The sequence below is a fragment of the Kitasatospora sp. NPDC001660 genome (genome assembly GCF_053596725.1).
This window is the reverse complement of the sequence record NZ_JBSFGU010000005.1, coordinates 1-56,180: the sequence shown is the minus strand read 5'-3', so window position 1 is coordinate 56,180 and position 56,180 is coordinate 1. Positions and strand designations below refer to the sequence as shown.

The 56,180-nt window shown below is 72.0% G+C and carries 52 protein-coding genes, 1 tRNA gene and 2 pseudogenes; 22 read left to right on the top strand and 33 right to left on the bottom strand.

Translation table 11 applies throughout. The features are described 5' to 3' along the window. Positions 1–312: 312 nt before the first annotated feature. Together ACWCXH_RS07290 and ACWCXH_RS07285 are read left to right on the top strand one after the other, a co-directional pair. The gene (locus ACWCXH_RS07290; protein WP_449800360.1) at positions 313–1,479 is read left to right on the top strand and encodes a ScbA/BarX family gamma-butyrolactone biosynthesis protein; all 1,167 of its coding nucleotides are present in this window, start codon (positions 313–315) and stop codon (positions 1,477–1,479) included. Positions 1,480–1,628: 149 nt separating this feature from the next. Continuing rightward, a complete protein-coding gene (locus ACWCXH_RS07285; protein WP_449800359.1) occupies positions 1,629–2,129 on the top strand; it encodes a DUF5959 family protein in 501 nt (166 codons plus the stop codon). Positions 2,130–2,187: 58 nt separating this feature from the next. Here ACWCXH_RS07285 and ACWCXH_RS07280 read toward each other — a convergent pair whose 3' ends face one another. From ACWCXH_RS07280 to ACWCXH_RS07270, 3 genes are all read right to left on the bottom strand, one after another. Beyond that, positions 2,188–3,552, bottom strand: a complete 1,365-nt coding sequence (locus ACWCXH_RS07280) for an MFS transporter (RefSeq protein ID WP_449800358.1) — start codon at positions 3,550–3,552, stop codon at positions 2,188–2,190. Positions 3,553–3,656: 104 nt separating this feature from the next. Further along, complete coding sequence (locus ACWCXH_RS07275; RefSeq protein ID WP_449800357.1) at positions 3,657–4,106, bottom strand: MarR family winged helix-turn-helix transcriptional regulator; 450 nt, start codon at positions 4,104–4,106, stop codon at positions 3,657–3,659. Between the two features lie 117 nt (positions 4,107–4,223). Further along, complete coding sequence (locus ACWCXH_RS07270) at positions 4,224–5,285, bottom strand: YncE family protein (protein ID WP_449800356.1); 1,062 nt, start codon at positions 5,283–5,285, stop codon at positions 4,224–4,226. Between the two features lie 158 nt (positions 5,286–5,443). Between ACWCXH_RS07270 and ACWCXH_RS07265 the strand changes: the two genes are divergently transcribed. Both ACWCXH_RS07265 and ACWCXH_RS07260 read left to right on the top strand, forming a co-directional pair. Continuing rightward, the gene (locus ACWCXH_RS07265; protein WP_449800355.1) at positions 5,444–6,361 is read left to right on the top strand and encodes a LysR family transcriptional regulator; all 918 of its coding nucleotides are present in this window, start codon (positions 5,444–5,446) and stop codon (positions 6,359–6,361) included. Between the two features lie 92 nt (positions 6,362–6,453). Beyond that, on the top strand, positions 6,454–6,855 hold the full coding sequence (locus ACWCXH_RS07260; RefSeq protein ID WP_449800354.1) for a hypothetical protein: 402 nt from the start codon (positions 6,454–6,456) through the stop codon (positions 6,853–6,855). 182 nt (positions 6,856–7,037) lie between these two features. On the opposite strand, the gene ACWCXH_RS07255 is transcribed toward ACWCXH_RS07260, so the two are convergent. The 4 genes from ACWCXH_RS07255 to ACWCXH_RS07240 all read right to left on the bottom strand — a co-directional run bounded on the left by ACWCXH_RS07255 (position 7,038) and on the right by ACWCXH_RS07240 (position 9,687). Next, entirely contained in the window at positions 7,038–7,301 is a 264-nt protein-coding gene (locus ACWCXH_RS07255) for a hypothetical protein (protein WP_449800353.1), read from the bottom strand. Between the two features lie 124 nt (positions 7,302–7,425). Continuing rightward, positions 7,426–7,746 (bottom strand): hypothetical protein, encoded by a 321-nt coding sequence (locus ACWCXH_RS07250; protein WP_449800352.1) that lies wholly within the window; start codon positions 7,744–7,746, stop codon positions 7,426–7,428. Positions 7,747–7,774: 28 nt separating this feature from the next. After that, a complete protein-coding gene (locus tag ACWCXH_RS07245) occupies positions 7,775–8,926 on the bottom strand; it encodes an FAD-dependent oxidoreductase (RefSeq protein ID WP_449800351.1) in 1,152 nt (383 codons plus the stop codon). Positions 8,927–8,994: 68 nt separating this feature from the next. Continuing rightward, positions 8,995–9,687, bottom strand: a complete 693-nt coding sequence (locus tag ACWCXH_RS07240) for a TetR/AcrR family transcriptional regulator (protein WP_449800350.1) — start codon at positions 9,685–9,687, stop codon at positions 8,995–8,997. A gap of 1,106 nt (positions 9,688–10,793) precedes the next feature. On the opposite strand from ACWCXH_RS07240, the gene ACWCXH_RS07235 reads away from it, so the two are divergent. Both ACWCXH_RS07235 and ACWCXH_RS07230 read left to right on the top strand, forming a co-directional pair. Continuing rightward, complete coding sequence (locus ACWCXH_RS07235; protein WP_449800605.1) at positions 10,794–12,392, top strand: oleate hydratase; 1,599 nt, start codon at positions 10,794–10,796, stop codon at positions 12,390–12,392. A gap of 180 nt (positions 12,393–12,572) precedes the next feature. Then, positions 12,573–13,199, top strand: coding sequence for a hypothetical protein (locus ACWCXH_RS07230; protein WP_449800349.1), 627 nt, complete (start codon positions 12,573–12,575; stop codon positions 13,197–13,199). Between the two features lie 430 nt (positions 13,200–13,629). Here ACWCXH_RS07230 and ACWCXH_RS07225 read toward each other — a convergent pair whose 3' ends face one another. Beyond that, positions 13,630–14,448 carry a universal stress protein gene (locus ACWCXH_RS07225; protein ID WP_449800348.1) on the bottom strand — a complete coding sequence of 273 codons (819 nt, stop codon included), beginning with the start codon at positions 14,446–14,448 and terminating at the stop codon, positions 13,630–13,632. Positions 14,449–14,488: 40 nt separating this feature from the next. Continuing rightward, positions 14,489–14,662, bottom strand: a pseudogene (locus ACWCXH_RS07220) (phosphoketolase family protein); the annotation flags it as partial. Between the two features lie 240 nt (positions 14,663–14,902). On the opposite strand from ACWCXH_RS07220, the gene ACWCXH_RS07215 reads away from it, so the two are divergent. Both ACWCXH_RS07215 and ACWCXH_RS07210 read left to right on the top strand, forming a co-directional pair. Then, the gene (locus tag ACWCXH_RS07215; RefSeq protein WP_449800347.1) at positions 14,903–16,492 is read left to right on the top strand and encodes an oleate hydratase; all 1,590 of its coding nucleotides are present in this window, start codon (positions 14,903–14,905) and stop codon (positions 16,490–16,492) included. Between the two features lie 18 nt (positions 16,493–16,510). Next, positions 16,511–17,110, top strand: coding sequence for a universal stress protein (locus tag ACWCXH_RS07210; RefSeq protein ID WP_449800346.1), 600 nt, complete (start codon positions 16,511–16,513; stop codon positions 17,108–17,110). On the opposite strand, the gene ACWCXH_RS07205 is transcribed toward ACWCXH_RS07210, so the two are convergent. The 6 genes from ACWCXH_RS07205 to ACWCXH_RS07180 all read right to left on the bottom strand — a co-directional run bounded on the left by ACWCXH_RS07205 (position 17,064) and on the right by ACWCXH_RS07180 (position 20,589). Next, positions 17,064–17,822, bottom strand: a complete 759-nt coding sequence (locus tag ACWCXH_RS07205; protein ID WP_449800345.1) for a COG4705 family protein — start codon at positions 17,820–17,822, stop codon at positions 17,064–17,066. The two genes, ACWCXH_RS07210 and ACWCXH_RS07205, sit on opposite strands and share 47 nt — an antisense overlap. Before the next feature lie 500 nt (positions 17,823–18,322). Further along, a tRNA-Met gene (locus ACWCXH_RS07200) sits at positions 18,323–18,399 on the bottom strand. Positions 18,400–18,752: 353 nt separating this feature from the next. Beyond that, on the bottom strand, positions 18,753–19,052 hold the full coding sequence (locus tag ACWCXH_RS07195) for a DUF4193 domain-containing protein (protein ID WP_449800344.1): 300 nt from the start codon (positions 19,050–19,052) through the stop codon (positions 18,753–18,755). Positions 19,053–19,279: 227 nt separating this feature from the next. Next, positions 19,280–19,528: a hypothetical protein gene (locus ACWCXH_RS07190; protein WP_449800343.1), complete on the bottom strand. Its 249-nt coding sequence runs from the start codon at positions 19,526–19,528 to the stop codon at positions 19,280–19,282. Then, complete coding sequence (locus tag ACWCXH_RS07185) at positions 19,525–19,887, bottom strand: cupin domain-containing protein (protein ID WP_449800342.1); 363 nt, start codon at positions 19,885–19,887, stop codon at positions 19,525–19,527. The genes ACWCXH_RS07190 and ACWCXH_RS07185 overlap by 4 nt, the downstream gene beginning before the upstream one ends. A gap of 177 nt (positions 19,888–20,064) precedes the next feature. Next, positions 20,065–20,589: a hypothetical protein gene (locus ACWCXH_RS07180; RefSeq protein ID WP_449800341.1), complete on the bottom strand. Its 525-nt coding sequence runs from the start codon at positions 20,587–20,589 to the stop codon at positions 20,065–20,067. A 485-nt stretch (positions 20,590–21,074) separates the two neighbouring features. Here ACWCXH_RS07180 and ACWCXH_RS07175 point away from each other — a divergent pair, with 485 nt between their 5' ends. Next, positions 21,075–22,685: a SpoIIE family protein phosphatase gene (locus ACWCXH_RS07175; protein ID WP_449800340.1), complete on the top strand. Its 1,611-nt coding sequence runs from the start codon at positions 21,075–21,077 to the stop codon at positions 22,683–22,685. A gap of 54 nt (positions 22,686–22,739) precedes the next feature. Here the strand turns inward: ACWCXH_RS07175 and ACWCXH_RS07170 are convergent, their stop codons facing one another. From ACWCXH_RS07170 to ACWCXH_RS07140, 7 genes are all read right to left on the bottom strand, one after another. Then, positions 22,740–23,945 carry a trans-sulfuration enzyme family protein gene (locus tag ACWCXH_RS07170; RefSeq protein WP_449800339.1) on the bottom strand — a complete coding sequence of 402 codons (1,206 nt, stop codon included), beginning with the start codon at positions 23,943–23,945 and terminating at the stop codon, positions 22,740–22,742. 91 nt (positions 23,946–24,036) lie between these two features. After that, positions 24,037–24,426 (bottom strand): hypothetical protein, encoded by a 390-nt coding sequence (locus ACWCXH_RS07165; protein WP_449800338.1) that lies wholly within the window; start codon positions 24,424–24,426, stop codon positions 24,037–24,039. A gap of 153 nt (positions 24,427–24,579) precedes the next feature. Continuing rightward, complete coding sequence (locus ACWCXH_RS07160; protein WP_449800337.1) at positions 24,580–25,239, bottom strand: double zinc ribbon domain-containing protein; 660 nt, start codon at positions 25,237–25,239, stop codon at positions 24,580–24,582. Positions 25,240–25,410: 171 nt separating this feature from the next. Then, a complete protein-coding gene (locus tag ACWCXH_RS07155) occupies positions 25,411–25,659 on the bottom strand; it encodes a hypothetical protein (RefSeq protein ID WP_449800336.1) in 249 nt (82 codons plus the stop codon). Between the two features lie 142 nt (positions 25,660–25,801). Next, positions 25,802–26,674 carry a signal peptidase I gene (gene lepB / locus ACWCXH_RS07150; RefSeq protein ID WP_449800335.1) on the bottom strand — a complete coding sequence of 291 codons (873 nt, stop codon included), beginning with the start codon at positions 26,672–26,674 and terminating at the stop codon, positions 25,802–25,804. A gap of 67 nt (positions 26,675–26,741) precedes the next feature. Then, positions 26,742–27,341 (bottom strand): helix-turn-helix domain-containing protein, encoded by a 600-nt coding sequence (locus ACWCXH_RS07145; RefSeq protein WP_449800334.1) that lies wholly within the window; start codon positions 27,339–27,341, stop codon positions 26,742–26,744. Positions 27,342–27,481: 140 nt separating this feature from the next. After that, complete coding sequence (locus ACWCXH_RS07140; protein ID WP_449800333.1) at positions 27,482–29,053, bottom strand: hypothetical protein; 1,572 nt, start codon at positions 29,051–29,053, stop codon at positions 27,482–27,484. A gap of 389 nt (positions 29,054–29,442) precedes the next feature. Between ACWCXH_RS07140 and ACWCXH_RS07135 the strand changes: the two genes are divergently transcribed. After that, entirely contained in the window at positions 29,443–30,783 is a 1,341-nt protein-coding gene (locus ACWCXH_RS07135) for an NAD(P)/FAD-dependent oxidoreductase (protein ID WP_449800332.1), read from the top strand. Between the two features lie 115 nt (positions 30,784–30,898). Here ACWCXH_RS07135 and ACWCXH_RS07130 read toward each other — a convergent pair whose 3' ends face one another. Then, entirely contained in the window at positions 30,899–31,840 is a 942-nt protein-coding gene (locus ACWCXH_RS07130; RefSeq protein WP_449800331.1) for an ATP-grasp domain-containing protein, read from the bottom strand. A 265-nt stretch (positions 31,841–32,105) separates the two neighbouring features. Between ACWCXH_RS07130 and ACWCXH_RS07125 the strand changes: the two genes are divergently transcribed. Together ACWCXH_RS07125 and ACWCXH_RS07120 are read left to right on the top strand one after the other, a co-directional pair. Further along, the gene (locus ACWCXH_RS07125; protein ID WP_449800330.1) at positions 32,106–33,707 is read left to right on the top strand and encodes an ABC-F family ATP-binding cassette domain-containing protein; all 1,602 of its coding nucleotides are present in this window, start codon (positions 32,106–32,108) and stop codon (positions 33,705–33,707) included. A 77-nt stretch (positions 33,708–33,784) separates the two neighbouring features. Further along, positions 33,785–34,371, top strand: a pseudogene (locus ACWCXH_RS07120) (histidine phosphatase family protein). Between the two features lie 344 nt (positions 34,372–34,715). Here ACWCXH_RS07120 and ACWCXH_RS07115 read toward each other — a convergent pair. Further along, the gene (locus ACWCXH_RS07115; protein WP_449800329.1) at positions 34,716–35,195 is read right to left on the bottom strand and encodes a hypothetical protein; all 480 of its coding nucleotides are present in this window, start codon (positions 35,193–35,195) and stop codon (positions 34,716–34,718) included. A gap of 260 nt (positions 35,196–35,455) precedes the next feature. Further along, positions 35,456–36,184 (bottom strand): helix-turn-helix domain-containing protein, encoded by a 729-nt coding sequence (locus ACWCXH_RS07110; RefSeq protein ID WP_449800328.1) that lies wholly within the window; start codon positions 36,182–36,184, stop codon positions 35,456–35,458. 277 nt (positions 36,185–36,461) lie between these two features. On the opposite strand from ACWCXH_RS07110, the gene ACWCXH_RS07105 reads away from it, so the two are divergent. The 5 genes from ACWCXH_RS07105 to ACWCXH_RS07085 all read left to right on the top strand — a co-directional run bounded on the left by ACWCXH_RS07105 (position 36,462) and on the right by ACWCXH_RS07085 (position 40,534). Beyond that, complete coding sequence (locus tag ACWCXH_RS07105) at positions 36,462–36,869, top strand: hypothetical protein (RefSeq protein ID WP_449800327.1); 408 nt, start codon at positions 36,462–36,464, stop codon at positions 36,867–36,869. Positions 36,870–37,151: 282 nt separating this feature from the next. Next, positions 37,152–37,640 (top strand): alpha/beta fold hydrolase, encoded by a 489-nt coding sequence (locus ACWCXH_RS07100; RefSeq protein ID WP_449800326.1) that lies wholly within the window; start codon positions 37,152–37,154, stop codon positions 37,638–37,640. A gap of 304 nt (positions 37,641–37,944) precedes the next feature. Further along, complete coding sequence (locus tag ACWCXH_RS07095) at positions 37,945–38,334, top strand: DUF1048 domain-containing protein (protein ID WP_449800325.1); 390 nt, start codon at positions 37,945–37,947, stop codon at positions 38,332–38,334. Between the two features lie 153 nt (positions 38,335–38,487). Continuing rightward, entirely contained in the window at positions 38,488–39,723 is a 1,236-nt protein-coding gene (locus ACWCXH_RS07090; protein WP_449800604.1) for a serine hydrolase domain-containing protein, read from the top strand. A 124-nt stretch (positions 39,724–39,847) separates the two neighbouring features. Next, a complete protein-coding gene (locus tag ACWCXH_RS07085) occupies positions 39,848–40,534 on the top strand; it encodes an HD domain-containing protein (RefSeq protein ID WP_449800603.1) in 687 nt (228 codons plus the stop codon). Here the strand turns inward: ACWCXH_RS07085 and ACWCXH_RS07080 are convergent, their stop codons facing one another. Both ACWCXH_RS07080 and ACWCXH_RS07075 read right to left on the bottom strand, forming a co-directional pair. Further along, positions 40,535–41,005: an NUDIX domain-containing protein gene (locus ACWCXH_RS07080; RefSeq protein ID WP_449800324.1), complete on the bottom strand. Its 471-nt coding sequence runs from the start codon at positions 41,003–41,005 to the stop codon at positions 40,535–40,537. Continuing rightward, on the bottom strand, positions 41,002–41,751 hold the full coding sequence (locus ACWCXH_RS07075) for an XRE family transcriptional regulator (RefSeq protein ID WP_449800323.1): 750 nt from the start codon (positions 41,749–41,751) through the stop codon (positions 41,002–41,004). Before ACWCXH_RS07075 ends, ACWCXH_RS07080 begins: the two co-directional genes overlap by 4 nt. Before the next feature lie 597 nt (positions 41,752–42,348). Between ACWCXH_RS07075 and queC the strand changes: the two genes are divergently transcribed. From queC to ACWCXH_RS07060, 3 genes are read left to right on the top strand one after another with little or no spacing between them, the layout of a single operon-like run. Continuing rightward, positions 42,349–43,059 (top strand): 7-cyano-7-deazaguanine synthase QueC, encoded by a 711-nt coding sequence (queC, locus tag ACWCXH_RS07070; RefSeq protein WP_449800322.1) that lies wholly within the window; start codon positions 42,349–42,351, stop codon positions 43,057–43,059. Then, positions 43,056–43,403, top strand: coding sequence for a 6-pyruvoyl trahydropterin synthase family protein (locus ACWCXH_RS07065; RefSeq protein ID WP_449800321.1), 348 nt, complete (start codon positions 43,056–43,058; stop codon positions 43,401–43,403). Before queC ends, ACWCXH_RS07065 begins: the two co-directional genes overlap by 4 nt. Then, complete coding sequence (locus ACWCXH_RS07060) at positions 43,340–44,521, top strand: KUP/HAK/KT family potassium transporter (protein ID WP_449800320.1); 1,182 nt, start codon at positions 43,340–43,342, stop codon at positions 44,519–44,521. The genes ACWCXH_RS07065 and ACWCXH_RS07060 overlap by 64 nt, the downstream gene beginning before the upstream one ends. A 45-nt stretch (positions 44,522–44,566) precedes the next feature. Here ACWCXH_RS07060 and ACWCXH_RS07055 read toward each other — a convergent pair whose 3' ends face one another. Then, a complete protein-coding gene (locus ACWCXH_RS07055) occupies positions 44,567–45,571 on the bottom strand; it encodes a magnesium and cobalt transport protein CorA (protein WP_449800602.1) in 1,005 nt (334 codons plus the stop codon). A gap of 546 nt (positions 45,572–46,117) precedes the next feature. Here ACWCXH_RS07055 and ACWCXH_RS07050 point away from each other — a divergent pair. After that, positions 46,118–46,321, top strand: coding sequence for a hypothetical protein (locus tag ACWCXH_RS07050; RefSeq protein WP_449800319.1), 204 nt, complete (start codon positions 46,118–46,120; stop codon positions 46,319–46,321). Positions 46,322–46,351: 30 nt separating this feature from the next. Here ACWCXH_RS07050 and ACWCXH_RS07045 read toward each other — a convergent pair whose 3' ends face one another. From ACWCXH_RS07045 to ACWCXH_RS07035, 3 genes are all read right to left on the bottom strand, one after another. Continuing rightward, positions 46,352–47,803, bottom strand: a complete 1,452-nt coding sequence (locus tag ACWCXH_RS07045) for a hypothetical protein (RefSeq protein ID WP_449800318.1) — start codon at positions 47,801–47,803, stop codon at positions 46,352–46,354. A gap of 509 nt (positions 47,804–48,312) precedes the next feature. Next, on the bottom strand, positions 48,313–49,131 hold the full coding sequence (locus tag ACWCXH_RS07040; protein WP_449800317.1) for an SDR family NAD(P)-dependent oxidoreductase: 819 nt from the start codon (positions 49,129–49,131) through the stop codon (positions 48,313–48,315). A 401-nt stretch (positions 49,132–49,532) separates the two neighbouring features. Next, entirely contained in the window at positions 49,533–50,003 is a 471-nt protein-coding gene (locus tag ACWCXH_RS07035; protein ID WP_449800316.1) for a hypothetical protein, read from the bottom strand. Positions 50,004–50,211: 208 nt separating this feature from the next. On the opposite strand from ACWCXH_RS07035, the gene ACWCXH_RS07030 reads away from it, so the two are divergent. Beyond that, the gene (locus ACWCXH_RS07030; RefSeq protein ID WP_449800315.1) at positions 50,212–51,006 is read left to right on the top strand and encodes a GNAT family N-acetyltransferase; all 795 of its coding nucleotides are present in this window, start codon (positions 50,212–50,214) and stop codon (positions 51,004–51,006) included. A gap of 40 nt (positions 51,007–51,046) precedes the next feature. Here the strand turns inward: ACWCXH_RS07030 and ACWCXH_RS07025 are convergent, their stop codons facing one another. Both ACWCXH_RS07025 and ACWCXH_RS07020 read right to left on the bottom strand, forming a co-directional pair. Continuing rightward, positions 51,047–53,569: an ATP-binding protein gene (locus ACWCXH_RS07025; RefSeq protein ID WP_449800314.1), complete on the bottom strand. Its 2,523-nt coding sequence runs from the start codon at positions 53,567–53,569 to the stop codon at positions 51,047–51,049. Between the two features lie 1,791 nt (positions 53,570–55,360). Next, a complete protein-coding gene (locus tag ACWCXH_RS07020) occupies positions 55,361–56,035 on the bottom strand; it encodes a response regulator (RefSeq protein WP_449800313.1) in 675 nt (224 codons plus the stop codon). Positions 56,036–56,180 lie beyond the last annotated feature (145 nt).

Here is a 56,180-nt window from a genome sequence, read left to right as displayed (position 1 = left end):
AACGGGCGGCTCACGCGCGATCAGCCGGTACGGAATGCCGCCTCCCACTTCCCGGCGCCACGCTCCGGCCCGGACATGGTCAACCAACGCCCAAAAGCTCTTCAAGTACTGATTTCGCCGCAGGTCAGACGACCGCAGACAGGCTCCGGCGCCACTCCCGGACCTTTCGGCACGGACCCGGAGCGACGACGACGCAACGCTCGGTCGCCGACGAATCGTGCTCCGGACTCCTTGAAAACCAAACCGGAAGGTACGTATCTTACGAGCCCTGAGCAGCCCTTCCCGCCCGTCACGGCCTTTCGGAGCGCTCCCATGACCCAGCTTGCCTACCGCGCCCCCGCCCCCTCCCGCGCCGCCGCCGGTTTCCCCCGCGGCCTCGGCACCGGCCTCTCCACCGGGCTCTCCTCCGGGTTCTCCGACGACCTTCCGGACGACCTCTCCACCGGCATCCCCGGTTTCGGCCCCGCGCATGCCGCGCCCGCCGCCGGGCTCGCGGACCGCCCGATCGGCGCGAAACCCCGACTGACCACCACCGTCCCCAAGGAATACGTGCACCGCGCCTGCCACGCCGAGGTCTTCCTGACCGGCAGCGAGCAGTTGACCGACACCGCCTTCACCGTCACGGCACAATGGCCGCGCGCCCACACCTTCTTCAGCACGCCGGACGGCACCCGGCACGACCCGATGCAGGCCGCCGAGACGGTCCGCCAGGCCGCGCTCTACCTCGCCCACACCCGCTTCGGCGTGCCCCTCGACCACAAGTTCATGATGTGGAACCTCGACGTCGCCACCCGCCCGCGGCAGCTCGTGATCGGTGCGACGCCGACCGACCTCACCCTGGAGGCGAGACTCGTGGCACAGCCCAGAAGTCGCACGACGATCGACTTCACCATGTCCGTCACCGTCCGCCGCGGCCCCCACGTCGCCGCCACCGGCCAGGGCTGCTTCACCACCGTGTCCGACGCGACCTACCGGCGCCTGCGCGGCGCCCGCCGCAGCCCCGGCACGGACGGCACCGCCGGCACCGCCGGCACCGCCGGCATCCCCGGGTCCGACGCGTCCGAGCAGCTCGCGCCCGCGCCCGCCCCGGTGGACCGGCCGCTCCCGCCCGCCCGGGTCGGCCGGCTGCGCCCCGCCGACGTGGTGCTCACCGCCTCCGAGGAGCCCGGCACCTGGCACCTCACGCCCGATCCGTGGCACCCGATCCTCTTCGACCACGCCATCGACCACATCCCCGGCATGGTCCTGCTGGAGGCGGCCCGTCAGGCGGCCAACGCCCTCACCTCCCCGGTCACGATCGCGCCCACCGCCATGACGACCACCTACCACCGCTACGCCGAGCACGACGCGCCCACCACCGTCACCGCGCGCCTCACCCACGCCGACGACCCGGACGCGCTCACCGCCGTCGTGACCGGGCGCCAGCACGGCGCCCCGATCTTCACCACGGTCATCACCGGCCGCCCGGAGCACGGTTGAGGCACGCCCGAGCGACGGCCCGCCCGGTCGGCCCGGCGGACGGGCCGCCCCCACGGCGTCAACGACCAGGTCCACCAATGGGATTGGCATCGGGCGAACACCTGCGCGAGGATGAGCACCCCTTGGATGGCCGTCACCGGGAGTGCACGATGAGTGAAGTCGCGTCGCAGCAGAACGAGTTGATCAGACTCGACGACCGCCCGGGCGGCGCCGGGAAGAGCCTGCGGGTCCGTGTCCTCGGACGGCACGCTCCGGGCTCACTGCTCGGACACGACTGGCTGGACTGCGAGATCGTCGCCACCGCCGAGGAGCTGACCGCCCGGTTCGTGACGATCCTGACGGATCGTCATCTCATCGAATGGGAGGCGGCCCTGGAGCGGCTGTCCCGCCGGGAGGCGGTCCGCTGGCTGGACGAGGAGCACGGACCGGAGCTGCGGGTCGAACCCGGCCGGCCGGGCGGGGTCTGGGTCACCGTGTCCGACGCCGAGGACTCCGGCGTCACCGTCCGCTTCATCCTCGCGCTCGCACCCGGGTGGCTGGAGGAGCAGCACGCCCTGCTGAAGGTCGTCCGGGACGGCTACCCGGCCGAGGTGGTCGAGATATCCCCCGGCGTGCACGAGTGGCGCGCGAACGTCGGCGGCGCCGAGTGACGCCCGATGGACGGCTGTGGAACGCCTGAGAGCCGAGTGAACTACGGCTTTTCACCGATCAGTTGTGCGCGCCAGGCGCAGGCCGTCGCAGCGAGCGGTCGGGCAGGACGAGCGCGAGCAGGAGGGCGGCACCGCCGAGCATGAACAGCGCGAGGTGGTGCAGCCCGGCGGTGGTGGCGCCGTGCGGGAAGAACGCGGCGTTGGCCGCGGAGGCCGCCATCGCACCGAGGTACGTGAAGGTGCGCAGCAGGCCGGCCGCGGAACCGATCCGGGCCGGGTCGGCCTGGTGGTAGAGGGCGGCCTGGTTGGCCAGCCCGATGAGCCCCTGCGGGATCCCGGCGAGCACCCCGACGACGATCAGCAGCCAGGTCGCGCTCCCTGAACCGACCAGCACCATCGCCGAACAGGCTGCGAGTTGGACGACGGCGCCGACGACCAGCTTGCCCCGGAGGGCTGTGCTGCGGCCGGTGGCGGCGGAGACGGCCAGGGCGGCGCCCGAGAGCGGGAGCAGGACGAGGCCGGCGGTCGAGGGCGCCAGTCCGCGGCCTTCCTCCAGCCACTGGGTGTAGCCGTAGAGGAAGGCGTAGGAGGCGGTGTAGCCGAGGAGTTGGCGCAGGTAGGTGGCGACCAGCGGGCGGTTCCCGGCGAGCGTTCGCACGTCGACGAAGGGGTCGCGGGCGCGCAACTCCCGTACGGCGAAGGCGCAGGCCGCGGCGCCGGCGGCCACCGGCAGGTACCAGCGGGCGGCCTGCGGCTTCATGAGGAAGAGCATCAGCGCGACGAGCATGGCAGCGAAGAGCGCGATCCCGGTGCCGTCGAGGCGGGCGTCCGTGCGCCGTTCAAGGGCGTCCGCGCCCCGTTCGCGGGCGTCCGCGCCCTGTTCGCGGGCAGGAAGCCCCGGCAGGCGGGCCGCACCGAGCACCAGGCAGGCCAGCGAGAGCGGCACGTTGACGGCGAAGACCGCCCGCCAGCCACCGGCGCCGATCAGCAGGCCACCGAGGGTGGGGCCGATGACGGCGACCGTCTGGTTGGCGACGGCGAGCGCGGTGAGCACGCCGGCCGGGCTGTCCCGGCCGGTCCGCACGGCCTCGCTGCGGGTGAGGTGCATCGCGGCCGGGTAGGCGGCCGAGGTGCCGAGGCCGAGCAGCCCCCGGGCCGCGATCAGCAGCCCGAGCGAGGGCGCGAGCGCGCCCAGCAGGCCCGCCACGCCGACCAGCGCCGTCCCGGCGAGGTAGAGGCGCCGCGGTCCGTACGCGTCGACCAGCCGCCCGATCACGGGCTGGCCGACGGCGGTCGCGAGGTAGAGGGCGGAGACGAGCCAGGCCGTCTCGGCTGGCGGGGCGCCGAACGCGGTGCCGATGGGCACCAGGGCGACGGCGATCATCGAGGAGTTGACCGGGTTGAGCACCGAGCCCAGGACCATCGGCGCGATCAGCCGCCGGTCGAACTCCCCCTCTCGGCCCGGCCGTTGTCCGCTCCGGGACGAGGCTATGGACCGGATCCGCGCGCGCAGGGCGCCGGGGCCGTTCATCGGACGGTCAGCCGGTCGAGCAGGGCCAGCGCCTCCAGCACGGTGGCGCGTTCGGGCTCGGTGTAGCGGTCCTGGAGGGCCCGGGCCAGCCACTCCTCGCGCGCCTGGCGGCTGTCCGCGATCATCGCGCGCCCGGCCTCGGTGAGAGCGACCAGGAGCCGCCGCCCGTCCTCGGGGTCCGGGCGGCGCCGGACGTACCCGCGCTCGGCGAGCGCGGCCAGCGTGGCGGCCATCGACTGCGGGCGGACGCGCTCGGCGGCGGCCAGCGCGGCGGCGGAGGCGGGCCCGTCGGCGACGAGCCGGCTGAGCACGGAGGTCTGGGAGGGGGTGAGGTCGCTCGTGCCGTCGGCCTCCTTGAGGGCACGGCGCAGACGACTGAAGAGGGTGCGCAGCTCGCGGGCCGCGCGGGCTGCGGACTCACCGACGTCAGCAGGTTTCTCGCTCATACCGCCCACGGTAATTCCATCAGTCCAGACTGTCCAGCCTTGCTGTACAGTCTGGGACGGATGGAATTGGTACGGGACCCGGCCGGTCGGACGCCGACCGTTCGCGGTGGCCGCCGGTCAGGCCGGGCGCGGGATGTAGGCGAGGCCGTGGGCCCCGGCCTCGCCGGCCCGGGCGACGTCCAGCCGGGACATCCGCTCCAGCGTCTCCAGGTCGACGACGTCGACGGTCGACGACACGACATTGGCGACGTACGCGAGCCGGCCGTCCGGCGAGGACGTGATCGTCAGCGGGAAGAGCCCGACCTCGACCGAGCCCACCTGCTTGCGCGTCCCGGCGTCGAAGACCGTGAGGCGGCCCGGCAGGTGCCGTCCCAGCTGCGACTCCGATCCGGCCTCCGTCCGGAGCTCACCCGCGAGCAGCCTGCCCGACGACGTCAGGTGGACCGGCAGGACGAGGCCGTCGGTCGGCAGCACGTCGACGACGGACGCCGAACGGGCGTCGACGACCCGGATCCCGGTCGTCGGCCGCTCCGCCCCTCCCCCCGAGAACGACGCGTACGGCCCGGCGACGAAGGCGTGCGCGCCGTCGGCGGAGACGGCGAGCCCCTCGCTGCCCGGCACACCGACCTTCGCCGTGAGGACGCCCCGGTCGAGGTCGACGACCGACACGAAGGGGGCCTCCTTGTTGGTCGCGAAGCCCGTCCGTCCGGCCGGGTCGATCGCGAACCAGTGCGGGCCGGGCGCGTCCGTGTCGATCCGGCCCACCGGGCGGCGCGTCACCGTGTCGATCACCACGACACCGCCGGGGCGGTCCGCCGAACCCTCCACGCTGACGTAGAGGCGGCGGCGCACCGGGTCCAGCGCGAGCCCGTGCGGCCCGTGCTCCGGCGCGAGGTCGACGACCTCGACGATCCGCCGCGTGTCCGGGTCGATGACGGTCAGTTCGGTGCGACGGCCACTGTTCGCGTGGTAGTAGCCGGAGTGGTACGCCGTCGTGCACCACAGCAGGCGCTGGGTCGGATCGAAGCACAACTCGTGTGGCTCGGCGAGGACTTGCACCGCCCCGAGGTGCCGGTCGGAGGCGGCGTCGAAGAACGAGACGGTCGGACCGCTCTGGCTGACGACGGCCAGGACGTCTCCTTCGCGACCTTCACGCCCGGCAAGGGGGGACTGCTGCACGGAAAGCTCCTTGAACGGAGTGACGGAATTGGAGAGACGCCCTTCCATGGCGTCTCCGTGGACAGCTCCACTCTCACCGCTCCCCACGTGCCACGGCAATGCAATGATGGGTACGCAATCATTGCCTCAGATGCAAAAATGCAGCTCAGGAGCCATCCATGGACCTCAACCTGCTGCGCGCACTGGACGCCCTGCTCCAGGAGAACAGCGTGACGCGCGCCGCCGAACGCCTCGGCACCTCGCCCGCCGCGGCCAGCCGCACGCTCGCCCGGCTCCGCCGCGCGGTCGGCGACCCGCTGCTCGTCCGCGCGGGCCAGGAGCTCGTCCCGACCCCGCGCGCGCTCGAACTCCGCGAGGAGGTCGGCGCGTTGCTGCGCGCCTGCGACAACGTCCTGCGGCCCGGGGCCGGTTTCGACCCCGTCCACCTCAACCGCACGTTCACCGTGCAGGCCACCGAACTCCTCCTCGTCGGCCTGGCCGGGACGTTGACCGACCGGATCCGCGCGGAGGCCCCGCACGTCGACGTCGTCTTCCTCCCCGAGGCCCTGGAGGACGGCCCCGCGCTCCGCCAGGGCCGGGTGGACGTCGAGCTCGGCGTCCTCGGACACCTCGACCCGGAGATCCGCACCCGCCCGCTCACGCGGGTGCCGCTGGTCGGCGTCGCCCGCGCGGGCCACCTGCTCTTCGAAGGCCGCGACGGCCGGGTCGACGCCCACCGCTTCGCCGCGGCCGACCACATCGGCGTCTCCCGGCGGGGAAAGCGCCTCGGCCCGATCGACGGCGCGCTCGCCGAACGGGGCCTGCGGCGCCGCGTCGCGGTCGTCGTCCCCAGCCACACGAGCGCGATGCTGCTCGCCCGGGACACCGACCTCGTCGCGCTCAGCCTGGCCGACTGGCTCCCCGACACCACCGCCGCCCTCGGCCTGCGCACCTTCCCCATCCCCCTCGACCTCGCCCCGCTCGACCTCGGCATGGCCTGGCACCCCCGCAACTCCGCGGACCCTGCCCATCGTTGGTTCCGCGACCACCTGGCGGCGGCGGTCCTGGCCCGCTGCGGCACGGCGGAGGACGGCTGAGCACACCCGAGCGCCTGACCACACCGAACCGCCGGGGCCGCCGGAACCGCCCGAGCCCGTTCCGGCGTTGGTGAGGGCGGGAGGGAAACGACATGACAAGGAAGCCGTACCGGATCACGGCCGCCGCGGTCGCACTGCTCGCGGCCGCCCCGCTCTTCACCGCCTGCAAGAACGCCGACCAGGCGCTCGACTGCGGGAAACGGGCCATCAGCGTCACCGGCGACGTCCAGGACCTGATGGACTCGGCGATCAACGTCGGGCAGATCACCGACGACAGCAAGCGCCGGCACACGCTCGACGCCCTCAAGAAGATCAAGGACGACGCCCAGAAGGTCCGTGAGAGCGGCAGCAACGGCAAACTCGACAAGGCCACCGACAAGCTGTCCAAGGCCATCGACGCCGCCCGGGACAACGTCGACAACGGCAGGCAGCCCGACGTCGGAGCCATCGCGAGCGCCGCCGGGGACGTGACCACCGCCTGCGGCTCGTCCTGACGGCGCACGCCGACGACCCGCACCGACACGGCGGCCGGGTGCGGCGGCAGCCCGCCGCCCACCCGGCCTGTCGCCGCACCCGGCCCCCGGCCGGGCGGTAGGAAGGGACACCGGGTCCACGCCCCCGGCACCCCACCCCGCAGCCCTTCTCCACCCGAACGACAGCCGCTCCGCCTCGTCCGTCAAACCTCCGCGGCGGTCATGCGGCCGACGGCCCTGATGACCTGCCGCCGGGGAGCCAGGCGGACGAGGAAGGCCATGACACGGTTCATGCGCCCGGCGATCACGCTCGGCGGCGGATTCCTGCGGTCCAGGGCGGCCAGCGCGGCGCGGACGACGTCGTCCGGCGCGGCGAGCCTGGTTCCTCCGGCGGCCCGGTCGGTGCCGATGACCTCGAAGAAGTCGGTGCGGGTCGCGCCTGGGCCCGCCTGGACACCACCCCCCATCAGGGGCCCGACCCGCGCGCCAAGGCGATCGTCGCGACGGTCTTCGCCTGCGTCGACACCGCGACCGAGCTCTGGGCCGAACACGAGGGCCGGCTCGACCTGGCGGACCTCTACGACCAGTGCCTCACCGCGGTCCGGGCCGGCGGCTGAGACGCCCTCGGTCAGCGGGCTCATCCCAGGCGTTGAGGGTGATCCAGCGGTCTCCGCAAGCCAGGTGCACACCTGTCACCCCGATCTGCAGTGTCACCCCGATCTGCAGCAGGACGAACACGGCAGCCGCGGCCACGGCCGGCCGGGGTCCGATGCCGGTCAACGGCGACAGGAGCAACCGGCCGGGTCCGCCGTGCAGGAGCAGGACGGGGGTGCCGTGCCCGCTCTCGCGTACGGCCAGGGTGACGCCGGGGCGCAGGAGCACCTGCCTGCTGGTCGGGGTCGGGGTGGTCATGTGGTGGGCTGCTGACTGGTCGGGCGGGTCACGCGGCCTGTTCCTGGCGGGAGCCGAACTGGTCGACGAGGCCCTGGGGCGCGTCGGCGGCGAAACACAGGGCGAGGTTGGCGGCGGAGTCGGCGGCGGCGGCCTCGGCGCGGGGGAACATCGCCTGTTCGTAGCGGACGAGCGCGGTCTCAAAGTCGCCCGGGTGGTCGATGATCGCCCGGGCGAGCTCGGCCGCGTCCTGCATGGCGTTGTTGGCGCCCTCCCCGGCGAACGGGGACATGACGTGCGCGGCGTCGCCCAGCAGCGTGACGCCGGGCACGCGCTCCCATCGGTGGCCGACGGGCAGGGCGACGATCGGGCGCGGTACGAGCGGGCCATCGGCGTCGGCGACCAGGGCCCGCAGGTCCGGGTGCCAGTCGGCGAACTGTTCCAGCACCGCGGCCTTCGCCGCGTCGGAGTCGCCGAAGTCGATGCCCTCCAGCCAATCGGGCGACGTCCTGACGGCGGTGTAGATGTGGAGGCTTCCGTCCCACTCGCGGTGGGCGAGGAAGCCCTTGCCGTCGCCGAGCGCGAAGAGCATGCCGCCACCGACGATCGCGGCCGCCCGCGGATGGTGGGCGTCGGCGTCGAGCAGGTCGGCCTCGACGACGGACACCCCGGTGTAGGCGGGCACCGCGTCGGACACCAGCGGGCGGACCTTCGACCAGGCGCCGTCCGCGCCCACCAGCAGGCCGGTGGTGAACGCGGCGCCGTCGGCCAGGGACACCTTGTGGCAGCCGTCCGCGAGAGTGCGGGTCGCGGTGACCTTCGCGCCCCAGCGGACGATGCCGTCGGGCAGGGAGTCGAGGAGCAGGTCGCGCAGCCGGCCCCGATCGACCTCGGGGCGGGTGTGCGAGGAGTCGTCGTCGTTCTCCTCGAAGCGGACGGTGGCGTGCCGGTCCAGGACCCGCATGGCCTCCCCGCCGGGCATCACGAGCCGGAGGAAGTCCTCGTGCAGTCCTGCGGCGCGCAGGGCGACCTGGCCGGACTCCTCGTGGATGTCGAGCATGCCGCCCTGGGTGCGGGCGTGCCGGTCGGCGTCCAGCTCGAAGACGGCGGCCTCGACTCCGGCGGCGTACAGGACGCGGGCGAGGGTGAGGCCGCCCAGGCCCGCACCGACGACGGCTATCGGGTGGTGGGTGGTGGTCATGGTGGTACCTCGATTCGACGGGATTCGACGACCGGGAACGGGATGACCCGGTGCGGTGCCGGCTGCGATCAGTCCGACTGCCGGGGGGTGGCCTGCGCGCCGTTGACGACCGCGCGGAAGATCCAGGCCAGGCGTTGCTCGGGCGTGCCGGAGACCAGGTCGGCACCGAGGGCCGCAATCCGGGGATGGGTCTGAGCGGTGGCCTGTCGCAGTGCCTCCACCAGCGCGTTGTGCTCGTCCGCAGCGGCGATGTCGCGGTCCCGGACGGACTGTTCGGCCGCGGTGGCGGTGGCGACCTGGAGCAGGACGTCCACGCCCCAGGCGGCCTGCCCGTCGGGAACCCCACCCTCGTGCAGGAGGGCGAGGATCGCCTCGACCAGTCCCAGGTAGTTCGCCCCCGAGGGCCGGGCCACCAGCGCCGAGTGTGCGAGGCCGGGGTGCTCGAACAGCACCCGCGTGTAGGAGCCGAGGACGGCCACGAGCCGGTCGCGCCATTCGCCGGCCGCACTGACCGGACCGAGGTCGACCGCGCCGAGCAGTTCTTCCAGGATCGCCGCGTGGAGCTCCGCGGTGTTGGCCAGGTACACGTACAGCGAGGCCGGGCCGGTGTCGAGCTCCTGCGCCAGGCGCCGCATCGTGACCCGCTGGAGTCCTTCCGTTCGCATCAGGCCGACAGCGGTGGCGACGATGCCCTCGTAGCTGAGGGCGGGCTTGGCGGGCCGCTCACGGCGGCTGCGGGGTGCGGGGTGCCGGGGGTTCATGCCGCCAGCCTAGCGAACATGTTCGTCACGAACAAGATTGCTACGAACATGTTCGTCAAATCCCCTCGCCCGTGATGCCTCCAGACCCTCCGGGTCCGCTCGGCTGCGCCCCGGCAGAACCGTGGCCGTCGAGGGCGCGCCGACCACGCCCGCCCGGGTCCACCATCAGCAGGAGACCGCTCGGCGCCGTGCTCCGCCGGGTTCCGGCAGAGCGAAGGCTCGCTCCGCCGCTTCCGGGCCAGGTCCGTGATGGCGTACCGTCACACGCGTCATCTTCTGGTCAGGGGGAGTCGACATGGGAGTCCAGCGAGAATGGGCGGCGGGGCTCGATCCCGTCGACGAGAGGCTGATCGACGAGTCCCTCGCCTCCGCCCGCAGTGCCGACGCCGACGGCGTGTTGGCCGGCCTGGCCGCAGGCCTGACCCAGCAGCAGCGGGACCGGCCACCCACCCGCGCTCACCGGCGGGCCGGACGTCTACCGGCGCGTCGCCGAACTCGCCGAACACGGCCCTTGGGGTAAATGCACAGCGAAGCTCCCGGGGCCGTGAGCGGAGACGAGTGCCCCAACACATCCGCGCCCGGGCCGCCACGGCGAAGGGCCCGAGGGGTCACCGTGCCGGGACCTTCAGCCCGCTCTCCCCCGCTCGGACCGTATCCGGGCCGACCGCCCCACTGGCCGGGGCCGTGGGTCCCTGGTCCCGAAACGGACGGTGCGGTGCACTGGGTCCCGCCCACCGGCCGACGCCCTCGCCCACGGCACCCTCCCCTGGGGCCCGCTCACCGTACTCCTGGCCGTCGGCGTCGCCGGCCTGGGAACCGCCGCCCGCTGCTGCTCCGCCGGGACCTGGCGCCATGACGGCGTGAGCCCGCGCCCGAAGCCTCCTGCCGGCCAGCCCCACCAGCAGGCAGGAGGCCTTTCCCGGGGCCGAGCGCGGTGCGGCCCGTCGGGGCCGCAGGACCCCGGACGGCCGGGACCGTCGATCCCTGAGGGGTGACCAACGGCCCACAGACCCGGGCGCCCAGCCGACCCGAAGCTTCTACCACCGGCCCCACCGGGGGCCGGGCGCGCCGGGTTGGCGACCACCGCTGGCCGATCGGCAACCCGGCTGCGCAGAGCGAGAGTTCAGGAGACCGTGATGGCCAAGGCGTATCTCGTCGGAAGCGGCATCGCCGCCCTGTCCGCGGCGGCGTTCCTCATCCGCGACGGCGGCTTCGCGGGCGGTGACATCCACCTGTTCGAGGAGCAGGAGGAGGTCGGCGGGAGCCTGGACGCCGGCGGCACCCCCGAGGCGGGCTACACGATGCGCGGCGGCCGGATGTTCGAGGCCCAATTCCGGTGCACCTTCGACCTGCTGGCCGGCATCCCGTCCCTGGACGACCCCGGCACGTCGGCCACCCAGGACATCCTCGACTCGCACGAGGAGTCCCCGTGGGACGACGCGGCCCGCCTGGTGCGCCGGGGCGGGGCCATCGTCGACGGGCACACCATGGGCTTCTCCGAGCGCCACCGGCTCGAACTGGTCAAATGCCTGGCCACGCCCGAGCGGATGCTGGACGGCAAGCGGATCACCGACTGCTTCGCCGAGGACTTCTTCACCACCGACTTCTGGTACATGTGGTGCACCACCTTCGCCTTCGAACCGTGGCACAGCGCGATCGAGTTCCGTCGCTACCTGAGGCGCTTCGTCCACCTGTTCCCGGAGTTCGACACCATGTCCGGGATCTACCGCACCCGCTACAACCAGTACGACTCGATCGTGCGCCCCCTGACGGCGTGGTTGCTGGAGCAGGGCGTCACCATCCACACCGGCCGCCGTGTCGCGGACCTCGCCTTCCGGCCCGGCGACGCCACCACCGTCGAGCGGATCAACTTCGCGGGGAACCACGACGACATCCCGGTCGAACCGGAGGATCTGGTCTTCGTCACCAACGGTTCGATGACCGCCGACTCCGCCCTCGGCTCGCACACCCAGGCCCCACCCGCCCAACGCACCGGACGAAGCCCCGGCTCCTGGCTGCTGTGGCACCGGATCGCCCGGGGCCGCCAGGACTTCGGCAAGCCCTCGGTCTTCGACGGCAGCGTCCACGACTCCACCTGGGAGTCCTTCACGGTCACCGCCAAGGACCCGGCGTTCCTCGACTGGATGGAGAGGTTCACCGGCCGCACCACCGGCCGTGGCGGCCTGCTCACCCTCACCGACTCACCCTGGCTGCTCACCGTCGTGATCAACCGCCAGCCGGTCTACCAGCGGCAGCCCGAGGGCGTCTCCGTGTGGTGGGGCTACGGCCTCCTCCCCGACGAGCCCGGCGAGTTCGTCAAGAAGCCGATGTCCGAGTGCACCGGCGAGGAGATCCTCCAGGAGGTCCTGCACCACCTCGCCGTCGACGCGCAGACCGCCAAGCGTGTCGAGGACACCTCCACCGTCATCCCGTGCCTGATGCCCTACATCACCAGCCAGTTCCTCGTGCGCAGCCACGGCGACCGCCCGCAGGTCGTGCCGAAGGGCTCCACCAACCTCGCCTTCATCGGCCAGTTCGCCGAGGTCCCCGACGACGTCGTCTTCACCGTCGAGTACTCGGTGCGCACCGCCTGGACCGCCGTCGCCCGGCTCCTGAAGCTCGACAAGCAACCACCGACCGTCCACAAGGGCCACCACGACCCGCACGTCCTGGTCCAGGCCCTGCAGACCATGCACCGCAAGTAGCCGACCCGCGCGGCCGGGTGCGCTCCGCACCCGGCCCCTCTACCGCCCTGCGCTGGACACCACCCGCCATCCCGGCGGCCAGGACCATCGACGCCCGACCCGGGCCGCGCGAACACGCCACCACGTGAACTCCCCCTGCACGAACCCGACGACCCGACCACCCGCCCGAGGAGACTCGTCATGGCCACCCACCACGCGCACACCACCGGCTTCACCCACCGGCTCGGCATCACGTTCCGACGCACCTCCGTACACACCCCCCATGACGCCCCAGGCAGCGCCGTCATGACCGCCACCGCGGCCCGGACTCTCGCCGCCGCCCGGATCGGCCTCGGCTTCGTCTTCCTCTGGGCCTTCCTCGACAAGACGTTCGGGCTGGGCTACGCCACCAGGAGCGCGAAATCCTGGCTCGACGGCGGCTCCCCCACCAAGGGCTTCCTCGGCCACGTCTCCGCCGGCCCCCTCCAGTCCGCCTACCACCACATGGCAGGCCAGGTCTGGGCCGACTGGCTGTTCATGCTCGGCCTCCTCGGTATCGGCCTCGCCCTGATCAGCGGCACCGGACTTCGGATCGCCGCCGCGGGCGGCACCCTCCTGCTGGCTCTGATGTGGGCGGCCGAATGGCCACCCGCCCGCCACCTGGCCACCGGAGCCGCCAGCGGCTCCACCAACCCGGTCGCCGACTACCACCTCGTCTACGACCTGCTGCTCATCGCGCTCGCCGCCACGGGAGCCGGCGACACCTGGGGCCTCGGACACCGCTGGGCCGCACTCCCGGTCGTCCGCGACCACGCCTGGCTCCGCTGAACGCCCCGACAGCGCACCCGGCCGACCGCGCTCCACGGCGGTCGGCCGATCCGCATGCCCTCGCGGCGAACCCGCCCGCCCGCCGGCCGTAGGCGACCCAACGAGCCAGCGCGTCCTGGAGGTGCACCAGCTCCGCCTCCGTCAGGGAGTCCCTGATCTCCCGCTGGTCGAACAGCGCCCTCGTCACGTACGGGCCGGCTGGCAACGAACGACTCTCCAGCACGCGCGGGGCGGCGCCGCGGCCGCCACCGTTCTCGGCTCCGAGCCCTCGATCCCCACCACCACGGAGTGCGACATGTCGTGTCCTCTCTCGGTCCTACGGGACGCGGCCATCCGCGTCCCGCTGGTACAGCATCACGGCGCACCCCAGGGCCGTGGCGGCCGCGCAGCCCTGCCCCCGAGCCGAAGGTCCCGGCGGCGTGCGGGTGGTTCACGCGTCGGGTACCACCGCCACCGGGCAAACCGCATGATGCAGGACCGCATGGGCGACAGGGCCGAGCAAGCCGATCCGGACGGTGGGACGACGGCCGACCACCAGCAGGGCCGCCTTGGCCGACGCCTCCACCAGCGGCAGTCCGGGAGCCGCGCGCTCCGTCACCTCGACGACCTCGACGCCCGGATGCGCGGCTCTCCAGGGGGCGAGGGCTCGGGCGAGCAGCCCGGCCTCGCCGTCCCTTCCCCCAGCGGCCCGGTCAGCCACCGGAACGGCGGTGGCGTGCACGGCCCGCAACAGCAGGCCGTACCGTGCTGCAGCGGCGAACGCGAACTCCAACGCCGCCTCGGCGGGGCGGCGGGCGTCCACGCCCACCACCACCTGATCGCGCTGTTCCGGGCCCGCCGACTCGGCCGGGAGCAGCACAGTAGGGCAGCCGGCCCGGGCCGCGAGGTACAGGGCAGTGGACCCGACCCGCAGCCCGGCGAAGCCGCCGTCGCCGCGAGTCCCGACCACCAGCAGTTCGGCGTCCTCGGCGGCGGCGCAGAGCGCCGACGTGGCGACGTCCTGGATCTCCTCGGTGTGGAGGAGCGCTCCGGGGTGGCGCACGGCGAGGATGTGCTGCACCTCGTGCAGCAGGCCGCCCCCGTCGGACGGCAGTCCTGCCGCCCGGCCGGGCAGCGGGTGGGCCATCGGGGGCAGGGCGTGCAGGACGCGCAGCGGCCGGCCGCGCAGCAGCGCCTCGCGCGCGGCCCAGTCTGCGGCCGCCAGGCTCGCCTCGGAGGTGTCGATGCCGACGGTGACGGGCAGGTCCACGGTGGTTGTCTCCTCGATGACGGCCCCCCCTGATCCTCGGTCAGGAACCCTGGGTCCAGTCTGCGACCTCGGGGAGGTCGGTGCCGTGTTCGCGGATCCAGTCGTGGTGTCGGGCACGCTGGTCGGCCATCCGCCGCCGGACGGCGGCCGCCCGTACGGCGAGGCCGGGGGTGCGGTCGATGACGTCCATGACCAGGCGGTAGCGGTCGAGGTCACCGCCAGCGGGTCCTGCCCGGACACGTACAGGGGGTCTCGGCACCATCGTCACCGCCGGGACGCGATGGCGCACGGGGCCGGTCGGGGCACGTCGGGACCGGACGGACAGGACCTGTGGCCCTGCGTTCCCGGGCTGCCCGGCCCTGGGCCGGCGCCCCCCGAGGACGGAGGCTGGCGGAGCCTGCCGATCGGTGCAGGCGCGCCGCACGACGCCGCTCTCCGACACCCTGGACGGAACATGATCGACAGCACTCGCGAGACCAGGGCCTACCTGGTGGGAGGCGGGATCGCCTCGCTCGCCGCAGCCGCCTTCCTGATCCGGGACGGCGAGTTCCCCGGCACGAACATCCACGTCCTGGAGGAGCTCCCGCTCGCGGGCGGCTCGCTGGACGGGCGCGGCGCGGCCGAGCGGGGCTACGTCACCCGGGGCGGGCGGATGCTGGAGGAGGAGGCCTACACCTGCCTGTGGAACCTGCTGGAGACCATCCCCAGCCTGGACGACCCGGACACCAGCGTGCGCCAGGAGATCCTCGACTTCAACCAGGAGTGGCCGACGGATGCGAAGGCCCGTCTGATCGACCGGGAGCACCGCGTCCTCGACGCCTCCCAGCTCGGCCTGGACACCCGCGACCGGATCGAACTGGCCCGGCTGCTGGCGCTGCCGGAGTCGGTGATCGGTGCCCGCCGGATCGACGACTTCTTCTCCGAGCACTTCTTCGCCACGAACTTCTGGGCGATGTGGCGCACCACGTTCGCGTTCCAGAACTGGCACAGTGCGATCGAGCTCAAGCGCTACTTCCTGCGCTTCGTCCAGGAGTTCCCGCGCATCCACACCCTCTCCGGGGTCCGCCGCACGCGGCTCAACCAGTACGACTCGATCGTGCGCCCGCTCACCCGGTGGCTGGTCGAGCACGGTGTGCGGTTCGAGCACGGCGTTCGGGTCACCGATGTGGACTTCACCGAGAACGACGGGATCCGTCGCGCCCGGCGCCTTCACCTGGTCCGCGACGGCCGTCCGGAGAGCGTCGAACTCGCGGAGTCGGACCTGGCGCTGATCACGCTCGGCTCGATGACCGCGGACGCCGCCTACGGCGGTGACGACACCGTGCCCGAGCTGGTCCGGGACAAGCGCGACGGCGGATGGGCCCTGTGGGAGACGCTCTCCCGCAAGGCCCCCGACCTCGGCCGGCCCGCCGTCTTCAACGGCAACATCGCCGAAGCCGCCTGGGAGTCCTTCACCCTGACGATGCGCAGCCCCGCCCTGCTCAAGCGGATCGAGGAGTTCAGCGGCAACGCGCCCGGCACCGGCGCTCTCATGACCTTCAAGGACTCGCCGTGGCTGATGTCGATCGTCGTGCCTCGCCCGCCGCACTTCGACGGCCAGCCCGAGGACGTGTTCACCCTGTGGGGCTACGGGCTGTTCATCGACACCCCGGGCGAGCACACCGGCAAGGCCATGGCGGAGTCGACCGGCCGGGAGGTCCTGGACGAGTTGCTCGGCCTGCTCGGCTTCGACGACATCGCCGACGAGGTCCGCGAGACCACCGCCGTGACCACGGTGATGATGCCCTACATCACCAGCCAGTTCGCACGGCGCGGCGTCAGCGACCGTCCGCTGGTGATCCCGCACGGCGCCCGCAACTTCGCCTTCCTCGGGCAGTACGTGGAGATCCCCGAGGACGTGGTGTTCACCGTCGAGTACTCGGTACGCGGCGCCATGCACGCCGTCTACCGGCTGCTCGGCCTCGACAGGCCCGTCCCGCCGGTGCACCACGCCCTGCTCGATCCGAAGACGGCGTTCCAGGCCCTGAAGACCGCCTTCGGCTGAGCCCCGTCCCATTCCCAGGTGGCGGGGGAGTGCCGTGCCACCCGGCACTCCCCCGCCATCGCCCGAGAAACCGGAGCATTCCCCGCGAGCACATACGTACTGGCCGGCGTCGACGGCTCGCCCGAGAGCACCGCCGCGGCCCGCTGGGCTGCCGCCGAGGCGGCCTTCGACGCGGAACTGCTGGTCCTCGGTTCGCGGGGACTCGGGGGCTTCGCGGGCCTGCTGGTCGGATCGGTCGGCCTCGCCGTCGCCGGCTGGTGCGAGGTGTCGGCGATCTTCGTCCGCGCCGGGGAGTCCGAGCGGCCCGGCGGCCCCGATCGGCCCGAGGTGGTCGTCGGCGTCGACACCCGTGGCCCCTCCCCGGGCGTGGGGCCCCCGCCGCCTCCCCGGGGTGAGCGGTCCGTACGGCCGGCACCGGGTCCTTGCACCGGGTTCCGGAACGGCACGAGCCGGGGACGGTCTCACCCGTCCCGGGCCCCACGTCCTCCGCGCGGGTGTGATGAGGCCCCGGTTGAAGCGGTTCGCCCTCGGTTCGCCCGCCATGCCCCGAACTCGATCGCTCCCAAGGCCGTCAGAGAGCAGTGTCCTCTACCGTGCGGGTTTGCTCGTCGTTGCTGAGCAGTTGGTAGCCGACCAGGACCATCAGAACGGCGAGCAGGGCACTGGAGGTAACGGTGGTTCCCACCCCGAGTCCGCCCTGCACGACGGGCTTCTCCACCGCGTTCTCCGCGACCGCCCCGAGTGGGCGGGTCAGCACGTAGGCCGCCCAGAACAGCACGGTGCCCGAGACCGCGGTCAGATAGTGTGCGGCGAGGATCAGCAGCATCGCCCCGGAAAGCAGCAGAGCGCTGTCGCGGAAGCCGAGACCCAGACCGTTCGACAGGAAGTCACCGCTGGAGGTGCCCAGCGTGTTGGACACCAGGGTCGCGGTCCAGTACAGGATCTCGCCTTGGGTGGTGTCGATCCGTTCCACGTCCATGGTCTGCCCGGTCAACCGCCACCCGACGAGCACGGCGACCAGCAGGCTGGTCAGCACGGTCGCACCGCCGGCGTAGCCCAGGCCGAGCGTGCGGTTCATGAAGTCGGACATCGCGGTGCCCGCGATGCTGGTGGTCAGGATCACCGACCAGAACACCACCGGCTGGAACCGGTCGAACTTCAGCTGCACCGTCAGGGTGAGCCCGAATGCCACCAGGAAGATGATCGCGGCAGCGGCGTAGCCGAGGTGCAGCGGTGCCATCGACACGAAGTTCGATACCGACTCGCCCAGGGTGGTCGCCACGATCTTGATCGCCCAGAACAACGCGCCGACCCTCGGCAACTTGCTCACGGCGGCCCTGCTCACGGCAGTTCCCATACGCATCACCCACGAGGCCGATCGTTGGATCGCTGACAGCACCACCGGCGGTCCTGGGGTCGGCGTGCTGCCAGGTCCTCGTGTTGTGCCTGGTCACCGGTATATGCCGAGCCGTCACGGAACGCATGACTCGACGGCTCGGCAATCGGGTGTTTCAGGGCCGCCTGCGGTCGGCGTCGATCGGCGTCCTGGACGGGTGATGCCGCGTACTGCCACGTCGGGACCGGACACAGGCATCCCACCAGCAGCCGTCGGCCGAGGGCCCGGGCCGACCAGGTGATGGACGCCTCGCACGTCTACGTCGGCGCCTGCTGCCCATACCTCATCGCCGTCCCGACCGCTGCTCATCGGCCACCGCATCGCGGCCCCGGCCCCGCCCTCCAGCCGCCACGTCTCGTGCCGCGCGGCGCACCCACCGCTGACCAACGAACAGAGCCGGGGCCCGCGCAATCGTGCGCCGGCCCCGGCCCTGGTGGTAGCGGGGACAGGATTTGAACCTGCGACCTCTGGGTTATGAGCCCAGCGAGCTACCGAGCTGCTCCACCCCGCGTCGGTGAGATCACCCTAAGCGATGACCGCGCCAACACGAAATCGGTTTCCCGCGCGGGGCCGCCGGGCCAGCCCACACTGGACGCCCACGGTCGGTGGGCAGTGGCAGCATCAGCGGCTCGCCGCACGCGCCGGCGCGCTCCACATCGCAGTCCGGGCACTCGGCGGCCTCGGCCGTCGCCTCCTCACCCAGCTCCAGCTCGGAGCCCGGACGGCCGCCGAGCGGTCCCTTGCACGTCCAACACGGTGGCCGCGCTTCGCATGGGCCTCACGGGCGGCCCGCAGGACGTCCAGGAGCACGGCGTCTGGGCTGTGCGCCGTTCAGGATGCGGCCAGCTCTGCCTCTCTTCGCAGTCAGGACGCGCAGTCGCGGCAGATGGGCCGGCCGTTCCCGTCCTCGCCGGCGAGCTGGGCGCGGTGGTGGACCAGGAAGCAGGTCATGCAGGTGAACTCGTCCTGCTGAAGGGGCACAACCTGGACGGTCAGCTCCTCGCCGGACAGGTCGGCGCCCGGAAGCTCGAGGCCTTCGGCGGCCTCCGTGTCGACGTCGACCGCGGAGCCCTGCTTGTCATCACGCCGGCTTTTCAGTTCCTCGATACTGTCGTCGCTGGCGTCGTCGCCAGTGTTGCGCGGGGCGTCGTAGTCGGTTGCCAAGGCGTACCTTCTCATCAAGGGTCGGTTCCGGAAGGCGGGTCGTACCGCTTGCCCGGCCGGCGCAGTGCCGGCACGCCGCGAGTTTGAACGGGCCGGTCGCAAGGCCAGTACCGCGCCTGGGACCGACCCTACGCCGTCCTGGCCGCCGATCCCCACCCCGACGCCGGGCCCCGGCACAACGGCCGGCCGATGAGCCCCGAGGAACCTGCCGCGCTCCACCACGCCGCCTACACCAGGCAGGCCGCGGCCGACTGGGCGCGCCGGCAAGCCGCCCGCCGGGAGCACCGGCCGGCAGCGTCACCGCGTGCGGCCATCTCCTGGGAAGCGGCGATGAACGCCGCTCCCCGTCCGCGGAACCAGCTGAGGCGTAATGCGGCGTCCGGGGCGAGGCACTCTCGCATGAGGTCCCACCAGCCGCGGTCGCGGGCCCGGCGTTCCTGGAGGATCACCTGGGCCACGGCGGTGACGTCGTTCATGGTTGCTCCTGCCGGTTCACTGGGCCCACGGCGGCGCGAAGGTGACCCCGCCGGCGGTCGCCTTCATGCCGGCGCTGGTCACGGCCGTGAGCTTGGCGGGATTGTGTGGGCAGCCGTTGCGCAGTTGCAGGGTCGCGTGGGCGGGCCACGACGATCGCGTCGCCCGCCTCTGCGCGTACGTCCTCACCCGCGACCGTCGCCGAGACCTTGCCTTCGATGACCACGAAGACTTCCTCGCGGTCCATGCTGTGGGTCTCGCTGTGAACGCCGGGTGCCAGTTCCAGCGCCCAGATGGCCAGCTCAGTGCTGCCGCGGGAGGGGACGGCGAGCGGGCGGAAGGTGAAGAACGGCGCCCGCACACCACCGACAAACGGGCCCAGGTCCTCGGTTCAGCCCCGGCCGGCACCTGCTCGTGCTCGCCGGCGGTGAGGGCCGGGGACTGTTCGACGACCAGGTAGGTCGCCCCGAGCCGCCACCGCGCAGGAAGTGGCCGGGCCGACTTCCTGCGCGGCGACACGGCCGCGTCAGGCGATCCCTCAGGCCTGCCAGTGCGGCTTGCCGCTGACCATGCGGCAGGTGATCACCCGACCGTCGGCGTCGTGGGTGCTCCGGCCGAGGTCGGCGTCGCGGCAGAACTGGCCGGCCGCGTAGCAGTTGCCCGCGTTGGAGCGGATCTCGCAGCCGCCGCCCGCGGCCGCCGTCTGCTGCGGCCCCGGATCGGTCGGCGGCTGAGCCGTCGTCACCTTCGGCTGCGGTTGCGGCGCCTTGCTCGCGGACGGCTTGCCCGCGGGCGCCTGCGAGTGCGTGGCGGGCGGCACCGACGGCTGCGGAGCGGCCGCCGTCGGCCCGGCTGCCGAAGGCGTGGTCGTGGGCGCCGCAGCGGCCGGCATGGAGACGGCGGCCGTCGGCGAGGGCGACGCGGAGGCCTTGGCGCCACCATCGGCAGCCGACGGGTCGCAACCGGTCAGCGCCAGGCCGACGGTGAGGACGAATCCGGCGAAGACGGCCAGACCCGCGCCCCGACGACCGCCGTCGCGGCCTACGCGTATCCGTGAAGGCATGAGAGGAGAACGCTCCGTTCCGATTGGGTGAGGTGGGCGATTCAAGCAGAACTTCCTCACCGTCCATGCACGGATTGCACACTCGTTGGCAGATCGAGACCTATCGACTACTGAGCGTTGCCCCTCCCCGCCCGCCCCTCACCACCGCGGTCCAGCCGGGATCAGCCCGCGACCCGACCGCCCGTCATCGTCTGCATCGCCGGGCCGTCCAGGTCGGCCGGCTTGTCCTTGCATGTGCGCACACGCACACACAACGCCGGGAGCTGCCCGTGAAGCACCCCTCGGCCACAAACCCGGCTCCGCCCAGTCAAGATTTCCCCCACTTCCGGGCGCGCCGCGCCCAAGGGCGTGATCATGGGCGTATGCAGTTCCGGCACGGCCACCGAACAGAGGACGCCGCCCCAGGCGGAACCGGCACGCCCGCCACATCCGATCCCCGGTCCGCGGCGGCAGCGACGGCGGCCCTCACTGCGCACTCCGACGCCGTGACCGAGAGTGACGGTCCGGACCTGCTCCGCGACGTCCTCGTCGCCGCCCCCGTCGCGGTGGCCCTGCTCGACACCGACCTGCGCTGGCAGTATGCCAACCCCGCCTTCACCACCGTCACCGGCCTGCACCGCACCGACCTCCTCGGCCGCCCCGCCCGGGCCACCGCCTTCGCGGACGCCACCGCCGTCCTGCGCCGTGTGCTCGCCGACGGCCGGGACCGCGAACAGGTCACCGGAGGCCCCGACGCCCCGGGCGCCCCCGTGCCGCCCGGCCTGCGCGTGCGCTACCGGCCGCTGGAGCGCGCCGGGCGGACCGCCGGCGTGGTCGTGGTCGTCCTCGACGACCCCGGACCGGCCCGCGAGCAGCTGCACGAACTCGAACAGGCCCGCGCCCGGCTCGTACTCCTCGACACGGCCGCCGAGCAGATCGGCACCACCCTCGACGTCGACACCACGTGCGCCGAGCTCGCCGCCTTCGCCGTGCCCCGGCTCGCCGAACTCGTCACCGTCGACGTCCTGCCGCCCGAGGCCACCGCCGCCCGGGCCCGCCGCGGCGGCGCCCAGCGCCTGCACCGCGCCGCCGCCGGGTCCGTCCCCCGGCTGCACACCGCCCTCGCCGAGCTGGCCCGCCCGGGCGAGTCCGTCCGCCACCGCGAGGGCTCTCCCGGCGCGCGCAGCCTCGCGAGCGGCGTCGCCGTCCTCACGGACGGAGCGGACCTCGGCCCCGGCCTCGCCTCACTGCTCGTGCTGCCGCTGGCCGCCCGCGGACAGGTGATCGGGCTGCTCACCCTCGGCCGCACCGATGCCGTGCCCGCCTTCACCCCGGACGAGGCCGCGCTGCTCGCCGACCTCGCCGGCCGCGCCGCCACCAGCATCGACAACGCCCGCCGCCACACCCACACCCAGGGCATCGCCCTCGAACTCCAGCACGCCCTGCTCGACGAACCCGGCAACCCGCACCAGAACCTCGGCCTCGCCTTCCGCTACCTGCCCTCGGGCACCACCTCGGTGGTCGGCGGCGACTGGTACGAGACCGTCCGGCTTTCGTTCGGGCGCACGCTGCTCGTCATGGGCGACGTCATGGGCCACGGCGTGGAGGCGGCGGTGGACATGAGCCACTACCGGTCCACCCTGCGGGACGTCGCCGGGATGGACCTGCCGCCGCACCGTATCCTGCGCCAGCTCGACACCGTCATCTCCGCCGACGACACCGCCCGGCCCGCGACCTGCCTCCTGGTGCTGGCCGACCCCAGCCGCGGCCGGTGGACGCTCTCCAGCGCGGGCCACCTGCCGCCCGCCCTCATCACCCCGGGCCGCCCCACCGAGCTCCTGCAGGTCCCCACCGGCCCGCCCCTCGGCACCGGCCTCGGCGACTACGAGCAGACCACCCACCTGCTCACCCCCGGCCAGACCCTCCTGCTCTACACGGACGGCCTGGTCGAACGACGCGACGAGGACATCGACGTCTCGCTCGCGCGGCTCGCCGGCCTCCGCCTCCCCGCCGAGGGTGAACTGGACGACCTCCTCGACGCCCTCCTCCACTCGCTCGCCCCGACGCCGGCCGAAGACGACATCGCCCTCCTCGCCGCCCGGCCCCGGCCCCGCTGACCGCCCGGCCGGCGACGCCGGGCGGTCAGCGGGGCCGGGCCCTGAAGGAGCGCCCTACGCCTTCGCGAGTGCCTGCTCCAGGTCCGCCCACAGGTCCTCGGGGTGCTCGATGCCGACCGCGACCCGGACCGTCCCCGGGCCGATCCCGGCCGCCGCCAACTCGGCGTCGGACAGCTGCCGGTGGGACGTACTGGCCGGATGCAGCACCAGCGTGTGGACACCGCCCAGCGACGGCGCGAGCGATGCCACGCGGACGGACTCCGTGAACGCGCGCGCCGCCTCCCGCCCGCCCACGAGGTCGAAGGCGAGGACGCCGCCGTGCCCCTCGGGCAACAGCCGCAGGGCGAGCGCGTGGTCGGGGTGGGCCGGCAGGCCCGGGTAGTGGACGGCGGTCACCGCCGGGTGCGCGGCGAGGCGACCGGCCAGGTCGAGGGCGGTGTCGCAGTGGCGGCGGACCCGCAGCGCGAGGGTCTGGAGGCCGCGCAGGGTGAGCCAGGCGGCGAACGGGTCGGCGGTGGCGCCGAGTTCGATCGCGTGGTGCCACACCTTCCGGTGCAGTTCCGCGTCGGCGAAGACGGCGAGCCCGGCCAGGACGTCCGAGTGCCCGCCGAGGTACTTGGTGGCCGAGTGGATCACGATGTCCGCGCCGTGCTCGATCGGCCGGCACAGCAGCGGTGTCGCGAAGGTGTTGTCCACGACGGTGACGACCCCCGCCGCCTTCGCCGCGCCGATCAGGCCGGACAGGTCGGTGACCCTCGTCGTCGGGTTGGAGATCGTCTCCAGGTGCAGCAGCCGCGTGTTGGGCCGCAGGGCCGCCGTCACCTCGGCCGGGTCGTCGCCCCGGACGTGGGTGACCTCGACGCCCCAGCGCTCGGCGAGGTCGGCCAGCATCGCGAACGTCCCGCCGTACAGGCTGCGTTGGGCGATCACGTGGTCCCCGGAGCGGAGCAGGGCGAGCAGCACGGTGTTGATGGCGCCCATCCCGGAGGCGGTGGCGAGCGCGCCCGTCCCGCCCTCCAGCCCGGCGACGGCCTCCTCCAGCGAACGGACCGTCGGATTGCCGTACCGGTTGTAGAAGAACGCGCCGCCGGGGCCGTCGAAGGCCGCCACGAGGGCGTCGCTGGTGTCGAAGGCGAACAGGTGGCTCTGGTGGAGCGGCACGCCCATCGGGCGGCTGCCGTTCACCTCCGCGACGGGTGGGTGGACGATCCGGCTCTCGGGGCGCAGGGTGCGGTCGAAGTCGCTGTCGAAGTCGCTCATGCCCGCCATCCTCGGGCCGGACGGCCGCGCCGCCCAGGGCCAATTGCGGTCAACTGGCCCCGGACGGCGCGGCGCGGACTCGTCCGGAGGCTCAGCGGCGGCGGCTGAAGATCCGCTTCACGAGGTAGATGATGCCGATGATCAGCAGCACGAAGAACAGGATGATCAGGATGATCACGACCAGTAGGAACTTGCCGAGCTTGGCGAAGAACCCGGACTTCTTCTTCTGCTGGGTCTGCGGCGCCGCCAGGTGCGCGGCCGCCCCCGACCGGTCGACGGCCCCCACGGCCGCGACGGCGGGCGCGGCCGGTCCGGCGGCGCCCGCCGTCGCGGCCGTGGTCCGGGCGGCCGTGGTCTGGGCGACCGCCGCCGCGCGGGGTGCGGCCGTCGCGGACGCGCTCGACGCCACGGCGGTGAGGCCGACGGCGGCCAGCAGTGCCACCAGGGCGCCGGCGATCGAACGTGCGATCCGGTGAGTCATCGTGCTCCTCGTACTTCGGCACCCGGGTCCTGCCCGGGCGTCAACCATGGAGGATGACGACGTGCCGGGCCGCCCGGGTTCCCGCCGCCGGCCGGAAATCGCGGGAGCGCGCCGCGGAGCGAACCCGGGAGCGCGCCTCGTCACCCCCCGACGTCACCGCCTGGTCCCGCAGGACGGACAGAACGCGGCGCCGTCCGGCACCTCCTTGTGGCAGCTCGTGCACTCCGCCGGCTGCGCGAGCCGGTGCCCGCAGCCCGGGCAGAACGGCGTGCCGTGTGTCTCCGCCGAGCACTGCGGGCAGACCAGCTGTCGCCGCGCGTTCACGTCGAACTCCGCGCCGGACTGCTGGCCGACGCTGTAGGCGCGCTCGGAGACCACGTCGTTGAGGCCGCGCCGCTGCGCCGCCATCGCCTCGGCGGCGGTGTCCGGGGCGCAGTTGTGGCACAGGCCCTGGGCCGGGTCGAAGCAGCGGCCGCAGACGTAGGTGGTGCAGCGGGCGCAGCGGTTGAAGTGCGTCTGGGCGTTGGTGATCGCGCGCTGGAACGCGGCGTCGCGCGCGCTGCCCCAGGTGTGCCCGGCCAGGCCGTCGGCGGCGTTGCTGATGGTGTTGGCGTTGCCGCCGATGAGGTTCCAGGCGGCGCTGACGCCCTTGCCGATCCACCCGGCCACCTGGCCGGTGGTGAACGCCTCGAACGGCGAGCGCCAGGTGTCGGAGCAGCGGTAGCAGTAGAACTCGAACTGGAAGCCCGCGCCCGTGCCGTACTGCTCGCACATGTCGCGGTAGTTGCTGCTGAAGTAGATCTCGGAACTCACGTCGTCCCCGGGTGGTGAAGAAATGGCAGGTGGGCGGTCCTCACGTCGACCGCGCCCGGAGGGACGTTCGCACGACCTGGGCCGGTTCCGCCAGGTCCCGCAGGACAGTTGAGTCACGAACGGGACCGAACCGGGACATTCGCGGGGCCGGGATCCACCCGGCCGGGCCCGTCACAGCCCCGCGACCGGGAGCAGCACCACGCGCGACGGGTCGAACCGCTCCCAGGAGGCCGGATGGCCGCTGCGGGTGACCCGCAGCCGGCACCAGCGGTCACCGCCCGCGTCCTGCCACCAGCCGCTGATCCGCCCGAGCGCCCAGGAGCCGTCCGCGAGGTGCACCTCGACCGGCTGGTACACCCACTGGACGTCCGGCTCCGCCGGTTCCCCGCCGTCCACGGCACTGCGCCGACTCTCCACCACGGTTCCGCCTCCCGGCCCGGACTTGGCCGTCGGCCTCCCCGGGTCGGGCGGCCACGCGACCAGGCGTGCAGCTCACCCGTCGAACTCTACAGGCGTGTAGAGCGGCGCGGGCGGGGTTCCGGGGCCCCGTTCCGAGCCCGCCTCAGTCCTGGCGGCGGGCCCGGCGACGGCGCCGCCACAGCGTCAGCGGCACGGCTGCGACCAGCGCCGCCGCAGCCGGGGCGGACGGCGCCTCCAGCGGGGACTGCGCGGCGAGCCCCTTCTGGTCGAAGGTGTCGGGCACCGGCAGCGTGCTCCAGTGCGCGATCGGCCAGGCCACCACGAAGGCCCGGCCGACGACGTTGTCCACCGGGACGAAGCCGTCGCCGGTCTCGTTGTGGTGCGGCCGGGAGTCGCGCGAGTTGTTCCGGTGGTCGCCCATCACCCACAGGTGGTCCTTGGGGACGGTCACGGTGCCGACCGGGTCGTTGTCGCAGGGCGTGGAGCCGGGGAAGATGTACGGTTCGTCCAGCGCGACCCCGTTGACCTTCACCGGGCTGCCCTTCTTGCACTCGATGGTGTCCCCGCCGACCGCGATCACCCGCTTGATCAGGTCCTTCTCGTCCGCCGAGGGCATCAGGCCGACGGTGCTCAGCACCTTCTGGACGGTGCCCGTCACCGAGCCGCCCGACTGCGCGGGCGGGCCCTCCAGCCAGCCGCCCGGGTCGCGGAAGACGACCACCTCGCCGCGTTCGGGCTTCGCGCCGAACCAGGGGGTGAACTTGTCGACGAGCACCCGGTCGCCGATGTCGAGGGTCTGTTCCATCGAGCCGGACGGGATCGAGAAGGCCTGGACGAAGAAGGTCTTGATGCCGAGCGAGAGCAGCAGGGCGATCACCAGGAGTATCGGCAGCTCCTGCCAGAAGGGCCGCTTCTTCCTCTCCTTGCCCTTGCCCTTGCCCTCGTTCTCCTTGCCCCCCGGGTCCTCCGCCGCCCCACCGCTGTCACCGGTCTCCGTGCTCTGCTGGACACTCATCTCCTCGGCCCCTCCCGACGGCCTGCGGGAGCCCGGAACGGAAACCCCCCGCTGTCAGGAAACGAACCTACCGAACAGAGGTTCCCGGGCGTGCCCTGACGTGGATGCGCTCGCCCTGCGGCCCGAACAGGCTGAGGAACTCCACCGGCTGCGGACCGGCGTTCCCGAACGCGTGCGGGGTGCGGGTGTCGAACTCCGCGGCCTCCCCGGCGCCGAGTACGAGGTCGTGCGGCCCGAGCAGCAGGCGCAGCCGCCCGGACAGCACGTACAGCCACTCGTAGCCCTCGTGCACCTTCAACTCCACCCCGGGTCCGGCCCCGTGCCCCGGCGGCATGACGTGCTTGTACGCGTGCAGCCCGCCCAGGTGCCGGGTGAGCGGCACGATGGTCTGCCCGTTCCTGGTCACCGGCCGCGGGTGGATCCGCGGATCCCCGGTGGCCGGTGCCCCGACCAGCTCGTCCAGCGGCACCCGGTACTCGCGCGCCAGCGGCAGCAGCAGCTCCAGCGTCGGCTTCCGCTGCCCCGACTCCAGCCGCGACAGCGTGCTGAGCGAGATCCCGGTGGCCGCCGCCAGCTTGGCCAGCGTCGTCCCCCGCTCCCGCCGCAGCGCCCGCAGCCGGGGCCCCACCGTGTTCAGGACATTCTCGAAATCCGCGTCGTCGCCCATACCCGCCATTCGCCGCCACGGCAACCCCGCTTGTCAAACCGGCACAGCGGACAGTCATCGGATCGTCAGCGGATCTCCTCGCACGACCACGCCGAGGGGCCCGGTGACGGTTCGTCCGTCACCGGGCCCCGCTCCGGGCGCTACCGGTACTCGCGCAGGCGGGGGCGCACGCCGACGGCGACCAGGAGGAGTGCTGCGGCCAGGACCGCCGCGCCCAGGGCCGCGGTGGTGCCGTCGAGGGAGTCGTCGGTGTCGGCGACGGCCGCGTCCATGGCGTGCGAATTGACGTCGATGGTGTCGCCCATCGCCTTGCTCAGCTGGTCGAACTCGTAGTTGGACTGGCCCTGCGAGAGGCCCGTGTTGAGCGTCACCGCCTCCTTGAGCCGGCCGGCGTCGTGCAGCTCGCGGATCTTGTGGTCCACCTGCTGGTAGGACAGGAACGCGGTCAGCACCCGCTCGACGGCGTCGCGCTCGCCGGGGAAGGTGATGTTGCTCAGCTCCGTCCCGAGGTAGCCCCCGAACGGTACCGAGCGGTCGGCGTGGTGCTTGGCGATGGCGGCCGCGAGCCGGCCGTTGTAGCCGGAGATGGTCGCGCCGTCGAGGCGGGCGATCGACTGGGTCTTCTCCAGGTAGGTCCGCTCGTACGTGGCCGCGAGCACCGGGTCGGTGAGGTAGCGGCTCTCGTCGGCGTTCATGTCGAAGGCGACGGCGCGGGCGCGACTGAGCGCGATCACCGAGTCGTAGGCGTTGCTCTTGGCCGTCACCAGGTTGTCGTCCGACTTGGAGACGAGGTGCAGGCCGATCCCGAGGACGATGCCGGTGAGCAGGGTGACGGCCGCCAGCGCCGGGTTGACGACGCGGCGGTAGCGCACGGTCAGCGTCCGCTGGAGCGCGAGCAGCACGACGAGCGTGAACAGGCCGACGACGGCCAGCTCCCACCAACCGCCGCTCAGTGCGGAGCGCTGCTGGGAGTAGACGTGGTCGACGACCGCCTCGTTGGCGGCGGTGACCTGGTCGGCGGCCGGGAGCAGCTGCCGGCGCAGCAGGTCGGTGGCCTGCCGGTAGGCCGCCAGAGCGTCTTCGGAGGGCTTGCCGGCCGGGGCCTTGGCCTGGTCCTCCAGCAACTGGGCGCGGGCCACCAGGGCCTCGTAGCTGCCGAGTTCGCCGAGCACGCGCTGGACGGCGTGCTGCGAGGCCGGGTCGGCGCCGGCGGCCTGGGCGGCCTGCTGGAGGTCGTCGTCGGCCTGGGCGCGGCGCTGCTCGTAGGTGTCCAGGGTGGTCTTGTGCAGCGCCGTGTAGTCGGGATCGGCGCCGATCAGGAGCAGGTTGGCGGCCTGGGCGTCCATGTCGCTGAGCGCGAAGTAGAGGTCGGCCGCGCGGGCCGCCTGCGGGGCGGCGTTGTGGCCGATGGTGTCGGTGCCGTCGCGGGCGCCACCGAGGACGCTGGTGGCGGTGGCGCCGAGGCCCAGCAGGGTGGCGAGGCTCAGCGCGGTGAGGCCGCGGACGAGGCGCGGGGTGGTCCAGTAGGCCCGGCCGCCGACCCGGCGGACGCCCTGCGCCAGGCGGGGGCCGAGGCCGGTCGGGAGGTGGTGCGGGACGCGGGGGGCGGTGGGTCCCGGCGGCGCCGGCGCCGGGCTCGCCCCTCCCGGATCGGCCCCTGCTGGGGCGCCCTCCCCCGACGTGGCCGTTCTGCCCGTAGCCGCCGTGGTCATGACCGCACGTCCTTTTCCCCGTTGCGGGTCCGCGGGAGCCTCGTCGTGGGGCCTTCGCGGAACCGTTTCTCTCCGCCGAGCGACGCTGTTTCGCGCCGTCGACGATGAGACGCCTCCGGATGCCTCCTTGGCAGCACCGGACGCCGATCTTGACGAGTTCTTAGCGCCGTCTCTCGACGCGGGCTGCGCACAGGCTGCGTGCAGCCCGGGTGCGGGAGATCGGGTGGCGGAGGCGGGAGCGGGGCGAAACGTCCCCGGGGTCCCCGCACCGAGCCACGCGCGAGCCGGCCCGTCGCCGCTCATCCCGGCGTCAACCGGACCACCAGGCGCGCGCGTTCACCGCCGCGACCCGACTACGCGCACACCACCTCCCAACTACGCTACGTGTCATGACTTCCATGGAGAGGGCCCCCGGGCGGGGCACGGCGGTGGTGATCGGCGGCGGACTCGCCGGAACGGTGGCGGCCTGGGCGCTGCGCGGCTACGCCGAGCGGATCGTGGTGGTGGAGCGGGACCGCTATCCGGCGGAGCCGGACTTCCGCGCCGGCGTCCCGCAGGGGCGGCACGCGCACCTGGTGCTGGAGGCCGGACACCGGGCGCTGGAGGAGATGATGCCCGGAATCAAGCAGGAGTTGACGGACGCGGGTGCCTCGCACGTCGCCACGTCGGGTGAGCTGCGCTGGCTCAGTTCGGCCGGCTGGATGGCCGACTACCCCGCGGAGATGGCCTTCCTCTCGTGCACCCGCCCGGTGCTGGACAAGATGGTGCTGGACCGGGTCCGGGCCGACGCGTCGATCGAGTTCCTGGAGGGCACCGAGGTGGTCGGCCTGCTCGGCTCGGCGCACGCGGTGACCGGCGTCAAGGTTCGCGAGCGCGGCCCGGAGCGCGGCGAAGTCCGGGACATCCCGGCCGAGTTGGTCGTCGACGCAGCGGGCCGCTCGTCCTCGCTGCCGGGCTGGCTGGCGGAGCTCGGCTGCCCGGCGGTGCCCGAGGAGCGGGTGGACGCGGGCGTCGCCTACACCTCCCGGCTGTTCCACCGTCCGGCCGGCGCCGAAGACCTCGGCTGCAAAGCGATCTACCTGCAGACCAAGGCCCCCGACGCCCCCCGCCTGGGGGTGCTGCTCCCGGTCGAGGGCAACCGCTGGATCGTCAGCCTGGCCGGCATGCGCGGCGCCGAACCCGAGCCGGGCGAGGCCGGGTTCGACCGGCAGCTGACCCTCCTGCGCGACCCGAGCCTGCGCGAGGCGCTGCGCGACGCCGAACCGGCGGGCGAGGTGCGCGGCTTCGTCCCCGGCCCGGGCGTGCGGCGCCACTACGAGCGCCGCTCCCCGGAGGGCCTGGTCGTGGTCGGAGACGCCGCCTGCACCTTCAACCCGGTGTACGGACAGGGCATCACGGTCTCGCTGTTCAACGCCAAGGCACTGCGCCGCGCGGCACTGCGGCACGGCGGCATCGGCCATGCGACCGCACGCGACGCCCGGCGCGAGGTGGCGGCGGTGTCCAAGAACGCGTGGGCGATGTCCTGCACCGAGGACGTCCGCTTCGCCGCGACCACCGGCGGCCCGTCCGGCGCCATGCTGAAGGTGCAGCACGCCTTCCTGGACAAGGTCCTCGCCGCCGCGACCCGCAACCCGGCGGTCACGGCGGCCTTCCACGAGGTGATGTCGCTGGTCTCGCCGCCGACGATGCTGTTCCGCCCGGCGCTGCTCGCCGCGATCCTGCGGAGCTGAGTCCCGCGGGGGGCTGAGCCGAGCCACTGCCGAGCCGGTCACCACGGGGCCAGTCACCACGGGGCCGGTCAGCGCGGAGGCGGTCACCACGGAGGCGGTCAGCGCGGAGCCAGGCTCAGGACCGCAGGTGCGCTGCGACGTACGGGACGGCGACCTGGTCCACCCCTCGCGTCCGGCCGAAGGCCGGGTGGACATTGACCTCGAAGACCACGCCGCCGCTCTCGGCGGCGAGGTCGACGCCCGCGAACGGGAGGCCGAGGGACTTCGTCGCCGAGACCGCCAACTCCGCGAGACCCGGCGGAAGTCCGTCCGCCTCCAGCAGGGTCGAAACGGCCCCCCGGCACTCGTTGCACGGCGCGTCGGCGTCCGGCTGGACGTGCTCCGTCGCGCGGACGACCCGGCCGCCGAGGACGACCACCCGGTACTGGTGGCGCTGCCCGTCGGCGGTGAAGTTCCGGGCGTCCCCGGCGATCAGCCAGTCCGCGCCGAAGCCCGCGTAGTGCTGCGCGGCGGCGGCGAGTTGGGCGTGGGTGGTGACGTGGAAGACGTCGTCACCGCCCATGCCGACGCACGGCCGGGCCCAGACGTCGCCGCCGAGCCGTTCGAAGGCCTCGGCGGCGGCCTCCGGGCTCGGCCGGGACAGCGCGACCGTCGGCATGTGCGGCACGCCGTCGCGGGTGAAGCACGCGACGGTGACGTCCTTCTCGGTGGCCGCGCGCCAGGCCTCGGCGTCGGTGCCGAGCGAACGGACGCCGTGTGCGCGCAGCAGCCGCTGACAGTGCGCGAACGCGCGGCGCCGGTGCGGCGGGATCTCGTAGACGACCACGGTGTCCGTGGTCACGACGCGTCCCCCTGCTTCCAACCGCACCGCTCCGACACCCTCGACCTCGATGCGGCCGGTGCCGCCGCACCCGTCGGCGCCGTCCGTCATGAAGTGCCGCGCGTCCACCAGGACGGGCTCGCGGCCGGTCAGCCTCCGGACGGCCGTGGCCATCGCGTCCCGGGTGCCCTCGGTCGAGCTGTGGTCGGTCAGAAGAACGATGTCTCGTCGGCCCATGCGGCCATGGAAGCGATGCGCATCCGCGCCCGGCAAGGACGCCTCGCGCGCCATCCGCGTGACGCCCTGGCCGAAATCACATGCGCCGGTGACGGAACGGCCGCGCGCTGTCGGCCGCACACTGCCGACCGCGTGCCGTAATTCGGATGCGACCCCCACCCGCCCCCGGTACCCTCGGCCGCATGTCCACGCCCCGAATTTCCTAGCTGACGGACCCGCCTCCACGCCACCCGTGTGTCCGTTCGCTGTTTCGGAGCGTTATCCCATGATCACCACTCGTGGTGTCGACGTGCGCGTCGGTGCCCGCCTCCTCCTGTCCGACGTCAGCCTGCACATCGCCCCCGGCGACCGGATCGGCCTGGTCGGCCGCAACGGCGCCGGCAAGACGACCCTGCTCGCCACCCTCGCCGGCGAACTGGCGCCCGCCGCCGGCACCGTCACCCGCACCGGCGCGGTCGGCTACCTCCCGCAGGACTCCCGCGCCGCCGACCCGGCCGTCACCGTCACCGACCGCATCCTGTCCGCCCGCGGCCTGGACTCCGCCGTCCGCGCCCTGCGTGCCGCCGAGGAGGCCATGGCACTGGCCGACGGCCCGGCCGCCGAGCGGCGGGCGATGGACGCCTACGTGCGGGCCGAGGCCGCGTTCCAGTCGCGCGGCGGCTACGCGGCCGAGGCCGAGGCCGCCCGCGTCGCGGCCGGGCTCGGGCTGCCCACCCGGGTGATGGACGGCCCGGTCGGCGCACTGTCCGGCGGTCAGCGTCGCCGGGTCGAACTGGCCAGGATCCTGTTCGCCGACCGCGGCACCTTGCTGCTCGACGAGCCCACCAACCACCTGGACGCCGACTCCCTCACCTGGCTGCGCGGCTTCCTCGCGGGCCACCCGGGCGGGCTCGTGCTGATCAGCCACGACACCGGCCTGGTCGCCGACACCGTCAACCGGGTCTTCCACCTCGACCCGCAGCGCGCCACGATCGACGTCCACAACACCTCCTGGCGGGCCTACCTCGCCCAGCGCGGGGCCGACGAGCGCCGCCGCGCCCGCGAGCGGGCCAACGCCGAACGCAAGGCGGCCACCCTCAACGCCCAGGCCGAGAAGATGCGCGCCAACGTCGCCACCGCGACCGCCGCCCGCACCATGGCCCGCCGCGCCAACCGGATGCTCGCCGACCTGGAACCGGTCCGCCGGGCCGAGCGCGTCGCCCGGATCCGGCTGCCCGAACCCGAGCCCTGCGGCCGCATGCCGCTCGGTGCGATCAGCCTCGCCAAGGCCTACGGCGGCCGGCCCGTCCTGCGCGGTCTGGACCTCGTCGTCGACCGCGGCTCCCGGCTGGTCGTCCTCGGCCTCAACGGCGCGGGCAAGACCACCCTGCTGCGGATCCTGGCCGGCCACGAGACACCGGACGCGGGCCGCGTCGTCCCCGGGCCCGGGCTGCGGCTCGGCTACTTCGCCCAGGAGCACGACACCCTCGACCCGACGCGCACCGTCCGGGACAACCTCGCCCTGGCCGCGCCCGCCCTCACCGACGGCGAACTGCGGCACGTGCTGGGCGCGTTCCTGTTCCGCGGCGACGACGCCGACAAGCCGGCCGGCGTCCTGTCCGGCGGCGAGAAGACCCGGCTCGCGCTCGCCGGGCTCGTCCACTCCGGCGCCAACGTGCTGCTCCTCGACGAGCCCACCAACAACCTGGACCCGGCCTCCCGGGCCGAGGTCCTGGCGGCCGTCGGCACGTACCCGGGCGCGATCGTGATGGTCACCCACGACCCGGGCGCGATCGAGGCGCTCCGGCCGGACCGCGTCCTGCTCCTCCCTGACGGGGACGAGGACCTGTGGAGCGACTCGTACCTGGAGCTCGTCGGGCTCTCGTGACACCCGTCCGGTGGCCCCGGTCCTGGGGCAGGACCGGGGCCACCGGACGTCGCGGACTCGATATCGTGCGCGACCCCATGGGAGAACTGATAGTTGTCCGGCATGGTCAGACCGAGTGGAGCCTGTCGGGCCAGCACGCCGACGCACCGACGTTGCGCTGACCGAGGCGGGTGAGGCCGCGGCCAGGGCGCCCGCTCCGAGGCTGGCCCAGCGTCGTCTGGCCGCTGTGTTCAGCAGTACGCTGAGCCGTGCGATGCGGACGGCCGAGCTTGCGGGTCTGACGGGCGTCAAGGCTGATCCGGATCTGGTGGAGTGGGACTACGGCGGCTACGAGGGGCTGACGGCCGAACAGATCCAGGAGTCCAGGCCGGGCTGGGATCTGTGGCGGGACGGCGTCGTTCCCGGGAATGCCGCCCATCCTGGCGAGCAGCTCCGGCAGGTGGCTGCGCGCACGGACGCGGTGCTGGCCCGGATCCGGCCGCTGCTGGACCAAGGCGATGTCGCCGTGGTCGCTCACGGGCATCTGGCGCGGGTGATCGCCGTGCGCTGGCTCGGGCTCGATGCGCCCGCCGCCCGCCTGCTCGGGCATCCGCACCCGGGCCCGCTCAGTTTCCTGGCTGCCGAGAACGGGCAGCCAGTGGTCTCCGCCTGGAACGTCCCGTAGCGGCAGTCCGGTGTCACGCCTGACGCACGAGACGCGGGTATCAGATGAGAGCCGCGGCGGTGCTGGCGAATTCGGAGAGATGGTCGGCCTTGTACTCGTAGCCCAGTGGAGGAGCGGAAGCCGTTGGGCATGCCGGGTTCTCTCGATTGCCCAGCGGTACGGCCGAGGCCACGGCCGACAGGGGGTCGCGTCCCTGATGCAGGTGATCGAGGCACCCCTGCCCCGGCGCCTTGGGCTGGTCAGCGGCCGGCGAATGCGAGAAGACCTCGAACCGTGGCCGGTTCGGGGGCTTTCGGCGTCCGGAGGGGGTGACATCGGCCGATCTCGGTGGGGGCGGGAGCGACTCAGGATGCGCGGGGGCGGCGGTGTGTGCGGTACACCGTCAGTGCGGCGGCGGTGAGGGCGGCCAGGGCGAGAGTCAGACCGGCTACCAGGACCGGGTTGACCCAGGACGGGACGAGTTCGCCGTCGGGACCGCAGCGCATGCTCAGGGGGAACGTCCGGGTGGTGATCCGGTCCTCCGGAAAGCCTCGGAGGCCGCAGTACTTGCGGGCGGACATCCACACCGGACCGGACATCAGGCCGGTGGTGACGGCCTCGTACGCCGCGCAGAGACCCAGGAAGGACAGCCGGACGAGTGTGCCGGTGTCGAGGGCCGGCCGTCGTTCGCGACGGGCTCGCAGTACCCGGTACGCGATCACGAGGGCACCGATCAGGAAGAGGACCGGTGCGATCAGCGGGCCGAAGAAGACGAGGCCGGCGACGACCGCCCTGGCGTCGTCGGCACCGGAGGCCGTGTGGAGCAGGGAGAGCGCTTGGGACACGAACGGTGGACGCACCGCCGCTGCCGAACGGTTCCCCGAGCGGGGGCTGCGCCCACCGAGGCGCCGTCAAGCGGTGCCGGACGCCTACGCCTCACACAGAGGCGCGATCGACTTCACGAAGTCCGTGCCTGAGCCCAATCGACCTGTCGAAATGACCGCGCCGATGCCGACGCAGTGAAGGGTCATGCAGCTGTTCCCCTGCGCGGGTCACCGGCCGCTTGAGCGCAGTTCCTTGGACCCGCACCGATAGCAGCGAGGGATCATTGCGGTCGCCCGGGACTCCGGGCGTCCTGGCTCTGCTGCCACTGCCCCATGACCTTTTGGAGGGTTTCGCTCACGAGGAGAAGGAATTCGGCGGAGGATTCGAAGCGGGCGCCGGCGGGGGTCGCGGACCCGAGGATCTCGGCCGCTCGCCGTGATGCGGTCACCAGGGCCTCGTTCATCTGCAGCGCTGCAAGAGTGGACCGGAGCCAGATCTCGTCGTCGATGACATAGCGTTCGCGGCGCCCGCCCGGGTCTCGTTCCCGCCTGAGCATTCCCTGCTGTTCGAGGAAGGTGACGGCGTGCGAGATGGACGCCGGGCTGACGCGCAGCCGCTGGACCAGGTCGGCGGCGGTGAGCGCGCCGGAGTCGGTGACGTACAGGCAGACCAGCACCCTGGCCATCATCCGTGGCAGGCCCTGCTGTTCGAGCAGAGTGGTGAAGGACTCCGTGAGGTCCAGGACAGCTCGGGGATCACGCCCGTGGCCGCAGTCGGGGACGGACGGTGCCGCAGGCTGAACCTGCTTGCACCGACGCGCGCGATCCCGTGTGGCCTCATGCGCCCGGTCCGCGCCGTAATCGTCCGGTCCGCCGTTGCGGGCGACCTCCCGCATGACGGTCGAGGCGGGCCGCCCCAGGCGCCGGCCGATCTCCGCGTATCCGAGCCCCTCGGCCAGCCCTGCGGCGATGTGCCGGCGGTCCTCGTCAGTGAGCCTGCCTCCAGGCATCGACGCTCGTCTCCCCTCTGTCCCGTACGGGGCCCGGGCGCCCGCACCCCTCCCGCACAGTGTGCATTCACTCCGATCCCATTGCAATTCGAGCTTGAGTCCCCTTTGCATTCAGCGCCACCGTCATTGCAATGATGAACCATATAACGCCTGCAGATCGGGTTAGTTGCATCATCTTTCGTGTTGACCGAACACTGAACGCAATGTAGCGTCGCACTTGTTCAGCGAATCCCGAACGTTGCGGATGCCGACGGCGCCGCAGAAGGAGTACACGACCGTGTCCATCACCCTTTCCGACCAGGACAAGCTCACCGTGCGGACCGCCGCGTACGGCGCCGTCTCGCTGTTGGCCGCCGCTGACGCCTCTGGCTCGCCCCACAAGATCGCCACCGACGGCTCCATCGCCCTGTCCTCCGCGACCGGTCTGGTCGGGCACGTGCTCGCCGAGAAGTCGCAGGGCGCGAAGCTGAACAGCAAGTCCGTGGCCGCAATCGCCGACCAGGTGCTGCCGGCCTTGACGGAGGCGATGAGTCTGCTCAAGAAGCAGGACCCGGCAGAGGCCGACGACTTCCGCAGCACCGTCGTCGTCGCCATCGAAGCCGCCATCCGAGCCCGCAAGGGCGAGCCCGGCCCTGTCCTGGCCGAGATGACCCGCAAGATAATCGAGGCCCTGGACGGCGCCTGACGGGACGGGGCCCGGGAACCATCCGGCCAGCCCGCGGCGATCGAGAGCAGTCGCCCAAGACGCCCAACGCAATGAGTGAACACATGACGAAGAACAGCACGTCCTCGACCACTTCGAAGTGGACCGGCATGGTGCCGGTCGACGACACGGCCCTGGCCGTCACCGAACACCGGTGGTCCCGGAATCCCCGTGATCTACCTCAACGGCCACGTCGCCACTCAGGGGTACTGACGGCGGGTCCTCACCGAACTGAGGCCGGGGTGGCGGCACATCACCTACGACATGCGGGCCCGCGGCAAGTCGAAGCGCTCGGCGGACTCCAACTCGTTCGAGACACACCTGAGGGATGTCGATGCCGTTCTCGCGGCCACGGGGGTGGACCGGGCACTGGTGGTGGGCCGGTCCTACGGAGCCTTCCTCGCGGCGCATTGGGCCAGCCGCAATCCCGGCCGTACCGTGGGCGCGGCCCTGGTGGAGGGCGCGCAACCGGACGACTGGCTGGACGAGGCCATGGAGCAGCGGATCCGGAAGCTGTTTCGGCGCCTGAGCCCGTTCATGGTGCTGCTGCGCCCGACGGGCCTGACCCCGCGGATGACCGCCGAACAGATCGCGAACAGCAACATTGAGGTCGGCGTGATCGCCCGCGCGCGCAACCTGGGTCCCGTGCTGGACAACATCACCGTCCCGACCCGGTACGTGATCGCCTCGGGGAAGTCCTTCGGAAGCAAGGTGATGAGCACGAACGGCACCGCGCCACCCTCCCCGCAGTAGCCGCCCGCAACCCGAACATCGAAATCCACGCGAAGGTCGCCAGCAACCACGCTTCGATCCTGAAAAAGGACTTCCGCGCCGTTGCTGCGGCCGTGCGCGAGGTCGCCGCCCTCGACCGTAAGGGGCGCTGAAGACATAACCATCGCGGCTGACGACAACCACGCGAGGCCTTCGGTGTAACTCCCCACCATGGATTTAGAACCTGATGAGTGACGTGGCTCGGGAGTACCTCGAAGGGTTCTGGAGGACGTGGAGCTTCCTCCACGGAACGACCGGATCAGCTCCGCGAAGGGGGAAAGCAACGATGTCCGACGTCGAGAACAACGGCATCCTGCCGAAGGCGATCGGACCCAAGAAGCGCTGGAGGGCGTACAAGGCGCAGGTCAAGGAGTTTCCCGGAAACCACCGCACGGCGGTCGAGGCGATCGAGCGGTATCTGATGCACTTCGTGCCGACCGGCGGCGAGAGCAACGCGTCGATGTTCGAAGACCTCGTCGACCTCTCCGAACACGCCGCGGCGGACGGAACGCCGATCCGCGAGGTCGTCGGGCAGGACCCGGTGGAGTTCGCCGAGGCGTTCGCCCGGAACTACACCGGGGGCGGCTGCGTTTCCGCCCGCGCCCGGAAGCGGCTGACGGACGACATCGAGCGCACCGCCGGCAGCGAGACCGGAGCAGAAGACCAGACGGTCTGATCGCGCCTCAGCACATCGGCCCCTCGGGGTCCGAGCACCACTTTCATCACCTGTCTGCACCACACGGCTGCCGGGGCCATGCCCTGCCGGCCGCCGCTCGCCGCATGCCCGCGGCACCGTCGAGACCGACCACTGCGTGCAAGGAGATTCATGATGGGAAACGGCAACAACGGCTTGTCCGAAGCAGGACTGCGCCGACTGCGCGAGGTACTGGAAGCGCATGTGGAGTCCGGGAAGATCCCCGGACTCGTCGCCCTGGTCGGCTGGGGCGGGGAGACCCACGTCGAGGCGATCGGGACGATGCGCCATGACGGCGGCGCGCCGATGCGCCGGGACACCATCTTCCGGATGGCCTCGACGACCAAACCGGTCGCGGTCGCCGCGACCATGGTCCTGCTCGACGAGTGCCGGCTGCGACTTGACGACCCGATAGACCCGTGGCTGCCCGAACTGGCCGACCGACGGGTGCTCAAGGCGCCCGACAGCCCGCTGGACGACACCGTCCCGGCCCGGCGTCCGATCACCGTGCGCGACCTGCTCACCTCCACCTGCGGCCTCGGGCTGGACACCACGGCGATGGGCTCCCCGATGATGAGCGCCTACTTCGAGCAGAAGGTCTACGGCGAGAACGGATGGATGCTACCGGCCGTGGAGCCGGATGAGTGGATGCGCCGCCTGGGCACGCTCCCGCTGATGCACCAGCCCGGAGAGAGGTGGCTGTACAACGTCAGCGACGACGTGCTCGGGGTGCTGGTGGCCAGGGTCACCGGCCAGTCGTTCGAGACCTTCCTGCGCGAGCGCATCTTCGATCCGCTGGGGATGAAGGACACCGGCTTCCACGTGCCCGCCGACAAGATCGACCGACTGCCGCCCCTGTACTCCCCCGATCCGCAGACCGGAGAGTTCACCGTGGAGGACCCGGCCGAAGGGGGACGCCACAGCAAGCCTCCGGCGTTCCAGTCGGGCGGCGGCGGACTCGACTCGACCGTCGACGACTACCACGCCTACTTCCGGATGCTGCTCAACCACGGGATGCACGGCACCGAGCGGATCCTGTCCCGGCCGGCCGTCGAGCTGATGACCACCAACCGCCTCACGTCCGAGCAGACGGCCGCCATCCAGGCCTGGGCGCGCAGCGTCGTCCATCTGTCGTACGGTCAGGGGCAGACCGGCGGCTGGGGCTTCGGGATGACGGTGCGCACCTATCGAGGTGACTACGCGCCCATCGGCCAGTTCGGCTGGGACGGCGGCGCCGGCACCACGACCTACGCCGACCCGGAGAACCAGCTCGTCGGCATCCTGCTCACCCAGACCGGGATGACCACCCCGGACTCGGCGCGTGCCATGCAGGACTTCTGGACCACCCTCTACCAGGCCATCGACGACTAACTGCGAGGATGTAGATGGCACCGCTCGGGGGTCCGACCCGCCGACTGACTGACACCCCAGCTGTCCTTAGCTGGAATCGTCGGCCGTCCGCGCGGTGCCGCTCTACACGCGGCCGGACGGGCGTATGTCACTTCATAGGAGCCCGGCCAAAGGTCCCATCACTGTCGTGTCCTGCCGCCCGACCGGCGCGTGCCATCCCTCACGCGTCGTACGGCAGGACAGCAGGACCAAGCATGGCAGAGCAGATAGCGGTGGTCGGCGGCGTGGACACCAACTGAGCCTCACGTACCGGACCGAATCGCTGCTCGCTGGCATTCCCTCACGTTGGGCGCATTCCTGCCGCGTCCTTGAGCAAGCCCGGCTTCTCGCTCCGGTGCTCGGCGCGGATGCCGAGTTGGTCGCCGTCGCCGCGGTCCTCCACGACCTCGGCTATGCCGCCTCCGTCGTCGGCTCGGGCCAGCACATGATTGACGGTGCACGCTATCTGAGCCGTCTCGGTGTCGATCCGAGGGTCTGCTCGCTCGTCGCCTACCACTCCTCGTCGGAATGGGAAGCGGCCGAACTGGGCTTGTCGGCCGAGCTGGCGGCCTTTCGCCGGCCGCCGTTGGAGCTCCTGGACGCGATCACCTACTGCGACCTCACCAGCGGCCCCGACGGCACCGTCGTCGAACCCGTGTCCAGGCTCGACGAAGTGCTCCGGCGGTACGACGCGGACCACGTCGTCCACCGCGCGGTGTCCGCGGCCCAGCCCGCCCTCCTGGCCATGGTCGACCGCGTGGCCAAGCGACTCGCCGAAGCCGGCCGTGCCTGATCAGCCAAGGTAGGGGGCCTCTTCCTCCCGGAAACCGTGGGCAAGGCGAAGCCTGGTCGTCGGGGCGATGTCCAGCGCCTCCAACTCCTCACTCGGTACCCACCGAACCTCGAAGGACTCGGAGCTGGCGCTCAGTTCGCCGCCAACCCGCCTCGCCCGGAAGCACAGCGAGAACTCCTGACGGACCTCCCCGTCCGAGAACTCGATCACGTGCCCAGGGTCGCTGTAGGTGCCGACGAGGCCGGTGACCTCGACCTCGATGCCCGTCTCCTCAAGTACCTCGCGAACGACGGCACTCGGGAGGTTCTCACCGATCTCCAGGACTCCGCCCGGCATCCCCCACCGGCCGTTGTCGGAGCGCCTTTCAAGAAGCAGCTCGCCGCGATCGTTCACCACGAAGGCGGTGACGGCGGGGACGATGCGCTGGGCCTTCGGGGCACTCGGGTCGTCGAAGTAGTCGGTACGGCTCACGATGCCTGCCTCGGTAGGGGAACAGCACTCGCCCAGACCTTTTCGAAGCTGCGCTGGTAGGTCAAGGCGAGCTGGGCGCCGGCGACGCGCCTCAGGTGGAGCACCGGGGTCAACGGGGCGCTCACGCCATAGATCTGGGTGTTGACGAGCATCTCGTCGTCGAACCTGTACAGGGAGTTGTGCAGCGTAGAGCGATGGGACCGGAACTCGATGCCGGGCGTACCGTAGAGCGGGCGGTAGAGCTTCATGACCTGGCGCACCTTGTACGCGACGCCCTCGCCGATCTCCTCTTCCTCGCCTCGGCGGGCGATCTCGGTACTGTCCGGGTCGCCCAGCAACAGACGAACGCGAACCCCCGCTCGCGCCCGTTCGACGAGCGTGCGGTGCCACCGCGGGTTCTCCGCAAGATGGACGCCGGCATGGACAAGGACACCGATCTCGGCTGTGGCACGCTCGGCGAACTGGAGCCACAGCTCCGGCGGCACGGAGGAGCGGTGCGGGTAGAGGTGGACGATCTCGGCGTCGGCCTCGTCAAGGCGTTGCGTCTCGGACTTCGCGCCCGGCCAGAGGTAGTCCTCGTCGATCTGCAGCTTGGCCGCTGCCGCCTGCCGATGACGCCGGTACGGTTCACGGTTCTTGAGGATCCAGCGCTCCACCGTCTTGGCGTCCACGCCGCAGTGCGCCGCCAGCTCCTTCTCCGTAACGCCTCGGATGACGAGAGCCGATCGGAGACGTTCGTTCGCCATTGCGCTCCCGAGTGGGACGTCTTGGGACGTACTGAGGCCTCAGGACGATACAGAGGACGTCCCGAGACGTCCAGCTCAGACCTGATCATGTCCCCTTTCTGAAAGGCATTCTGAGCTTCCATCCGCTCACCCGGCTCTACCGGATGAGCGGAACTCACCTGCGCATCTGCGGAGACTGGCCATGAACTCGCCCTCTCTCAGTGGCACCGCCGTCGCACGGCGCGAAGCTTGCGAGGAGATCAGCGGCCTGTATTCGGGCAATGGTTCGCAGCATCGGCGAGCGCGGGCCTCCAACCGCTTGGAAGCCGCTCTCGAAGCGGGCTGGCTGGCCGGGAACCTCCTGGGCCTGATGTTGTTGGGCCTGCTCGTCGACCACCAGTTGGACAGGCCCGAGGAACCCACCGGTGGTCCTCGCCCCGAGCGCCCCCGACACCTCGTTCGCCCGAACGACCGTGTAGCCAAGTAACCACGCCCGTAAGCATCTTCGCGCCAGGTCAGATCTGTCAGCCGTTCGAGAAATTCGGCTGACCCCCTGGCCATGCCGCCCGAACTCACTCCGCCCTCCGTGCTGGAGGACTACGAGAAAGATGTATGGAGATGACTGAACACGCGCCCCCGCGCCACGCGGTGATGATCGCCTCTGGTGGGCTGGACAGCTCCACCGTCGCCTACTGGCTTGCCAGCAGCGGCAGCAGGCTCACGCTGCTCTCCTTCGACTACGGGCAGCGGCACCGGAAGGAGCTCGACTTCGCGGTGCTAATCGCCGACCGTCTCGGGGCCCGTCACGAGCTGGTGGACCTGAGCGGGCTCGGCCGCCTGCTGTCGGGCTCGGCGCTGACGGACTCGGCATTCGAGGTGCCGGACGGCCACTACACCGCCGAGAGCATGCGCAGCACGGTGGTGCCGAACCGGAACGCGGTCATGCTCTCGATCGCCGTGGCCGCAGCGGTCGCCGCCGGGGCGGACGCGGTGGCGTTCGGCGCCCACGCCGGCGACCACGCCGTCTACCCGGACTGCCGAGCCGAGTTCTTCGACCTGTTCGCCGTGTTGGCCCGGGTCGGCAACGAGGGGTTCGTCGCAGAGGACTTCCGGTTGCTGGCGCCGTTCATCGATCAGTCGAAGGCCGAAATCGTCAGGGTCGGCGAGCAGGTCGGGGTGCCGTTCGCGGACACCTGGTCGTGCTACCGCGGCGGCGCGCTGCACTGCGGGACGTGTGGGACGTGCACCGAGCGGATCGAGGCGTTCGAGCTGGCCGGCGTCGACGACCCGACCGTGTACGCCACCACGTCCTCGGGGGCTGTCCGATGAACGGCGCCGTCGTGTCCGGCCGGCACCAAATCAGAAAAGCGTTCCGGTTCGAAGCGGCCCACTTCCTGCCCGGGCTGCCGGAGGGGCATCAGTGCGCCCGGATGCACGGCCACTCCTACGAGGTAGCTTTCATGCTCACCGCCGACCGGTTGGTGGAGCCGGGCTTCGTCACCGACTTCAGCGACCTCGCCCCGGTGAAGAAGATGATCGACGGCACGCTCGACCACCAGGTGCTGAACGACGTCCTGCCGGTCGCGCCGACGTCGGAGAACCTCGCTGCGTGGCTGGCCGCCGCCCGATCACCCGGGGCTGGCTGTTCCTGGTGTTCCCGGCCTGCGTGCTGAGCTACCTCGGCCAGGGCGCGCTGATCCTCGGGGCCCCGCACACCATCAGCGGGCCGTTCTTCCTGCTCGCGCCGGGCTGGGCACGGTTGCCGATGGTCGTGCTGGCCACCGCCGCGACCGTGATCGCCTCGCAGGCGGTGATCACCGGCGCCTACTCGGTCGCCTCCCAGGCCGCCCAGCTCGGCTACCTGCCGAGGCTGCGGATCGCGTACACCTCCGAGTCGACCATGGGCCAGATCTACGTTCCCTGGATCAACTGGCTGCTGATGGCCTCGGTCCTCACCCTGGTCTTCGCCTTCCGCAGCTCCGCGGCTCTCGCCTTCGCCTTCGGCATGGCGGTCACCGGCACCATCACCATCACCACCCTGCTGTTCTTCTACGTCGCACGGGCACGTTGGGGCACACCGATGTGGCTCGTCGCAACCGGCGCGACACTGCTGCTCACCATCGACCTGCTGTTCGTCGCCGCCAACGCCACCAAGCTCCTCCACGGCGCATGGCTCCCCCTGCTGATCGGCATCACCGCCTTCACCGTCATGACGACCTGGCAGCGCGGCCGCGCGATCGTCACCGCCGAGCGGGCACGGCACGAAGGCCCGCTGCGTGCTTTCATCGAGGACCTGCGCAGCGGCAAGGTGCCGACACTGCAGGTCCCGGGCACAGCCGTCTTCCTCAACCGGGGCAAGCAAACCGCGCCGCTGGCCCTGCGGGCCAACGTCGAACACAACCACGTACGGCACGACCACGTCGTGATCCTGTCCATCGAGACCGAGACCGTGCCGCGCGTCCCGGCCGATCAGCGGATCACCGTCGACGACCTCGGCTACGCCGAGGACGGGATCGTCCACGTCACCGCCCGGTTCGGCTACATGGAGACGCCGGACGTGCCCGCCACGCTGGCGATGCTCGATCCGGCCGAAGCCGAGGGCGGGCTGCAGCTGGACCAGACGTCGTACTTCCTGTCGAAGATCGAACTGAGGCGCGGGAAGGAACCGACGATGGCGCCCTGGCGCAAGCACCTGTTCATCGCCACCTCCTACATCACCGCCGACGCCGCCGAGTACTTCGGCCTCCCCCGCGAGCGCACCGTCATCATGGGCTCGCACATCGAGGTGTAGGCGCACCGGCCGCAGACGGTCACGTTTCGACCCGGCCGGTCCTGGTCACAGCCAGTCGTTGCGGCGGAACGCCCGGAAGATGAACACGCAGACCGTCGCGGTGAGCACCAGCACCGCCGGATAGCCGAACGTCCAGTGCAGCTCCGGCATGTAGTCGAAGTTCATGCCGTACACACCCGCTGTCATGGTCGGCACGGCCGCCAGAGCCGCCCAGGCACTGATCCGGCGCATGTCGGTGTTCTGCTGCATCGACAACCGCGCGATGCTGGCGTCCAGGATGCTGGAGACCAGCTCGTCGAAGGCCAGGATCCGCTCCTTCGCCTGCGCGTGGTGGTCCGCGGCGTCCCGGAGGTAGGCGGCTATCGCGGCCGGCACCTCCGGCAGCGAGCCGTCCGACAGCCGTTGCAGCGGGAGCGTCAGCGGCGCGACCGCCCGCTTGAACTCCAGCAGCTCGCGCTTGAGCTGGTAGATCCGCGCCGAGTCGTCGGTCCGCTCCTGCGAGAACACCGCGGCCTCCAGCTCCTCCACGTCCCGCTCGAAGGAGTCCGCCGCCTCCAGGTACCCGTCCACCACGTGGTCCGCCACCGCGTGCAGAACGGCCGCCGGCCCCAGCGCCAGGAGCTCCGGTGCGGCCTCCAGGTCCCGCCGCACCCCCGTCAGCGCCCGAGCGCTCCCGTGCCGCACCACGATCGCGAACCCCGGCCCCACGAACACCATGATCTCCCCGGTGTCCACGATCTCACTGGTCGCCGTCACCTTCTCGTGCTCGACGTAGGTGATCGTCTTCAGCACCAGGAACAGGGTGTCCCCGTACCGCTCCAGCTTCGGCCGCTGATGCGCCCGCACCGCGTCCTCCACCGCGAGCGGGTGCAACTCGAACGCCGCCGCGATCTCGGAGAACTGCTCCGCCGACGGCTCGAACAGGCCGATCCACACGAACCGGCCGTCCTTCTCGCCGATCCGCTCCAGCACGTCCGAAAGCTCGACCTCCCCGGGCAGCCGCCGCCCGTCCTCGTACAGCGCGCAGTCCACCACCGCTCGCGTGACCATCACCCACCGCCCTCCGGAAACCACCGCCGACGACCCGCCAACCTACCGGCTGCGCCCCGGGCGGCCGTACCCCACCTACCGGCTCACGTCCTGCCCCTGCCCGGGCGACACCGGCGCACTGGGCGCGATGCCGCCGTCCGCTCCCTCCCAAGCACCGGTTCCAGATCAACCGGTCACCAGATAGGCCACCAGGCTGATCAGACCGGAGGCCACCGCCAGAGCGGCAAGGCCCTTGAACAGGCCCACGGCCTCCCGCCACAGCGCTCGCAGCAGGCTGCGTTCGCGTCAGCGCAGCCCGCCGGGGCGCGGCCAACTCGACGGCCTGCGCGACGCCGACCGGGCCGGCGACCACGGCGAACAGCCCGGCGGAGATGCCGAGGGCCCGGCCACCGGTGTAGGCGACGCCGATCCGGTAGGTGTCCTCGGACTCGACGTACTGCACAGGCACCTGAGCGCCGACCGGCAGACTCCCGTCGTACGAGACCGGGTGGGATTCGTGCCGGAGGCCGCGTCCGCCTCCGCCGCCTCGTGTGCATAATCCCTACCGTGATCTCAGGAACAGCCCGCCGCAGGTGGCAGCGCGCGCTTCGCGCCTTCGTCTTCTTCTTCGTCGGCGGTGGAATCGGCTACTTCGTCTGCACGCTGGTGACGCACCGCACCGGCGGCGGAGTGCCGTGGGTCGGCATGCTGTTCGGCTCGACCGTGTGTGCAGCCCTCACCGCGTTCGTCCCGGTGCGACGCCGCAGCTGAGCGTCCTGCGCCCGAGCCCGGCCTCCGCGGTCAGGCGAACTCGCGCAGGCGCGGCCGCGTTCCCAGCGCGGTCAGGGCGAGTGCCACCGCCAGGGCCGCCACGCCGAGGCCGGCGGTGGTGGTGTCGAGATCGTCGTCGGTGGTGGCGACGGCGGCCTCGAAGGCCCGCTGGTTGATCGCCTGGTTGTCGTCGAGGGCGGCGCTGAGGACGCCGAAGTCGGCGTTCGACTGGCCGGGGGTGAGACCGGTGTTGTAGGTGACGGCCTCCTTGAGCTTGCCCTCGGCGTTCAGCTCTCGGATCTTCCGGTCGTCGCGCTGGTACTGCTGGAAGGCGGCCAGCACCCGTTCCGCCGCGTCCTGCTCGCCGGGGAAGGTGATGTTGCGCAGTTCGTCGCCGAGAAACCCGCCGAACCCGACCCGGCCGTGGTCGGCCCGGTGCTGGTCGGCCAGCGCGGCAAGGTTGGCGCTGTACGTGGCGAGGGTGGCGCCGTCGACCCTGGCGAAGGACTGGGTCTTGTCGAGGAAGCTCTGCTCGTAGGCCGCCGCCCGGGACGGGTCGGTCAGGTAACGGCTCTCGTCGGCGTTGAGGTCGTACGCCACCGCACGCGCCCGGCTGAGGGCGATCACCGAGTCGAAGGAGTTGCTCTTCGCGACCACCAACTGGTCGTCCGCGCGCGAAGCCAGCGACAACGCGGTGACCAAGCCCACGACGGTGAGCAGCGTGGTGATGGCCAGCGGAACGTTCACCAGCCGCCGGAAACGCATCGCGAGCAGCCGCTGCAGCAGCCCGAGCGCGACCAGGGCGACCAGGCCGGAGAGCAGGATCCACCACCAGCCGCCGGCCAGGGCTCCGCGCTGGTCCGCGTAGCTGCGTTCCACGACGGCCGCATTCGCCTTGGTCACCTCGTCGACGGCCGGCAGCAACTGCTGGCGCAGCAGGTCGGTCGCCTGCCGGTAGGCCGCGAGGGCGTCTGCGGACGGGCGGCCGGCTGGGGCGTGGGCCTGCTCCTCCAGCAGCTGGGCGCGAGCAACCAGAGCCTCGTAGCGGCCGAGTTCGCCGATGACGGTCTGCACGGCCCGCTGCCCGGCCGCGTCGCCGGCCACTGCCTCCGTGACACGCTGGAGGTCGGTGTCGGCCTGGGTGCGGCGCTGCTCATAGGTGTCGAGGGTCTCCTTGCGCAGCACCGTGTAGTCCGGATCGGCGCCGAACAACAACAGGTTCGCCGCCTGGGCATCCATGTCGTTGAGCGCGAAGTACAGGTCAGCCGAGCGCACGACCTGCGGGGCGGCCTGGTGGCCGATCACGTCCGTGCCGTCGCGGGCGCCGCCCAGGACGGTGGCGGTCGCCGTGCCGGCGGCGAGCAGCGCCACCAGGCTGAGTCCGGTCAGCCCGCGCACCAGGCGCGGGGTGTTCCACCAGGCCCGGCTGCGCCAGGAGCGGCCGAGCCGGTGATGGGGGGCACGCGGCGTGGGGAGTGGCACGGCCGTCTCCGGTCGAGCCGTCTCCGACGCGACCGTGTTCTCCACGACTGCCGTACCGCTCGACGTTCCCGTTGGCATCGCCGCGCGCCCTCCCCCTGTTTTTCACACTGGCCGCCGAACCGTCCCCGGCGGAGCCCGCCGGGGATCGGAGTTCGGCAGACGGTCCGCCGCCAGGCCCCACGCCCGGGCAGTGAACCGTTTCCTCGCAGCTCACACTAGGTGCGACCGAACACCCGTCCGCCTGCACTGACGCGTCCTTGACGCGGACGACGGCCATCTTGACGAAGCATTGGCGGCCCCTGGAGTCCGTCGTCCGCCACAGTCCGGACGAGGCCACCAGGGGCCGGTGGGGATCACCCGGTGCCGGTGGCACGCGGCACCGGGTGAGATCACGGGGTCAGCTCTGCCCGGCCTTGCGGCCGTGATTCGCCTTCTTCTTCCGGCGGGCCTTCTTCTTGCGGGCGCGCTTGGACATCGTGTGCGTTCTCCTCGGTACGGTCAGGTACGGGTCAGGCCTGGGCGACCAGCTGGTCGGCGAGCTTGGCGAGGCGACGCTGCGATCGCTCCTCCTGCGCGATCGCGGCGGTCGGGGCGAGGTCGCCGCCCTCGTAGTACTCACCGTTGATCAACGCCGTGTCCGGCAGGCAGAGCTTGACCACGGCCGCCGCGCCCTCGGCGGCCGGAGCGCCGACCCGCCCGTAGAGCGGGAGCAGCGCGGTGTCGCACTGGCCCGGGTTGAGGCTGACGGCGGTGATGCCCGATCCGGCCGGGGCCATGTCGCGGGTGTCCATGGTGAGCGCGAGCTGCGACTGCGCATAGGCGGCGACCCGCGAGTACTTCTTCACCCGGTGCGGGTCCGACCAGTTCATCGAGGCGGTGCGGTGCAGCGAGGAGGAGACGTTGACGATCCGGGCGTCGCCGGCCGCCGCGAGCGGGGCGCGCAGCAGCTTGGCCAGCAGGTGCGCGGCGAGGAAGTTGACCTGCAGCGAGATCTCGTTGCCGTCGTCGGTAAGGGTGCAGCGCTCGGGTGCCATGACGGCGGCGTTGTTGACCAGCAGGTCCAGCGACGGGTAGTGCTTGACGACCGTGCCGGCCAGCACGGCAATCTCGGCGAGGTGGGTGAAGTCGGCGGCCAGCTCGACGAGTTGGTCCCTCCGCACGCCAGCCGCGACCAGCCGCTCGACGGCGTCCCCGGCCTCGGCGGCCGTCCGGGCATGCACGAGGACGGTGGCACCATACCCGGCGAGGAGACGGGCGGTCTCCCAGCCGATGCCGGAGGAGGCGCCGGTGACGAGGGCGGTGCGGGCGGACAGAACAGCGTCGGACATGACCCATCCAAGGGTGACAGGGCACGGACGGGGTGCCGCCGGGCGCGAGGCCGCGCCCGGCAGGTGCCGTCCGTGCGGAAAGTGTGCTGCGATGAGAGGCTCACCGGCCCTGATCCGTCCATGGACGGCTGCGCAGCGATGCGCTGGGGCAGGTGACGCGAGAGGAGCGAACTCCGGCCGTGACGGGCGCAGTTCGCCCGGGCCCTGGAGGTGCGGGCGGAAGTCCCGCGCTACCGGACCGTGTTGAGGACCGCGACAGCAACGACCTGCGGCCGCGTATGCGGCGGGCGGTCGTGGTGGCGTGTCGAGCGGTTCATGCCCTCCATCAAAGTCGGCCCGGACGTCCGGGGCAAGTCCGCCCTGCCCCCCTTACGGAACTTTGATGCTCACTGGACGATTCGTCAGATCTTCAGAGTCGTCAACCGCACTCGTCGTCGCGGCCACGCGGCAGGCAGGGAGGTAGCCAGCGCCGCGGCGGCGAACAGGGCGAGATGACTGGCCTCGGCGCCCGACCAGCCGAGTTCGGCGTAGCGGTGTTCGGTGAAGCCGTCGAAGAACAGCCAGGCCGAGAAGGCCGTGAGCGGCGCGGCCTGCGGTCGAGAGACGATCCCCATCAGGGCGCAGAGCGCGGCATACGCGCCCACGGCGGACCACCCGGCGCGCACCCCGGCGGCCAGGGCGAGGGCGGCTGCGAGAACTGCCCCCGCGACCAGCACGGCGGCGACGGACGTTCCGAGTGACAGCCGCCGGAGCACCGGGTAGTACGCGCGGCCGCCGGGCCGGGCGGAGTACATCTGCACGGACGGGTGCTCCTCGGGCCACTCGTGCCGGTTCGGCCGGCAGGCGCCGGCGGTGCGGGTCTCCTGGCTCATAACCCAAACGGGAGGGGAAGGCGTGATCTTGACGCGATCCTGATGCTCGCGGCCATGATCCGAACGCAATCTTGACGGCGTGCCGCGCCAGGCACCCGAATGCCGACGGCCGGACCGGACATCAGGGATTCGTCAGAGCCGGGCCGGTCGGCGCCAGGCTTCCGTCAATCCGGCGCACTGGAGCGGTGTTCGGTGAGCCACTGGTGCCGTGTCCGCCGCTACCGCTACCACCGCCCTCCTGCCCTTTCTCAGTCTGCTGCCGTTCGAGGAGCCCGGCACCGAGGCGATCGCCGCCCACGTCGAGCGCACCGGCCACGGTGGCTGGTGGGCCGACCGGCCCGACTCCGCCCGAGTGTTCCTGGTGCACAGCGGGCCCGAGCGTTTGCTCCGCGGCGACCCGCGACACCTCGAACCGGCGGCCCTGGCCCCGCTCGGACGCGGCCAGTTCACGGCGCCGGACCGCTTTCTCCCGCTGCTCGGGCGCACCTTCACCCATGTCACTCCCTGGATCCGCACGGTCTACGTCCAGCAGACGGCACCCCGACCCGTCTCTCCTCATGTCGCCCAATGGGTAAGGCCGTTGACCCCTCCGGACGCACCGCGGTTCGAGCGGTTCGCCGCCCGCTCCACGCCGCCGGGGCCGCCGACACCCGGCCTGCCGCACTGGCTGGCCAGGACCTGGGGCGGGCACACGGGCCTGGCCGCGGGCGGCTTCGCCTGGGGCGCGTTCTTGGGCCCCTGCCTGGCGGCGGTGGCCTGCGGGTACCTCGTCGGCCGCCGGCACCTGGACATCGCCGTCGCCACCGACCCGGCGTTCCGCCGGCTGGACCTCGCCCTCGCCTGCGTGACGGCCGCCGCCGGCGCCGCGCGCGACGCGGGCCTGACCCCGACCTGGGCCGCCTCCCGGGTGAACCTGGCGAGCCGGGCCCTGGCCGTGGCCGCGGGCTTCCGCCCGGTCCGCGACGAGGTCGTGTACTGGACCGGCCCCGCCCTCGCCCATTGAGGGCGCCGATCCCCCTCGCCCCAGGTGCGCGCCGAGCTGCCTAACCGGGGCTCGCCGCCGCGGCGCGGCGGAGGCCGAACACGAAGGTCGTGCCGCCGCCGGGGGTGTTCTCGACGGTCAGCTCGCCGCCCATCGCCTCCGTGAAGCCCTTGGCGACGGTCAGTCCGAGTCCGACGCCGGCGACCCGCCCGCCGGCCCCGTGACGGCTGCGGTGGAACGGCTCGAAGAGGTGCTCGCGTTCCCGGTCGCCGATGCCGGGGCCGTGGTCGACCACCCGCACGTCCACCCGGTCCGCCACGGCGCCCGCGTCCACCCGGACCGGGGCGCCGGGCGGTGACCACGTCTGCGCGTTGGCGAGGACGTTCGCCAGCGCCCGTTCCAGCAGGCCGGCGTCGGCCTCCACCGGCGGCAGCCCCTCGGGGAGGTCGAGGACCACCGGGGCGCCTGCGTGCGGAAGGCTGCCGACTGCGGCGACCAGGACGTCCGCCACGTCGGTCGGCCAGTGGGTCACCGGCACGCGACCGGCCTGCAGGCGACTCAGGTCGAGCAGGTTGGCGACCATGCGGTTCAACCGGTCCGCCTCGGCATCGATGATCGCCGAGAAACGGCGGACGTCCTCCACCGGCCAGTCGACATCGTCGGAGCACAGGCTCGACGCCGACGCCTTGATCCCCGCCAGCGGCTCGCGCAGATCATGGGCCACGGCCTCCAGCAGGGTGGTGTGCAGGGCGTCGGTGCGGGCGAGCTCCTGCGCCGACGCCGCTTGCGCGGTCACCCGTTGCAGCTCCCGGACAAGGCGCAACTGGGTCACGAAGGGGCCGAGCAGCCGGGTGTTCTCCTCGCTCAGCGTCGGGCCGGCCAGCACGAGGACGGCGCCGGTGTCCAGCTCAGCCGCGAACGCCGCGTCCTCCGGACGGCCCGGGACCGGCCCGCCCGCGGTCGTGTCCGGCCGCCATCCCTGGCCGTCGCGCACCAGGATGCCGGCCGCGAACAGGCCGAACGCCAGTCGCAGCCCCTCCAGCAGCTCGGGCAGCGAACGTTCCCCGTCCTGCACCGACTCCCCGGCCAGCCGAGCGAGCGCCTGCGCCTCCGCCCGGGCCCGGACCGCCTGCTGGGAGCGGCGGGCGAGCCCGTCGATGAGGTGGCTGATGATCCCGGCGACCGCCAGGAACACGGCCAGGACGGCGACATCCGCCGCCCGTTCGATCATCAGGCTGTGCCAGGGCGTCGTGAAGAACCAGTCCGCCGCCAGCGCCGAGGCCACGGTGGTGGCTGCGGCCGGTGCGAGCCCTCCGAGACGGGCGACCCCGGCCACCACCAGCAGCAGGCAGAGCAGCGCACCGGACAGCCCGAGCGATCCGCGAAGCGGCGACAGCGCACTCGCCACCACCACCGCGCCCAGCGGTCCGAGCAGCCAACCGGACCGGCGCCGCCGCGCGGTGACGAAGGCAGGCCGACGCGGTCGCGGGCCGCGCGGCAGCGCCAGCAGATCCGGCCCGGGCGGCGGTAGCACCCGGACGTCGATCGGGCCGGCCAGCCTGATCACCCGGTTGATCACCGAACCGCTGACCAGCTCCCGCAGCCGGGAGCGGCCGGTCGGCCCGAGCAGGATCTGCGTCGCACTCTCCGTCCGGGCGAACTCGACCAGGGCCCCCGCCACGTCGTCGCCGGTGATCTCGACATAGGTACCGTGCAGCTCGCGCAGCAGCGCCCGTTGGCCCGCCAGGGCGGGCGGTTCTCGCTGAAGTGTCCCGTCGTCCGCGCGGACGTGCACGCCGATCAGCTCGCCGTGGACCCGGGTCGCCGTCCGCGCGCCCCGCCGGATCAGGTGCTCGCCCTGCGGCGCACCGTTCAGCGCGACCATGATCCGCTCCTTCGTCTCCCACGGCGCCCGGATGCCGTGCCGGGCCCGGTAGTCGGCCAGCTCCTCCTCCACCCGGTCGGCCAGCCAGAGCAGGGCCAGTTCCCGCAGGGCGCCGAGGTTCCCGGCCCGGAAGTAGTTGTCCAGCGCCACGTCGACCTGGTCGGCCGCGTAGACGTCGCCCTGGGCCATCCGGGTGCGCAGCGCCTCGGGACTGAGGTCCACCAACTCGATCCGGTCGGCGGCCCGGACGACCTCGTCCGGGATCTTCTCTCGCTGGACGATGCCGGTGATCTGCTCGACCACGTCGTTCAGGCTCTCCAGGTGCTGGATGTTCAGCGTCGTCGCCACGTCGATCCCGGCATCCAGCAAATCCTGCACGTCCTGCCAGCGCTTGGGGTTGCGACTGCCCGCGACGTTCGTGTGCGCCAGCTCGTCCACCAGCGCGAGCGCGGGCCGGCGGGCCAGCAGGGCGTCGAGGTCGAGCTCGGTCAGCTCGATCCCCCGGTACGACACGACGCGGCGCGGGACTACCGGCAGGCCGGCCAGCTGCTCCTCCGTCCCCCGGCGGCCGTAGGTCTCGACGAGACCGACCACCACGTCCAGCCCGCCGCGACGAAGCCGGCGGCCCTCGGCCAGCATGGCGTAGGTCTTCCCGACCCCCGGCGCCGCCCCCAGGTACACCCGCAGCTTCCCCGTCACCGCCGAACTCACCGCCTCACCGGCCGAACGCCTCCGCAGCTCCATGTTCTCCGGGTGCAGGCGAAGCGCACGGCCGCAGCGGCAGACGGACGAGCGACCGAGGACGCCCAGACGCTCTGATCCGGTGGGCTGCCGAACCAGCCCGTCGGCCGGGGCACCGTCATGGGCCGCGGGCTCTCGGCGTACTCTCCCATCAGGTGCCCGGCAGTGCTTCGGGCTGACCTGACGAAGGAATGCCCTTACGGCCCCGATTGCTCCTCTTCTCTGCCCCAGCGAGGTCGGCGCGACCGCAGCGCCACGACCGCACCGCCCAGGAGCACGAGGGTGCCCAGGGATCCGGACACCACCAGCTCGGCCGTTCCGGGCGTGCCTGACCAGGCCCACCTCACGGCATTGGTCATCCAGGCCGTGATCACACCACTGGCGAGCCAGAGCGTACGGCGCCCGGCCCTTCGGTCACGAGGAGGTATTTGGGGGAGCAGGTCGTCCGGTGGTGGGACCGGCCCAGCCCAAGCCGGCCATCCTGGTGGCGCCCACGGCGGCGCCAGCCGACCCGCGGCCCGGCCGTCCGCCCACTCGACCGGGGAGGCCGCTTCTGGTCCCAGGTCGGGGTTCCGCATGAATTCTGCCCGGCGTCGGGCGGTCGGGGCCGCGTCCCGGACCAGCACGGTCCAGGAACCGGACCCGACCGCCGACCGGTGCTCCACCGGCCGGTAGCCGTACAGGTACGCGACCCACAATTCGCGCCGGAACTCCGTGCCGGTGCTGGTCGTCGACACGACCACCCTCGGCCGGCCGTCGAGCCGGTCGGCCAACCAGGTGTAGTCCATGACCTTGATGGAACCAGCCCCGCGAGGCCCGGAATGTGCCTTTGACGGCAAACTGACGGGCTCGCCTCACGGCACCACCGGTCGACTCCCGGTTCCTGGCAGGGATCTAAACGGCAATGATGCTCTTCCTCCGCCCTGGCCCCACAGCGTCCGGGAGTCGGGAGGGTCGCCTCCCCCAACCATGGATCGAGATCACCGCATGACCTTGGTCTGCACAACCCCTAGTCTGCGGCGTCGAGTTCGACGAACTGCTCCACATGCGAGCAGGCCGGGCACCGGTACGAGATGACCGATCCCGATCTGCGCTGCCCGTTCCGGAGCTCACGCAGGAAGCGGCCTGCCTTCAGGCCGGATATCCACAGGGGGACGCTCCCGTGGCCGGTCCCATTGGTGTGCATGAAGCCCTGTTCAAGGCCGATCGTGCCGCAGTGAGTGCACCGCATGTCTGCCGCGCCCGTCATGGCGGGAGTCCATTGCTCCGTAGAAGTTCGGTGAGGGGTATTGGTCGGACTGCCTTGAGTGAGGCGCCTTCGTAGGTCCAGCCGTACGGCTCGGCCTCTCGTTGTACCCGGGCACGTACGACTCCGGCTTGTCGATCAGGTCCTCGCAGTCGGCGAAGTCGCCGTGGTACTGGAATGTGCCGAGAGGCGCGCGACTCGGGGAGTGGTGCAGCTGCCGCCCGTCGCGCCGTCTCCGACGCGCCAGATTTCCCACGACAGCCGTACCGCCCGTTGGCAGCGCCGCGCGCCCCCTCATCCTCTGTTTCACTGGCCGCCGAAGCTCCCCGGCTCAACCAACCGGGGCGGGGATTCGGCAAACGGTTCGCCGCCCGGCCCCACGCCTGGGACGGCGAACCGCTTCCTCGCAGATCACGTTAGGTGCGGCCGAACGTCCATCCGCCCGCCCTGACGCGCCCTTGACATCGCCGACGGTCGTCTTGACGCAGTATTGGCGCCGCAGGTCACGGCTGGAACCGGTAGCCGATCCCCGGCTCGGTGATCAGGTGGCGCGGCCGGGCCGGATCGGGTTCGAGCTTCCCGCGCAGGCTGGAGAAATAGACCCTCAGGTAGTTGCTGCGACTGGCCGCCTCCGGACCCCAGACACTGGTCAGGATCTGCGTCCCGGTCACCAGCCGCCCCGGGTTCGCCACCATCAGGGCGAGGATCCTCCACTCGGTCGGCGTCAGCCGGACCGGACCGTCCGAACCGGCGATCACGCCGGCGTCGAGGTCAACGACGTGCCGCCCGATCTGCACCACCCGTGAGGGCGCCGGTACGGCGGGCCGACGCAGAACGGCCCGGAGCCGAGCCAGCAGCTCGCCCATCTGGAACGGCTTGGTCACGTAATCGTCCGCGCCCGCGTCGAACGCCCGGAGCTTCTCCTCGATCCCGGTCCGCCCGGTCAACACGATGATCGGCACGGTCAGCGTGGAGCGGATTCCGTGGATCACGTCCACCCCGTCGAAGTCCGGCAGGCCGAGGTCCAGAACGACGGCGTCGGGCGGCAGTCGGCCGGCCCAGTCCAGTGCCTCCTGACCAGTGGCCGCGGTGATCACCGAGTAGCGCCTGGCCTGGAGACCGATGCGCAGGGTGCGCAGCAGCGCCGGCTCGTCGTCGACGACGAGGATGTTGCTCACCGGCCCGCGCTCCGCTCCGGGCGAACGGTGCCGGGCTCCTCCCGAGTGGTGGCTGCGGGCAGGGTGAGCAGCATGGTGGTGCCGCCCCCGGGGGTGTCCTCGACCTCCAGGCTGCCGCCCATGGCCTCGGCGAGGCCGCGTGAGA

Bases quoted from the DNA above. Each gene is read 5' to 3' on its own strand.
- ACWCXH_RS07265 (WP_449800355.1), top strand. From the start codon at position 5,444: ATGGACCTCAACCTGCTGCGCGCACTGGACGCCCTGCTCCAGGAGAAC.
- ACWCXH_RS07250 (WP_449800352.1), bottom strand. From the start codon at position 7,746: ATGACCACCCCGACCCCGACCAGCAGGCAGGTGCTCCTGCGCCCCGGC.
- queC (WP_449800322.1), top strand. From the start codon at position 42,349: ATGACTGAACACGCGCCCCCGCGCCACGCGGTGATGATCGCCTCTGGT.
- ACWCXH_RS07125 (WP_449800330.1), top strand. From the start codon at position 32,106: ATGATCACCACTCGTGGTGTCGACGTGCGCGTCGGTGCCCGCCTCCTC.
- ACWCXH_RS07055 (WP_449800602.1), bottom strand. From the start codon at position 45,571: ATGGTCACGCGAGCGGTGGTGGACTGCGCGCTGTACGAGGACGGGCGG.
- ACWCXH_RS07165 (WP_449800338.1), bottom strand. From the start codon at position 24,426: ATGACTCACCGGATCGCACGTTCGATCGCCGGCGCCCTGGTGGCACTG.
- ACWCXH_RS07245 (WP_449800351.1), bottom strand. From the start codon at position 8,926: ATGACCACCACCCACCACCCGATAGCCGTCGTCGGTGCGGGCCTGGGC.
- ACWCXH_RS07180 (WP_449800341.1), bottom strand. From the start codon at position 20,589: ATGCCTTCACGGATACGCGTAGGCCGCGACGGCGGTCGTCGGGGCGCG.
- ACWCXH_RS07230 (WP_449800349.1), top strand. From the start codon at position 12,573: ATGGCCACCCACCACGCGCACACCACCGGCTTCACCCACCGGCTCGGC.
- ACWCXH_RS07285 (WP_449800359.1), top strand. From the start codon at position 1,629: ATGAGTGAAGTCGCGTCGCAGCAGAACGAGTTGATCAGACTCGACGAC.
- ACWCXH_RS07090 (WP_449800604.1), top strand. From the start codon at position 38,488: ATGGGAAACGGCAACAACGGCTTGTCCGAAGCAGGACTGCGCCGACTG.
- ACWCXH_RS07100 (WP_449800326.1), top strand. From the start codon at position 37,152: ATGCGGGCCCGCGGCAAGTCGAAGCGCTCGGCGGACTCCAACTCGTTC.
- ACWCXH_RS07280 (WP_449800358.1), bottom strand. From the start codon at position 3,552: ATGGTCCTGGGCTCGGTGCTCAACCCGGTCAACTCCTCGATGATCGCC.
- ACWCXH_RS07215 (WP_449800347.1), top strand. From the start codon at position 14,903: ATGATCGACAGCACTCGCGAGACCAGGGCCTACCTGGTGGGAGGCGGG.
- ACWCXH_RS07085 (WP_449800603.1), top strand. From the start codon at position 39,848: ATGTCACTTCATAGGAGCCCGGCCAAAGGTCCCATCACTGTCGTGTCC.
- ACWCXH_RS07040 (WP_449800317.1), bottom strand. From the start codon at position 49,131: ATGTCCGACGCTGTTCTGTCCGCCCGCACCGCCCTCGTCACCGGCGCC.
- ACWCXH_RS07130 (WP_449800331.1), bottom strand. From the start codon at position 31,840: ATGGGCCGACGAGACATCGTTCTTCTGACCGACCACAGCTCGACCGAG.
- ACWCXH_RS07190 (WP_449800343.1), bottom strand. From the start codon at position 19,528: ATGAACGACGTCACCGCCGTGGCCCAGGTGATCCTCCAGGAACGCCGG.
- ACWCXH_RS07065 (WP_449800321.1), top strand. From the start codon at position 43,056: ATGAACGGCGCCGTCGTGTCCGGCCGGCACCAAATCAGAAAAGCGTTC.
- ACWCXH_RS07170 (WP_449800339.1), bottom strand. From the start codon at position 23,945: ATGAGCGACTTCGACAGCGACTTCGACCGCACCCTGCGCCCCGAGAGC.
- ACWCXH_RS07135 (WP_449800332.1), top strand. From the start codon at position 29,443: ATGACTTCCATGGAGAGGGCCCCCGGGCGGGGCACGGCGGTGGTGATC.
- ACWCXH_RS07240 (WP_449800350.1), bottom strand. From the start codon at position 9,687: ATGAACCCCCGGCACCCCGCACCCCGCAGCCGCCGTGAGCGGCCCGCC.
- ACWCXH_RS07260 (WP_449800354.1), top strand. From the start codon at position 6,454: ATGACAAGGAAGCCGTACCGGATCACGGCCGCCGCGGTCGCACTGCTC.
- ACWCXH_RS07110 (WP_449800328.1), bottom strand. From the start codon at position 36,184: ATGCCTGGAGGCAGGCTCACTGACGAGGACCGCCGGCACATCGCCGCA.
- ACWCXH_RS07035 (WP_449800316.1), bottom strand. From the start codon at position 50,003: ATGAGCCAGGAGACCCGCACCGCCGGCGCCTGCCGGCCGAACCGGCAC.
- ACWCXH_RS07095 (WP_449800325.1), top strand. From the start codon at position 37,945: ATGTCCGACGTCGAGAACAACGGCATCCTGCCGAAGGCGATCGGACCC.
- ACWCXH_RS07255 (WP_449800353.1), bottom strand. From the start codon at position 7,301: ATGGGGGGTGGTGTCCAGGCGGGCCCAGGCGCGACCCGCACCGACTTC.
- lepB (WP_449800335.1), bottom strand. From the start codon at position 26,674: ATGAGTGTCCAGCAGAGCACGGAGACCGGTGACAGCGGTGGGGCGGCG.
- ACWCXH_RS07075 (WP_449800323.1), bottom strand. From the start codon at position 41,751: ATGGCGAACGAACGTCTCCGATCGGCTCTCGTCATCCGAGGCGTTACG.
- ACWCXH_RS07290 (WP_449800360.1), top strand. From the start codon at position 313: ATGACCCAGCTTGCCTACCGCGCCCCCGCCCCCTCCCGCGCCGCCGCC.
- ACWCXH_RS07145 (WP_449800334.1), bottom strand. From the start codon at position 27,341: ATGGGCGACGACGCGGATTTCGAGAATGTCCTGAACACGGTGGGGCCC.
- ACWCXH_RS07275 (WP_449800357.1), bottom strand. From the start codon at position 4,106: ATGAGCGAGAAACCTGCTGACGTCGGTGAGTCCGCAGCCCGCGCGGCC.
- ACWCXH_RS07140 (WP_449800333.1), bottom strand. From the start codon at position 29,053: ATGACCACGGCGGCTACGGGCAGAACGGCCACGTCGGGGGAGGGCGCC.